This is a genomic window from Streptococcus sp. 2018037, assembly GCF_019754195.1.
GTDB lineage: Bacteria > Bacillota > Bacilli > Lactobacillales > Streptococcaceae > Streptococcus > Streptococcus hashimotonensis.
The window spans coordinates 1-57,671 of the sequence record NZ_JAIJZQ010000008.1; the positions used below are offsets into that span (position 1 = coordinate 1).

58 protein-coding genes and 1 other annotated feature (1 of these 59 running past the window's edge) are annotated in these 57,671 nt (G+C 38.5%); of the genes, 7 read left to right on the forward strand and 51 right to left on the reverse strand.

Annotation, left to right across the window (positions count from 1 at the left end):
• Window positions 1–122: 122 nt before the first annotated feature.
• From K5Q29_RS04400 to metG, 19 genes are all read right to left on the reverse strand, one after another.
• Complete coding sequence (locus tag K5Q29_RS04400; protein WP_024413063.1) at window positions 123–797, reverse strand: CPBP family intramembrane glutamic endopeptidase; 675 nt, start codon at window positions 795–797, stop codon at window positions 123–125.
• Window positions 798–806: 9 nt separating this feature from the next.
• On the reverse strand, window positions 807–1,124 hold the full coding sequence (locus tag K5Q29_RS04405; RefSeq protein WP_105095838.1) for a hypothetical protein: 318 nt from the start codon (window positions 1,122–1,124) through the stop codon (window positions 807–809).
• A 9-nt stretch (window positions 1,125–1,133) separates the two neighbouring features.
• Window positions 1,134–1,823, reverse strand: coding sequence for a type II CAAX endopeptidase family protein (locus K5Q29_RS04410; protein WP_105139487.1), 690 nt, complete (start codon window positions 1,821–1,823; stop codon window positions 1,134–1,136).
• Between the two features lie 25 nt (window positions 1,824–1,848).
• A complete protein-coding gene (locus tag K5Q29_RS04415) occupies window positions 1,849–2,034 on the reverse strand; it encodes a hypothetical protein (RefSeq protein WP_105139488.1) in 186 nt (61 codons plus the stop codon).
• Window positions 2,035–2,052: 18 nt separating this feature from the next.
• Entirely contained in the window at window positions 2,053–2,562 is a 510-nt protein-coding gene (locus K5Q29_RS04420; protein WP_044668716.1) for a DUF3278 domain-containing protein, read from the reverse strand.
• A gap of 31 nt (window positions 2,563–2,593) precedes the next feature.
• On the reverse strand, window positions 2,594–3,331 hold the full coding sequence (locus K5Q29_RS04425; RefSeq protein WP_105139489.1) for a DUF3169 family protein: 738 nt from the start codon (window positions 3,329–3,331) through the stop codon (window positions 2,594–2,596).
• Complete coding sequence (locus K5Q29_RS04430; protein ID WP_012028279.1) at window positions 3,328–3,543, reverse strand: helix-turn-helix transcriptional regulator; 216 nt, start codon at window positions 3,541–3,543, stop codon at window positions 3,328–3,330. Before K5Q29_RS04430 ends, K5Q29_RS04425 begins: the two co-directional genes overlap by 4 nt.
• A gap of 12 nt (window positions 3,544–3,555) precedes the next feature.
• Complete coding sequence (locus K5Q29_RS04435) at window positions 3,556–4,122, reverse strand: DUF3267 domain-containing protein (protein WP_105139490.1); 567 nt, start codon at window positions 4,120–4,122, stop codon at window positions 3,556–3,558.
• A gap of 127 nt (window positions 4,123–4,249) precedes the next feature.
• A complete protein-coding gene (locus tag K5Q29_RS04440) occupies window positions 4,250–4,447 on the reverse strand; it encodes a hypothetical protein (protein ID WP_105139491.1) in 198 nt (65 codons plus the stop codon).
• A 198-nt stretch (window positions 4,448–4,645) separates the two neighbouring features.
• Window positions 4,646–5,194 carry a DUF4014 domain-containing protein gene (locus K5Q29_RS04445; RefSeq protein ID WP_105139492.1) on the reverse strand — a complete coding sequence of 183 codons (549 nt, stop codon included), beginning with the start codon at window positions 5,192–5,194 and terminating at the stop codon, window positions 4,646–4,648.
• A 56-nt stretch (window positions 5,195–5,250) separates the two neighbouring features.
• Window positions 5,251–7,869 (reverse strand): alanine--tRNA ligase, encoded by a 2,619-nt coding sequence (gene alaS, locus K5Q29_RS04450; RefSeq protein WP_105139493.1) that lies wholly within the window; start codon window positions 7,867–7,869, stop codon window positions 5,251–5,253.
• 208 nt (window positions 7,870–8,077) lie between these two features.
• Window positions 8,078–8,563, reverse strand: a complete 486-nt coding sequence (locus K5Q29_RS04455) for an LURP-one-related/scramblase family protein (RefSeq protein ID WP_105139494.1) — start codon at window positions 8,561–8,563, stop codon at window positions 8,078–8,080.
• A gap of 209 nt (window positions 8,564–8,772) precedes the next feature.
• Window positions 8,773–9,774: a peptidylprolyl isomerase PrsA gene (gene prsA, locus K5Q29_RS04460; RefSeq protein ID WP_014735705.1), complete on the reverse strand. Its 1,002-nt coding sequence runs from the start codon at window positions 9,772–9,774 to the stop codon at window positions 8,773–8,775.
• Between the two features lie 59 nt (window positions 9,775–9,833).
• The gene (locus K5Q29_RS04465) at window positions 9,834–10,553 is read right to left on the reverse strand and encodes an O-methyltransferase (RefSeq protein WP_105139499.1); all 720 of its coding nucleotides are present in this window, start codon (window positions 10,551–10,553) and stop codon (window positions 9,834–9,836) included.
• A 74-nt stretch (window positions 10,554–10,627) separates the two neighbouring features.
• Complete coding sequence (locus K5Q29_RS04470; RefSeq protein WP_002938103.1) at window positions 10,628–11,176, reverse strand: DUF6630 family protein; 549 nt, start codon at window positions 11,174–11,176, stop codon at window positions 10,628–10,630.
• A gap of 15 nt (window positions 11,177–11,191) precedes the next feature.
• Window positions 11,192–11,632, reverse strand: a complete 441-nt coding sequence (locus K5Q29_RS04475; RefSeq protein WP_105139495.1) for a hypothetical protein — start codon at window positions 11,630–11,632, stop codon at window positions 11,192–11,194.
• 1 nt (window position 11,633) lies between these two features.
• Window positions 11,634–13,436 (reverse strand): oligoendopeptidase F, encoded by a 1,803-nt coding sequence (gene pepF / locus K5Q29_RS04480; protein ID WP_105139496.1) that lies wholly within the window; start codon window positions 13,434–13,436, stop codon window positions 11,634–11,636.
• 228 nt (window positions 13,437–13,664) lie between these two features.
• Window positions 13,665–14,606, reverse strand: coding sequence for a competence protein CoiA (locus tag K5Q29_RS04485; protein WP_105139497.1), 942 nt, complete (start codon window positions 14,604–14,606; stop codon window positions 13,665–13,667).
• Between the two features lie 63 nt (window positions 14,607–14,669).
• A complete protein-coding gene (gene metG, locus K5Q29_RS04490) occupies window positions 14,670–16,673 on the reverse strand; it encodes a methionine--tRNA ligase (protein WP_205032599.1) in 2,004 nt (667 codons plus the stop codon).
• Window positions 16,674–16,828: 155 nt separating this feature from the next.
• Here metG and K5Q29_RS04495 point away from each other — a divergent pair, with 155 nt between their 5' ends.
• From K5Q29_RS04495 to aroB, 5 genes are all read left to right on the forward strand, one after another.
• Complete coding sequence (locus K5Q29_RS04495) at window positions 16,829–17,422, forward strand: DUF1361 domain-containing protein (RefSeq protein ID WP_105139222.1); 594 nt, start codon at window positions 16,829–16,831, stop codon at window positions 17,420–17,422.
• A gap of 299 nt (window positions 17,423–17,721) precedes the next feature.
• On the forward strand, window positions 17,722–18,759 hold the full coding sequence (locus K5Q29_RS04500; protein WP_024400035.1) for a 3-deoxy-7-phosphoheptulonate synthase: 1,038 nt from the start codon (window positions 17,722–17,724) through the stop codon (window positions 18,757–18,759).
• 9 nt (window positions 18,760–18,768) lie between these two features.
• Window positions 18,769–19,794 (forward strand): 3-deoxy-7-phosphoheptulonate synthase, encoded by a 1,026-nt coding sequence (locus K5Q29_RS04505; RefSeq protein ID WP_012027207.1) that lies wholly within the window; start codon window positions 18,769–18,771, stop codon window positions 19,792–19,794.
• A gap of 45 nt (window positions 19,795–19,839) precedes the next feature.
• A complete protein-coding gene (locus K5Q29_RS04510; RefSeq protein ID WP_105139223.1) occupies window positions 19,840–20,709 on the forward strand; it encodes a shikimate dehydrogenase in 870 nt (289 codons plus the stop codon).
• A gap of 12 nt (window positions 20,710–20,721) precedes the next feature.
• A complete protein-coding gene (gene aroB, locus K5Q29_RS04515) occupies window positions 20,722–21,789 on the forward strand; it encodes a 3-dehydroquinate synthase (RefSeq protein ID WP_105139224.1) in 1,068 nt (355 codons plus the stop codon).
• Window positions 21,790–22,197: 408 nt separating this feature from the next.
• Here the strand turns inward: aroB and K5Q29_RS04520 are convergent, their stop codons facing one another.
• The 11 genes from K5Q29_RS04520 to K5Q29_RS04570 all read right to left on the reverse strand — a co-directional run bounded on the left by K5Q29_RS04520 (window position 22,198) and on the right by K5Q29_RS04570 (window position 33,451).
• A complete protein-coding gene (locus K5Q29_RS04520) occupies window positions 22,198–22,998 on the reverse strand; it encodes an ABC transporter ATP-binding protein (protein WP_002940641.1) in 801 nt (266 codons plus the stop codon).
• A gap of 9 nt (window positions 22,999–23,007) precedes the next feature.
• Window positions 23,008–23,901 (reverse strand): ABC transporter permease, encoded by an 894-nt coding sequence (locus tag K5Q29_RS04525; RefSeq protein ID WP_002940642.1) that lies wholly within the window; start codon window positions 23,899–23,901, stop codon window positions 23,008–23,010.
• A 54-nt stretch (window positions 23,902–23,955) separates the two neighbouring features.
• On the reverse strand, window positions 23,956–24,930 hold the full coding sequence (locus K5Q29_RS04530; protein ID WP_024400039.1) for an ABC transporter substrate-binding protein: 975 nt from the start codon (window positions 24,928–24,930) through the stop codon (window positions 23,956–23,958).
• A 23-nt stretch (window positions 24,931–24,953) separates the two neighbouring features.
• On the reverse strand, window positions 24,954–25,913 hold the full coding sequence (locus tag K5Q29_RS04535; RefSeq protein WP_105121769.1) for an ABC transporter substrate-binding protein: 960 nt from the start codon (window positions 25,911–25,913) through the stop codon (window positions 24,954–24,956).
• Between the two features lie 642 nt (window positions 25,914–26,555).
• Window positions 26,556–27,557, reverse strand: coding sequence for a tagatose-bisphosphate aldolase (gene lacD / locus K5Q29_RS04540; protein ID WP_044761030.1), 1,002 nt, complete (start codon window positions 27,555–27,557; stop codon window positions 26,556–26,558).
• A gap of 23 nt (window positions 27,558–27,580) precedes the next feature.
• Entirely contained in the window at window positions 27,581–28,726 is a 1,146-nt protein-coding gene (gene nagA / locus K5Q29_RS04545; RefSeq protein WP_024395469.1) for an N-acetylglucosamine-6-phosphate deacetylase, read from the reverse strand.
• Between the two features lie 261 nt (window positions 28,727–28,987).
• Window positions 28,988–29,326, reverse strand: coding sequence for a YlbF/YmcA family competence regulator (locus K5Q29_RS04550; RefSeq protein ID WP_029180450.1), 339 nt, complete (start codon window positions 29,324–29,326; stop codon window positions 28,988–28,990).
• Window positions 29,327–29,335: 9 nt separating this feature from the next.
• On the reverse strand, window positions 29,336–30,439 hold the full coding sequence (locus K5Q29_RS04555) for a prephenate dehydrogenase (RefSeq protein ID WP_105153189.1): 1,104 nt from the start codon (window positions 30,437–30,439) through the stop codon (window positions 29,336–29,338).
• Between the two features lie 7 nt (window positions 30,440–30,446).
• Window positions 30,447–31,613 carry a chorismate synthase gene (gene aroC / locus K5Q29_RS04560; RefSeq protein ID WP_221877014.1) on the reverse strand — a complete coding sequence of 389 codons (1,167 nt, stop codon included), beginning with the start codon at window positions 31,611–31,613 and terminating at the stop codon, window positions 30,447–30,449.
• A gap of 3 nt (window positions 31,614–31,616) precedes the next feature.
• Entirely contained in the window at window positions 31,617–32,291 is a 675-nt protein-coding gene (gene aroD, locus K5Q29_RS04565) for a type I 3-dehydroquinate dehydratase (RefSeq protein ID WP_044758954.1), read from the reverse strand.
• Window positions 32,288–33,451 carry a class I SAM-dependent rRNA methyltransferase gene (locus K5Q29_RS04570; protein WP_105139228.1) on the reverse strand — a complete coding sequence of 388 codons (1,164 nt, stop codon included), beginning with the start codon at window positions 33,449–33,451 and terminating at the stop codon, window positions 32,288–32,290. The genes aroD and K5Q29_RS04570 overlap by 4 nt, the downstream gene beginning before the upstream one ends.
• Window positions 33,452–33,566: 115 nt before the next feature.
• Between K5Q29_RS04570 and K5Q29_RS04575 the strand changes: the two genes are divergently transcribed.
• Window positions 33,567–35,747: an LTA synthase family protein gene (locus K5Q29_RS04575; protein ID WP_105139229.1), complete on the forward strand. Its 2,181-nt coding sequence runs from the start codon at window positions 33,567–33,569 to the stop codon at window positions 35,745–35,747.
• Between the two features lie 193 nt (window positions 35,748–35,940).
• Here K5Q29_RS04575 and K5Q29_RS04580 read toward each other — a convergent pair whose 3' ends face one another.
• The 6 genes from K5Q29_RS04580 to K5Q29_RS04605 form a co-directional block, all read right to left on the reverse strand.
• A complete protein-coding gene (locus K5Q29_RS04580) occupies window positions 35,941–38,445 on the reverse strand; it encodes a pneumococcal-type histidine triad protein (protein WP_105139230.1) in 2,505 nt (834 codons plus the stop codon).
• Between the two features lie 380 nt (window positions 38,446–38,825).
• Entirely contained in the window at window positions 38,826–39,185 is a 360-nt protein-coding gene (rplT, locus tag K5Q29_RS04585) for a 50S ribosomal protein L20 (RefSeq protein ID WP_105139231.1), read from the reverse strand.
• A 43-nt stretch (window positions 39,186–39,228) separates the two neighbouring features.
• A complete protein-coding gene (rpmI, locus tag K5Q29_RS04590) occupies window positions 39,229–39,429 on the reverse strand; it encodes a 50S ribosomal protein L35 (RefSeq protein WP_012027223.1) in 201 nt (66 codons plus the stop codon).
• A gap of 26 nt (window positions 39,430–39,455) precedes the next feature.
• A complete protein-coding gene (gene infC / locus K5Q29_RS04595) occupies window positions 39,456–39,962 on the reverse strand; it encodes a translation initiation factor IF-3 (protein ID WP_002940606.1) in 507 nt (168 codons plus the stop codon).
• Between the two features lie 40 nt (window positions 39,963–40,002).
• Window positions 40,003–40,131, reverse strand: a sequence feature (ribosomal protein L20 leader region).
• Between the two features lie 26 nt (window positions 40,132–40,157).
• Window positions 40,158–40,835 (reverse strand): (d)CMP kinase, encoded by a 678-nt coding sequence (gene cmk, locus K5Q29_RS04600; RefSeq protein ID WP_044671319.1) that lies wholly within the window; start codon window positions 40,833–40,835, stop codon window positions 40,158–40,160.
• A 9-nt stretch (window positions 40,836–40,844) separates the two neighbouring features.
• Window positions 40,845–41,315, reverse strand: a complete 471-nt coding sequence (locus K5Q29_RS04605; protein WP_044671322.1) for an SAG1386/EF1546 family surface-associated protein — start codon at window positions 41,313–41,315, stop codon at window positions 40,845–40,847.
• A 50-nt stretch (window positions 41,316–41,365) separates the two neighbouring features.
• On the opposite strand from K5Q29_RS04605, the gene K5Q29_RS04610 reads away from it, so the two are divergent.
• On the forward strand, window positions 41,366–41,560 hold the full coding sequence (locus K5Q29_RS04610) for a ferredoxin (protein ID WP_105139258.1): 195 nt from the start codon (window positions 41,366–41,368) through the stop codon (window positions 41,558–41,560).
• Here K5Q29_RS04610 and K5Q29_RS04615 read toward each other — a convergent pair.
• From K5Q29_RS04615 to cps2T, 15 genes are all read right to left on the reverse strand, one after another.
• Window positions 41,549–42,037 carry an EbsA family protein gene (locus K5Q29_RS04615; RefSeq protein WP_105139232.1) on the reverse strand — a complete coding sequence of 163 codons (489 nt, stop codon included), beginning with the start codon at window positions 42,035–42,037 and terminating at the stop codon, window positions 41,549–41,551. The two genes, K5Q29_RS04610 and K5Q29_RS04615, sit on opposite strands and share 12 nt — an antisense overlap.
• Window positions 42,038–42,219: 182 nt before the next feature.
• Window positions 42,220–42,990 carry a glycosyltransferase gene (locus K5Q29_RS04620; protein WP_105139233.1) on the reverse strand — a complete coding sequence of 257 codons (771 nt, stop codon included), beginning with the start codon at window positions 42,988–42,990 and terminating at the stop codon, window positions 42,220–42,222.
• Window positions 42,980–43,336: a DUF2304 domain-containing protein gene (locus tag K5Q29_RS04625; RefSeq protein WP_002937073.1), complete on the reverse strand. Its 357-nt coding sequence runs from the start codon at window positions 43,334–43,336 to the stop codon at window positions 42,980–42,982. Before K5Q29_RS04625 ends, K5Q29_RS04620 begins: the two co-directional genes overlap by 11 nt.
• Window positions 43,336–44,052, reverse strand: a complete 717-nt coding sequence (locus tag K5Q29_RS04630; RefSeq protein WP_105139234.1) for a glycosyltransferase family 2 protein — start codon at window positions 44,050–44,052, stop codon at window positions 43,336–43,338. The genes K5Q29_RS04625 and K5Q29_RS04630 overlap by 1 nt, the downstream gene beginning before the upstream one ends.
• Window positions 44,053–44,156: 104 nt before the next feature.
• Window positions 44,157–45,410, reverse strand: coding sequence for a glycosyltransferase family 4 protein (locus K5Q29_RS04635; protein ID WP_105139235.1), 1,254 nt, complete (start codon window positions 45,408–45,410; stop codon window positions 44,157–44,159).
• Window positions 45,410–47,470 (reverse strand): rhamnan synthesis F family protein, encoded by a 2,061-nt coding sequence (locus tag K5Q29_RS04640; protein WP_105139236.1) that lies wholly within the window; start codon window positions 47,468–47,470, stop codon window positions 45,410–45,412. The genes K5Q29_RS04635 and K5Q29_RS04640 overlap by 1 nt, the downstream gene beginning before the upstream one ends.
• A gap of 9 nt (window positions 47,471–47,479) precedes the next feature.
• Window positions 47,480–48,460: a glycosyltransferase family 2 protein gene (locus K5Q29_RS04645; protein WP_024412380.1), complete on the reverse strand. Its 981-nt coding sequence runs from the start codon at window positions 48,458–48,460 to the stop codon at window positions 47,480–47,482.
• Window positions 48,461–48,462: 2 nt separating this feature from the next.
• Window positions 48,463–49,452 carry a glycosyltransferase family 8 protein gene (locus tag K5Q29_RS04650; RefSeq protein WP_105139237.1) on the reverse strand — a complete coding sequence of 330 codons (990 nt, stop codon included), beginning with the start codon at window positions 49,450–49,452 and terminating at the stop codon, window positions 48,463–48,465.
• 22 nt (window positions 49,453–49,474) lie between these two features.
• Entirely contained in the window at window positions 49,475–50,782 is a 1,308-nt protein-coding gene (locus K5Q29_RS04655; protein ID WP_105139238.1) for a DUF2142 domain-containing protein, read from the reverse strand.
• Window positions 50,779–52,038: a polysaccharide biosynthesis C-terminal domain-containing protein gene (locus tag K5Q29_RS04660; RefSeq protein ID WP_105139239.1), complete on the reverse strand. Its 1,260-nt coding sequence runs from the start codon at window positions 52,036–52,038 to the stop codon at window positions 50,779–50,781. Before K5Q29_RS04660 ends, K5Q29_RS04655 begins: the two co-directional genes overlap by 4 nt.
• Before the next feature lie 32 nt (window positions 52,039–52,070).
• The gene (locus tag K5Q29_RS04665) at window positions 52,071–53,834 is read right to left on the reverse strand and encodes a rhamnan synthesis F family protein (RefSeq protein ID WP_239515178.1); all 1,764 of its coding nucleotides are present in this window, start codon (window positions 53,832–53,834) and stop codon (window positions 52,071–52,073) included.
• On the reverse strand, window positions 53,816–55,030 hold the full coding sequence (locus tag K5Q29_RS04670) for an ABC transporter ATP-binding protein (RefSeq protein WP_105139240.1): 1,215 nt from the start codon (window positions 55,028–55,030) through the stop codon (window positions 53,816–53,818). The genes K5Q29_RS04665 and K5Q29_RS04670 overlap by 19 nt, the downstream gene beginning before the upstream one ends.
• Window positions 55,030–55,836: an ABC transporter permease gene (locus tag K5Q29_RS04675; protein ID WP_012027237.1), complete on the reverse strand. Its 807-nt coding sequence runs from the start codon at window positions 55,834–55,836 to the stop codon at window positions 55,030–55,032. The genes K5Q29_RS04670 and K5Q29_RS04675 overlap by 1 nt, the downstream gene beginning before the upstream one ends.
• 2 nt (window positions 55,837–55,838) lie before the next feature.
• Window positions 55,839–56,768 carry a glycosyltransferase family 2 protein gene (locus K5Q29_RS04680; protein ID WP_105139241.1) on the reverse strand — a complete coding sequence of 310 codons (930 nt, stop codon included), beginning with the start codon at window positions 56,766–56,768 and terminating at the stop codon, window positions 55,839–55,841.
• Window positions 56,765–57,671: the 3' portion of a beta 1-4 rhamnosyltransferase Cps2T gene (gene cps2T / locus K5Q29_RS04685; protein ID WP_105139242.1), read on the reverse strand. The gene runs 242 nt beyond the window's last position; 907 of the gene's 1,149 nt are visible here — the last part of the coding sequence; its start codon lies beyond the right edge, outside the window; its stop codon occupies window positions 56,765–56,767. The genes K5Q29_RS04680 and cps2T overlap by 4 nt, the downstream gene beginning before the upstream one ends.

Below are 57,671 nucleotides of genomic sequence, written 5' to 3' on the forward strand. Positions count from 1 at the left end.
GTAAAATGAAACATATAAGACCTCCAATTGAGTGTGGTAATTCCTGTTAGAAGTTGATTGTTTTTTTATTCTAGTGTACAGGTAAATCCACGAATTCTCAACTGGGGGTCTTTACATATTGTCTATACCAAAAATAGAATCATCAAATAGGAAATTCCATTATTTAACATATGTAGCGCAATCGGATAGCGAATATCTCGTCTAATTAAATAGAGCCAACCAAGATTGAGACCCATAGTGAAATAAATTAGAAACTGCGGAATGGTTGTTGGCATATGGACCAAACTAAACAAAGAACCCGTTACAGCAAGATAGATTCCAACAGCCTTCATATCTGCCATTTTAGGGAAGAAATAGGTCGCCAACAAACCTCTAAAAATCAACTCCTCTAAAATCGGAGCAAAGATTACGACTGATAAAAATGAAACCAAGGGGTAGGCAGACACAAATTGGATGACCAAGGTTTGATTTTGACTTTCAGATATAGGTACCAAAAGTTGGAAGATGAAAAATGCAATATAGAGCAAAATAGGCCATTGAATCTTATGGAACCATGATGAAGATACACTATAGTCAATGGTATGCCGAGAATACACAAATTTCCATAATACAATTGTAAATGCAATTCCGAGAACAATGCCAATAATCGCACAAATCAAAATCATATTCACAATCAATTGAGCTGGAAATTCTGGAATAGCTTGTAATGACGGTCCTACCATCAAAAATCCAGAAATAATTTGATAAGCAACAAAAAATAAAAACAATAATGCAATGTGTTTGATAAATTTTAACATACTCCCTCCCTAAAAACTCAAATCAACAATATTATCAATTCGTACCAACTTGGTTTCAATCTCTCCTTCCGCTAATTCATGAGAAATTTTAACCCACTCCTCATCCACAGCTAAAATGCTGTATTCGTAAATGGTCATAAATTCCTCATCAAAGCGGATTTTAGCCTTACTTCCGACCAATTCTTTCAATAAAACTGACATCTGATTTTCTCCTTTTGTAGTTTTCTGCAACTTTTTTACCCTAGCTTGCAACTGCTTCACTTTTTTCCTATCTGATAGAGAATTGAAAAATAAAAATCCTACAAGAATCCATAAAAATAGTTCCATCGTATCCTCCTATATCAAGCCCAGACTCTGCATCAGTAGCATCAACAAAAATCCGAGAAGATTATTCAGACTGTGTAGGATGAGTACGTTTGTATATTTGCCAGAAATACGATAGGCGAGTCCCAGGACCAGACCCATACCTCCGTAGATAACCCAAGATCCGATATTGGTCGGATTGTGAATAAGTCCAAACAGAAAACTTGATAGCAATAATCCCACAATAGAATCCTTACCAAAGACTTTCCCCATAAGAATCCCTCTGAAAAGCAGTTCCTCCAAAACTGGAGCAAAGAAAACTGTAAAGAGAAACAAAATTAAGGTTGGCAAGCCTGAATTGTTGATAATTTCCTGATTGGCAGTCGTCTGACCGTATCCCTCTTCCAGCATAATCAATTGCCCACCAATTATTTTCAAACCAAACATAACGATAAAGGCAAGGGCTACAAAACCAACATTCGCACCCATCCCCCACTTCTGCTCACCTTTCCACAGACCTAATTTACCAGTTAAGATAAGACCAAGCACTACAGCAACCAACAAGAAGGCAGCAGCAATCAGAAGGTTTTTCCCATCAAAATTTGGTAGAGTAAACATAGCCATCTGGGTCAATACATTAAGTGCAACGACAGCCAGTCCCACTAAGAGAAACTTCCAATTTTTAACCACATTCCAATCTTTGACATTTCCAAGTCTATTCATAGCAATCTCCTTCACATACACTAAGTCAGTTTTCATTACTTTCTTTTTCGATCAATAGCAGAGCTGGCAAGCCTAAAAGCATCGGTAATAGAATATTCAGATTTGACAAATCAATCTGCCTAGTAGCCAGCCACTCTCCAAAAATATAGCCAACTGCGTAGAGACCGAGGCCGATTAATAGGACAAGATAAATTTTCATAAACACTTTCATGAGCTAACTCCATTTAAACTAAATAAGCTTGATTTTCTTACGGTTAACAATATAGAAACTAAGGAATCCAACAAGAGTCATCAAGACAACTGTCATGGGAGTGACAAACTGGAAATACTCGGCTGCAGATGTCCCGCTTTCCTGTGGAATTTGTAACTGCCAGAGACCAATACTAACTAACAGACCGTAGACAGCAATCTGTAGGGTTTGAAACAGAGTTCGTTTCATCATTTTCTTCCGAGCCAATTTCACATCAGCCTTTGCAACAAACAATTTATCCAGTCCCAACTGTTTGATAATGGCGTCCTGTTTGAATTGAGAATAAACCAACGTCAAGAAGAGGCTGATTCCCATGACATCTTCTCCCAGCGCAAAGCTAACTAGAAAGCTCACCAGTGTCACTGTCATAAAGAGCATATACATATTGTTGCCGAAATTCGTCAAGGTCGCATAAGACACCTCATCTAACTCACCAACAATATCATAGAAATAACGAATTGCTTTGATGTGTACATTTTCCTTTTTCATAGCTATTACCTAAAAACCTTTCATAACATTCTTATTTGAAGTAACGACGGATCATTGGCAACTTAGCCAGGTTAATATACAAGTGCAGAAATGCCACAATTCCCAAAGCTAAGAGTTGCTGTGTCTGAGTAATGGTTGAAACCATTGCAACCAAAACGTACAAGAGAGGAAATACCCATTGATTTAAATTAAAGAGAATGAGGAAACTTTGTTCAAAGTTCGCTTGTTTTTCGCCTTCATCCAAGGCGTACATATAATCTTTCACTTCATTTGGAGTTGCAAAAGCTGACAGTTTGTACTGACGAATAACCTGAGTTACCTTTAAAGTTGCGATTTGAGCTGGCAAGAGAACTAAAAAATTCGCTACATCAAATGTAGTTAAATTATAACCAGCATCCGTTACAGAAGTTCCCAAAACTATATTAAATACAGTTAAACTAGAAACGATGTTAAACACCAAGGTAGCATATTCCAAACTTCTAAATGTTGTCTTATATAAGCCATCTACAATCTCATCATCTTCTGTCCCTTCGCTAGTCTGATAAGCTTTATATGAAGTGAAACTTTTATGAAGTAGATAAAATAATAAACCAAATCCTAGCGATGCTGTCATACGCGTTACGAACAGAAGAGTTTCTTCATTTAATCCTGCAGCTTCAAAATAGCCCATGAAGAAGCCTGCTACAAATAAAGCTACTTCTAGCACTAAGCTGACTAAGATGAAAAAGATAATTCGCTTGCCCGTCGTTAATTGTTTCCCCTGTTTCATTCTTCTACCTCCACTAATTGAAAGACATTCTCCACATTTTCATTAAAAATTTGTGCTATGCGCATGGCAATGACCACCGAGGGCGTATATTCGCCCCGCTCAATCAAGCTAATAGTCTGCCGTGATACTTCTGCTAACTTTGCTAGCTCTGTCTGATTGAGACCATCTCTGGCTCGCAATTCCTTGAGCCGATTTTTTAAGACATATTCCATGAGTTTTCCTTTCTAGGCTTGGTAGATAATCAAGCCTGTTTCTGTGTCTTCGACAGCTATATTTTCCTTGGCAAACTTGACCAATAAGAGATAGGCATAGTAGAAATCGCCTACACAAGCCACTGCATGCATAGTCACCAATATCAGATAAAGAGATACATCCATCCCCAAAAAAACTGCTACCATGGTCAAGCCCAAACTAATCACAACAAAGGGAGCCAGGCTAATCACTAGCATTTGCATCCTATTGTAGAGTGAACCTGGACTGGTCGCATAGGCCATGCCCGATTTCCATTTAAAACCAAACTTAACAGGATTTTCAGGACAAAAAATCTTGAAAAATAATCCATGAATAGCTTCATGTACAATTATCAAAATAGGAAATAGAACTGTTGCTATCCATAACTCTGGTAAGGTAAGCGGCAAATTTTGATCTACATTAGCCAGCAAGGAAAACGCTAACTTACCAAATAGCAGAGCAAATGGGAAGACCAGAACAATCGCAAGAATATTCAATCCCCACACAAACTTCTTATTTTCCATGATATTAACTTCGAATAATTTCTTCTTCGCTTCCATCTTTCTTCTCCTTCATTTTCCTACAAGCTAGACTAAACTATATAGTCCTAGAGCAACTCCAATTAGTAAGCCGAAAATAATTGCTACCATATCTGCTGAAATGTGTCGTTTCACGATCTATCTCCTTTTACTTATTTTCTTTTTTCTCCATTTGTAAACTTGCTTCGATACAAGCAATTGAGGCAATTAGAGTAGTCATTAGAACTGTGTCCATATCGCTCCAACCCAGCAAATCAGAAAGAAGAATGTAAGCCAATAATAGAATGGCCCCTATTTCAACTGCACGCGCAATGGTTGTTCCTGTAATCATAAAAGGTTGTTTCATTTGGTGACTCCGCATCTGTTCATCGTATCAGATGAACCTTTTTGATTTTTATCTTGATATCATTGTAATACTTCCTTTTCTTTTTGACAAGTATCTTTGTCAAAAAAATAATAATTTTTGTCAAAAAGTTTATGAAAATTGTCAAAATGTAGTAAATATTGGTCAGGATAGCCAAAATTCATTAAAAAAGAAGCAAGATTACTCTCGCTTCTTTTCTCGAAAGACTGGATGTCCATGTTCCCACATGATAATCTCTAAATTAAACCACTTTGCATAATTTCTTTTATAGCTTTGTAGCTTGCCATACACTAGAGTAAATAAAAGAAGAATGCTTATGATAAATACTCCTATGATTACTTCCCCTGAATTCTCACCAATCATCGATTTGACTACCTCGGTAACAAACATTGCGACGATAATCAGAAAAGGAAAACTAACCGAATAAATCATAACAAAACCTGCGTAGTAAATTAGCTGGTGCTTTCTGCTTCGCTGATTGTATTTCTTCCTATAGACTTGTTCTATCTTTCTAAAACGTGGATAGAGGACTTCCTTGGTACCGTATCCAAAGCGCCCCATTTCATCCAAAGCATAATATCCTAACAGGCGGCAAATTTCATAATTTATGAAACGTAAAATGAGATAGAGGGGAATAATTAATAGACAATTCCATATCTGATAGGATATTATTAGACAGATAAACAGTATGTTGATGACTTGCAGAAGAAAATAAAAGACTAAAATCATGTTTTTATTATACCAAAAACTCTTCTACCCATTGGATAAAAGAGTTTATTGAGCGATTATAGATTATCAGCTACGCTGTTCAAGAGGGTTTGGATAGCAGAGGCATCGCTACCACCTGCCATGGCCATATCTGGCTTACCACCACCACGACCTGCTACGATTGGAGCAAGGACTTTGATGAGGTTCCCTGCATGAACATCGCTTGATTTGCTGGCTACAAGGACATTGACCTTGTCACCGATCGCAGCAACCAAGACCAAGACGTCTGAGTAATCTTTTTGTTTCCAGTTGTCAGCGAAGGTACGGAGGGCACCTGCATCTGATACTTGGACTTGGCTGGCAATGTAGCGAATGCCGTTAGCATCTTTGACATCTTTGAAGACATCACCAGCAGCGGCTGCCGCTGCTTTTTCTTTCAGAGCCGCATTTTCTTTTTGCAGGTCACGAACTTGCTGAGCAAGACTTTCAACCTTGTTTGGTACTTCCTTGATCTGTGGTGACTTGATGGTTGCTGCCACTTCTTTGAGGGCATCTTCTTGATCACGATAGGCAAGGAAGGCTTCACGGCCTGTTACCGCGATGATACGGCGAGTACCTGAACCGATACCTTCTTCTTTCAAAATCTTAAAGATACCGATTTCAGCGGTGTTGCCAACATGGGTACCACCACAGAGTTCAACAGAATAATCACCAATTGTCACCACACGGACTTCTTTACCGTATTTTTCACCGAAGAGGGCCATGGCCCCCATTTCCTTAGCTGTATCAATATCAGTTTCAACCGTCACAACTGGGATAGCATTCCAAATTTGTTCATTGACTTCTTCTTCAATACGACGAAGTTCTTCCGCAGTAACTGCCTCAAAGTGCGTAAAGTCAAAGCGGAGGAAGTCTTGCTCATTCAAGGAACCAGCCTGCGTTGCATGCTCACCGATAATATTGTGAAGAGCTGCATGGAGCAAGTGAGTTGCTGTGTGGTTCTTCTCAACACCCTTACGGCGTTTTGTTTCGATTTCAAGTGTGTAGGTTTGACCAACTGAAATGCTTGCAGACAATTCAACTGTGTGCAATGGTTGACCATTTGGTGCTTTCTGCACATCGATGACAGTCGCAACAATGTCTCCAGCAGCATTTTTCACAAAACCATGGTCTGCAACCTGACCACCCATTTCTGCATAGAATGGTGTTTGGTCAAAGACAAGGAGGGCTTGACCTTCTGAAACTGCTTCTGTACGCGCATTATCAGCCACAATGACAGATAAGCTTGCCTCAAGAGCTGTTTGACCATAAACAAAGGTCGACTCTTCTGTGATAGCAGCCAGGGTTTCATTTTGCATACCCATTGAACCACCTTTGACAACTGAGGCACGGGCACGGTCTTGTTGCTCTTTCATAGCCGCTTCAAAGCCAGCAATATCAAGGGTCATACCACGGTGCTCAGCCAATTCTTCTGTCAATTCTACTTGGAAACCATAGGTATCATAGAGTTTGAAAATATCACGACCATCAATCTCAGACTTACCTTCTGCCGCCAATTTGTCCATCAATTGTTCAGCAAATTGTGAACCTGTATGGATAGTACGAGCAAATGACTCTTCTTCACTCTTAACAATCTTCTCAATGAAGGCACGTTTTTCAAGCACTTCTGGATAGTAACTCTCCATGATATTGCCAACTGTCTCCACCAATTTGTACAAGAATGGCTCTGTAATGCCCAAACGTTGGCCGTGCATAGAAGCGCGACGAAGCAAACGACGAAGGACATAACCACGACCTTCATTTCCAGGAAGGGCACCGTCACCAATGGCGAATGAAAGAGCACGGATGTGGTCTGCGATAACCTTGAAGCTCATGTTGTCGCCATCTTGGTCATAGTTCTTACCAGAAATCTTTTCTACTTCACGAATGATTGGCAAGAAGAGGTCCGTTTCAAAGTTAGTCTTAGCCCCTTGGAAAATAGCTGCCAAACGCTCCAAACCTGCGCCCGTATCGATGTTTTTGTTTGGCAATTCCTTGTACTCAGAACGCGGAACAGCTGGATCTGCGTTAAACTGGGACAATACGATATTCCAAATCTCAATGTAACGGTCGTTTTCAATATCTTCTTCCAAGAGACGGATACCAATGTTTTCAGGGTCAAAGTCAGTACCACGGTCAAAGAAAATCTCCGTATCTGGACCAGAAGGACCTGCACCAATTTCCCAGAAGTTATCTTCAAGCGGAATCAAGTGGCTTGGCTCAACACCAAGAGCAATCCAACGATTGTATGAATCCACATCATCAGGATAGTAAGTCATATAGAGCTTGTCTTTTGGCAAGGCAAACCATTCTGGGCTTGTCAAGAGCTCAAAGCCCCACTCAATCGCTTCGTCACGGAAATAATCACCAATCGAGAAGTTACCAAGCATTTCAAACATGGTGTGGTGGCGGGCTGTCTTACCAACGTTTTCAATATCATTGGTACGGATGGATTTTTGGGCATTTGTAATCCGTGGGTTGTCAGGAATGACAGAGCCATCGAAATATTTTTTAAGTGTTGCCACACCAGAGTTTATCCACAAAAGAGTTGGATCGTTTACTGGGACAAGATTTGCTGAAGGTTCAACAGAGTGACCCTTTGATTTCCAGAAATCCAACCACATTTGACGAATTTGAGCAGAAGATAAATTTTTCATAAACTAAGATACCAAGAGCATTAAGAAAGCGAGAAGAAAATAGGAGACCAACGCCGTGCGCCAGCGCACTAGGCGGTCTATCTTTTTCTCGACGCTTTTAGCTCGGGTTCAATTCAGAAAATTATCTAAATTGAACATTTCCTTTCATAAGTGATAGTTAGGCGGGTTCAATTTAACGAAACAGTTAAACTGAATGATTATTTCACGATTAATTCGATGCATCTTCCATCATTTCGACGTAGTCAATTGCGACCACCAAGGAAATGACCAAATCTGCATAGGAGTCCTCCATTACAGTAACGGAGTAATGAGAAGTTAAATGAAAGAGTTCTTTGGAGATTTCGGCTACGAGCATACCATCTGGCCTTTTCAAGCGAAAATCCAAATCCCAGATATTTCCGTCTAGGATTAAACCTAGATTTTCCACAGTATAGCGATCCTTGAAAAAAGTAAATTCCTTTTGCAAGTAGAAAGAATGACCATCTGCCATATCAATGGTAAACTGGGGCAGGAAGGTCAAAAACTTCTTAGTAATCTGACAAACTTCCCCACCTCTGGAATTGGTCACAATAAATCGTTTTGGAATTTCGAGAAAAGATCCCTCCACTTGATAAGCAAGATCCCCAAAACTATCACGAATATCAAATTTTTCACCACCAAAGGTAAAGCGCTGTTTCACTTGAAATTGCTTCATGATAACCTCCAAAAAAAAATAACAAGAAACCAAACGAAGGGCGAAAAACCGCGGTACCACCTTCATTCAATGACTTGTCATTCTCATTTCATAACCTATATTCAATTGTTCCATTAAGTAGCAAGATACTTGGCTTAGATGGCTCGCAACAACCGCCAATTTTCTGAACTAAGTAATCAAGTATCTATTCTTAATAAGTAAAGCGTCAATTACTGACCTGATGAACTAGAAGATTCTGTTGTAGAAGAAGAACTTTCAGTCGATGAAGAGCTGCTCTTCGTTGAAGAAGAACTGCTTTCTTCTGTTGTCACATATTGTGAAAGAAGATTTTGGAAAGCACTGTCTTTAACCTTAACGTTTGCTTTTTGGAGTGCTTCTTTTAGCACAGTAGCAACAAATGATGAATCACTTTGCTTTTGTGCCAAAATAATTTCTTTCAGCTTATCTTTATAATCTTCCCATTTAGCAGATTTTTCTGATTTAGCATCCAATTTTACAACATAATAGCTCGTTGTATACGTCTTCATATCTACCGAAGAAATCACCGACGCTCCGACTTGACCTGCATCCAAGGCAAATACTGCTTTCTGTACCTCTGCTGGAACAGTTGTTGAAGTTGAATCGAATTTAACTTCGCCTCCATTGTCTTTTGTAGTAGTATCCGTGGAATTGTCTTTCGCCAATTGAGCAAAATCTGCACCTTCAGCTTGTGCAGCAGCTAAAACTTCTTTTGCTTTAGCTTCGTCTGCCAACTTAATGACACGTGCTGTTACTTCAGGTGTATAGGCGTCATAAGCTGCCTTGTAGTTTTCATCTGTCAATTCTTTCTCAGCAGCTTGTTTTACAGCATACTCAACCAATTTATTGGTACGAATTTGTTCCTTATAGGATTCTTCTGTCAATCCTGCCGAAGAAAGTGCCGCATTAAAAGAAGCACCAAGTTGTTCTGCCTTCTTATCATATTCCTTATTTACTTCTTCTGCAGAGACTTTGTCACCATACTGATTTTCAAATACATTACTGATAACCATTGACAGCAAAACTTGTTGAGCTTGTGAATTTGTTTTCACTTTCTCATAAAACTCAGACACAGTAATCGTGTTACCTTTCATCGTAATGATATCTTTATCAGCTGCATTGGAACAAGCAGCGAGTGTTACTGCAGCAAAGAGTGTTACTGCACCTGCGAGAATTTTTTTAGTTTGTTTCATTAAAGACTCTCTCCTTTTTTATTAACCCCTTTATTATAACACAAAAGCTTAAAAACTTCTTAAATTTCTATATGTTTTAAGTCAACATTCTCTACATTTTTCCTCAACATAAGAAGACCGTCACTCATGGAAACAAGACTAGCAGTCACATCTGGATTATCCAATGTCGCATCGAATAAACGTTGCAATCCCTTATAAATCGTTCGCTGCCCTCTTCTGACATCCTTGATGTCTTTGGCAACATCTCCTCCTTGGAAGATGTCATCCAAAATGATTAAACCACCCACTTTGACCTTTTTCAAGACTTCTGGTAAAAATACAATATATTTTGATTTAGCAGAATCCATGAAAACAAAATCATATGTGTTATCTGGTAAAGTCGGAAGAATATCCATGGCTTCCCCTTCCAGCAATTCAATCTGCTGGCGCTGATCATATTTGGCAAAGTTTTCCTTTGCAAAGCCAATCATTTCTTCATTTCGATCAATCGTCGTAATCTTCGAACGCGGACTATTGTCAGCCATCAGTAACGCAGAGAAGCCAATAGCAGTTCCAATTTCTAAAATACGTTTAGGTTGGAGTGTCTGCATCAGCAAGCGGAAATAAGCTACCGTTTCATGAGGGATGACTGGAATGTTTTCTTGATGAGCAAACTCTTCCAGTTCTTTCAAAAAACCTGTATTTTGCGCCTGACGTGTTCGCATAAAATCCACAATTTCTTCCTTGACAACCGGACGGCGCATATTGTGATTTGCGTTTTTACTATATGATTCGACCATAGAATCCATTATATCATAAGCCGACAAGATTTTCTTCCTCAACACACTAAAAGGTAGGTTTCCCCACCTTTTCTTTACATATTTTTGGCGTAATCAATTCGATACCCTAAATTTCCAGCTAGTTCTTGAAGTCGAATAAAAGTCGCCTGCTTACTGAAAAAGAGATAGTAACTATCCGTGTCCATATCTACTGCCCCTAGACAAAAGTTTTCATCAAGATATTTGTTATCAATGACTCTTGCCCATTCTGAAATAGATGCAATTGGACTTAATCCACCTGAATCCAATTTAAGAGAAATTCCCGCATTGCGGACCTGCTGAAGGCAATCAAAAAAGTAGATAAAATCTTCAAGATTGTCCTTATAATCACGCACACAAATATAGTTCAAATGCTCTAGTAATTTTATCAAGATTAACCAAAGATTTTCCTTTTCAGACTCTCCAACACGATCCAAGAAATCATCGAATGACTCTGAATCTAAAATACGTTCCATAAAATTGAGAATCTCGTGTGGATCACTGGCGAAGACTACTTCTCTAAGTTGGAGAAATAGTTCCCTATCACCATTTGACATTAAATCTGCTAATTCAAAAATATCTTGTAGTTGTTCTTCTGTTAACATAGTCCCCTCTCTTTATTAATTTGAAAAATCCCATCTTATATGCGGTGCTACTTGCTCTACAAAATGGTAAATATCATTAAAATCTGCACCATCAAGCTTATTCAAATTAACGACTGCAAGTAGTGCCCCCTTATTTCCTACAATTCGCAAACGTTTCGACTGATAGCCACGATAGACAGGAGAAACGATGTATCGAATCTCCGCAATCTCTTCTAACGAATGGCGCTGACGTTCACTCCAAAAGTGTTCTTGAAATTCTATGTACTGTGTTGTCAAGATAAAAACAGCCTTTTGCTTTCTCAATATATATAAATAAACCAGCAAAGGTTGTAAAAATATCAAATAGACAACACTTCCCACAGATGGTTCAGGCCTGGTCAAACCACCAAGACCGAGCAAGATGAAAGCAAGACTAATCACACTGGGAATGACAATCGAACGTTTATAGGAAATCATTTTAGAGATGTACCCCTTTTTCAACAAGCTCCTCTAACTCAGTTAGGCGTGCTTCAAAAACTTTGAAAGCATCATTAAGATAGTCTTCTTTGGTCATGTCTACACCTGCTTTGGCAATGACATTGAGAGAATAATCTGAGCTACCAGCCTTCAAGTAGTTGAGATAGTTTTCTTTGTCTTCTGGACTACCATTGACAATCTTGTTTGCTAGAGCTGATGCTGCTGCGAAACCTGTCGCATACTGATAGACATAGAAATTATAATAGAAGTGTGGAATACGAGCCCACTCAAACTGGATTTCTGGATTTTCTTCTGCAGAAAGTCCGTAGTATTTCTCGTTAGTCTGACCGTACAATTCATTGAGGAAATCAGCCGTCAAGACTTGACCTTCCTGGTCTGCCTTATAGATAGCCTGTTCAAACTCGGCAAATTGGGTCTGGCGGAAAACTGTACCACGGAAACCATCTAGGTAATGATTTAGAATAGCAAAGCGTTCCTTGTCATCCTCTACTTCTGCCAAGAGTTTTTCTGTCAAAAGATTTTCATTGGTCGTTGAGGCAATTTCAGCCAAGAATAGGGAATAATGTCCATAGACATAAGGTTGAGTCTTACGAGTCAACATAGAATGGAGAGAGTGACCTGTTTCATGGATAAGAGTGTACATGTTATCCAAGTTATCCTGCCAGTTGAGAAGCATGAAGGCGTTGGTGTCGTAGGCACCTCCTGAGTATGCTCCTGAGCGTTTTCCTTCATTGACATGGACATCAATCCAGCGATTTTCGAAGGCTTCTTTTACAATAGCCGAATAATCCTTACCGAAAATTTCCAAGGTTTCTTGGCATTTCTTGAGTGCATCTTCATAAGAAATCTTGGTGCTGAAATCTGACAATGGTGTGTACATATCGTACATCTTCAAGTCATCAATACCCAGGAGTTTCTTACGCAAATTGATATAACGGTGCAAGAGCGGAAGGTGCTTGTTGACTGCCGCCACTAATGTATCGTAAACGGATTCTGGAATAAAATTAGCTGCAAGTGATGCGTGGCGGGCTGAATCGTACTTACGCAAACGAGCTTTCAGGTTATTGACCTTGACATTAGACTGCAGAGTCTTAGCGTAGGTATGCTGGAACTGCTCGTAGGTTCCGTACATGGCCTCATAGGCTTCTTGGCGGACATCACGGTTTTTAGACTCCATAAAGTGGATGTAGTTTCCGTGTGAAAGTGGCACCAAGTGACCGTCTTCATCTGCGATTTCTGGGAAACGTAGACTGGCATTGTCCAAGACTGAGAAGGTTTCAGCTGGTGATTCGAAAATTTCGCTGGTCGCTGCCAATACTTCTTCTACCTCTTGTGACAAGACGTGGTCCTTAGCTGCTAAAAGTTTTTCAAATTGATGGCTGTACTGAACAAGAGCCGGCTCTTCTGCTTTAAAGGCTTCCAACTGCTCTTCAGTAATGGCCATAAATTCAGGCTCATAGAAGGCAAAAGCCTGTGAAAAGACCGAATACAAGCCCATGGCTTTAGCTTGAAATTCCTGGTATTTGCCTTCACGAGTATCTTGGTCGTTCTTCATAGACGCATAGACATAGAGTTTTTCAATGCGACGCATGAGACCAAGTTGCGTTTCACTGATTGTCAAAAGACTCTTCGCTGAGTCGAGCAAGTGACCTGCAAATTCTTTTGTTTTTTCAGTTTCAGCTTGTAAATCTGCAAGTTCTGCTTCCCAAGCTTCATCGGCTGGGAAAATAGTGGTTAAATCCCACTGGTATTTTTCTTCAATTTCGTAACGTTGTTTAGACATAATTAATCCTCCGTATCCTTTATTCTAACATAAAAAATCCCCTCTTTCCAACGGAAAGTGAGGGCTTATAGGTTACTATTCAACTGGAAAATAGTTTTTGGCATTCGCTATAGCAAGTCGCCACTAGGATAATAAAGTCTACAACCCTCACCAACAGTAGCATGACTAACATAAAATAACGAGCATATTTTCAAAAGCAATATATACACCTCCATCAGCTATCTCTATTTACATTGGTTTTCTATAAATTATAGGTGGATATAGAACCTGTTTCTGCTTGTCTTCAATACTGTCATAATACTGGTCAAAATCCTGATAGACTGGGCTTAGATCTTTTTGTATTTGGGCAAAGCCAATGGCAGAGCGGGGTAGACGGATGTGGGGATACCATTCTTCTGCCGTCTTTGTCAGCAAATTCTCCCCTCGGCTATAAGACTCTGCTTGTAGGGCTAACCAATTGGGGGATTTGTAATAAAGCTGTTGTGCAATGTAGCGAGGCAAATCCCTATCTAACGGGCAAGTAAGATGTGATAAAGCTTGCTTGGCAAATGGCAGACGCAAGATTTCCAATAAATTTCCCTCGCCAAATGGAAAAACCTTTGTCAGACAGTGGACCTTACCTCGTAAGTCTTCATGAATAAGGTAACGAAGACGCAATTCTTTTTTCTCGTCATCCAATTCCCAGAGGTAAAAACCCATGTTCATACTAAAAGAGAGAAATTGCTTGTGTAATTTGCTTAATCTTTCTTTTAACCATAGGCCTTTTCCCAACAGCCAGAGAACCTGAAGACCAGCTTCATGATAGGCTTGCGTCCTCACCTGCAAACGAGAAATGGGTAGACTGGAACACTGTACTTCCAAAGCTAGACTATTATTAACAAATAAATCAGCGACCTGCCCTATACTAGGCAGGCATTTTTCAAGTTCAACTTGTTCGGCATTGATTAACCAACTGTACAGACAAGACTTAAGGGACAGGTGCTGGGCCGACTCATTCTCGGAAAAGTATGTGCAATCCCGCAGGGTTACGTGGGCAAAGTGCGAACGCAGAACTTTTCCGGATTTGTATCGGACCAGTCCTCCACAATCTGGACAGCAAAAGCGACCTTGCGGCGCAGGATTTTCCAAGACATTAAAAACTTGTCCATCTTCATCAAGTGCAACTAACATAAAACCTCCTTTCTATATTAGTTCGCAAAAAAACACCCAGCTGTGCTGAGTGTTTGAACTTTCTTACCCAATCTGACTGCCGTTTGGTACTGATGGATCGACTGTTAAGAGTGTTAAATTGCCGTCGTGTTCGGCTGAGAGGATCATGCCCTGGCTGAGCAAACCCATCATCTTACGCGGCTTGAGGTTGGCAACGATTTGGACTTTCTTGCCGACCAACTCCTGCTCATTTGGATAGTACTTGGCGATACCCGATAGGATTTGGCGGTCCTGACCGTCACCTGCGTCCAGACGGAACTTGAGCAGCTTGTCAGAGCCCTCCACCTTGGCCACTTCCTTGACTTCGGCCACGCGGATTTCCACCTTATCAAAGTCCTCAAACTTGATCGCAGCTTTCTCGTTTTTCAGTTCCACGTCAGCTGGGTCCCATTCTTTTTCTTCCTCTTGGGAAATAGCAGAGCTGCCACCCATTTGTGCTTGGATATAGGCGATTTCCTCTTCCATATCCAGACGTGGGAAGATAGGCATACCTTTTGCGACCACTGTCAAACCAGCTGGAAGACCTGCAAAGGCAAGGTTTTCAAGGTCAAATGCTGTTCCCAAACCAAGCTGTTCCATAATGGCATTAGACGTCGTCATCATAAATGGTTGAATGAGGTGAGCCACCACACGAAGACTTGCTGTCAAATGAGCCATCACCGCTGCCAACTTGTCACGGTCAGCTTCTTCTTTTGCCAAGACCCACGGTGCTGTTTCATCGATGTACTTGTTGGTACGGGAGATGATATTCCAAACAGCTTCCAAGGCACGTGGATAGTCAACAGCTTCCATATACTTGTGATAGCTTGCCAAGTTGTCAGCTACTACTGCCGCCAAGTCCGCATCAAAATCAGTCACGTTAGCAACAAAGGTTGGTACCTGACCGCCAAAGTACTTGTTAATCATCGCAACTGTACGGTTGAGCAAGTTTCCAAGGTCATTGGCCAGTTCATAGTTGATACGGCCAACGTAGTCTTCTGGTGTAAAGGTTCCGTCAGAGCCGACTGGCAGACTACGCATGAGGTAGTAACGGAGTGGATCCAGGCCGAAACGCTCGACCAACATTTCTGGATAGACCACATTGCCCTTAGACTTGGACATCTTGCCATCTTTCATGACAAACCAGCCATGAGCAACCAAGCGGTCTGGCAACTTCATATCCAACATCATAAGCATGATTGGCCAGTAAATGGAGTGGAAACGAAGAATGTCCTTACCAACCATGTGGTAAACTGTGCCATTCCAGAACTTGTCATAATTGGTTGTTTCATCCTGACCATAACCTAAGGCCGTCGCATAGTTGAGCAGGGCATCAATCCAGACATAGACAACATGTTTTGGATTGGACGGAACAGGTACTCCCCAAGTAAATGATGTACGGGATACTGCTAAATCTTCCAAGCCTGGCTCGATGAAGTTTTTCATGATTTCATTGAGGCGGCCGTCTGGCTGGATAAAGTCTGGATGAGCATTGAAAAACTCGACCAATTTATCCTGATACTTGCTGAGGCGGAGGAAATAGGATTCTTCTGATACCCAGGCAACCTCGTGACCGCTCGGAGCGATACCACCTGTTACCTTGCCATTTTCATCTCGGAAGACCTCTTCTAATTGACTCTCGGTGAAGAATTCCTCGTCCGATACGGAGTACCATCCAGAATACTCTCCCAAGTAAATATCGTCCTGTGCCAGCAATTTTTCAAAAACAGCCGCCACCACTTCCTCGTGGTAATCATCAGTCGTGCGGATGAACTTGTCGTAAGAGATGTCTAGCAAGCTCCAGAGCTCCTTGACGCCAACCGCCATGCCGTCAACGTAGGCTTGCGGTGTCAAACCAGCCTCTTTTGCCTTTTCCTCAATCTTCTGCCCGTGCTCATCAAGCCCTGTTAGATAGTAGACTTCATGCCCCATAAGGCGTTTGTAACGAGCCAATACATCGCAGGCAATGGTCGTATAAGCTGAACCGATATGAAGTTTTCCAGACGGATAATAAATCGGTGTGGTGATATAAAACGGTGTTTTTGTCATGCTTTTTTCCTTTCAAATTCAGAGCAAATGAAACCCTGTTATTGACAACATCCTATTTTATCATATTTTCAGCTAAATCACAAAATGGTTCTAACTACAATTCTTCCTCTATCTATGCTATACTATGATACAACTCAAACAGAAAGAGGTCATCTATGTTTACAAAGAAAAATATTCTTACTCATCTCTTTTTCCTCATCATAGCAGTCGGACTAAAACGGTACGGTATCACAGCACCTGACTTGACATGGAATATGTTCTTGGCATTGGTAGCACTTGATTTTGCAATCCTTACCAATCATACAAAGTCCCATATCCTCAAAGTGATAGCAGGTCTCCTCTGGCTCTTTTTCTACCCCAATACTTTTTACATGGTGACAGACATCGTCCATATGCACTTTGCCAACACAGTACTATGGCAACGAGAAAGCATGATTCTATTTATGCTTTATGTCCCAAGTATTTTCTTTGGGGTCATGGCTGGCGTTGAAAGTGTACGACTTATTTTCTCTGCTTTTTCTATCAAATCCTACTGGCTAAAACTGTTTATGATTAGTGGTCTTTCCCTACTATCCAGCTTTGCCATTCATATCGGACGATATGCAAGACTGAATTCATGGGACATCTTTACCAGACCAACTGTCGTTATTGATGAAATGCTTGCTGTTATTTCGTGGGATGCCCTCCCCTTTATCCTCGGCTTCACCTTTATCCAAATTATGGTTCTTGTCTTTTCAATAAATGAATAAGATTTTTATCTCATAGCCATTATCTTCAATCATCTTCCCACACTCAAGGACTATCGTTCCTTTTGGGAAGATTTTTCAAGGACATAAACAAACTTTTTTGATAAATTTATATCTTCTCCGTTTCTCTCCATTACATTTTTATCCAAACTGTATGAGGCAAAAATCGTTAACCTATTGTAAGCAAAATTTCTTAAATTTCCTTTATATAAAATATTCAGAATTTACTGTAAATTTTACATAAAATCATAGATATTGATTTTAAATTCTTAAAAATAATGGTATAATTGAGGAATCTATAAATGAAAGAGGGAGATCTATTGTTTACACCAATCAGCGAAAAAATTGACATCAATCAAGTCCGAGAGCATTCTAAACTTTCTCCTGAAACACTTGCTAAAAAACAAGCTCGTGACCGTGAACTTGAAGCCATCTTAAAAGGAGAAGATGATCGTCTTCTCCTAGTGATTGGACCATGTTCATCTGACAATGAAGAGGCTGTCTTAGATTATGCTCACCGCTTGGCCAAGCTCCAAGAAGAAGTCAAAGATAAAATTTTCATGGTCATGCGCGTCTATACTGCCAAGCCACGTACCAATGGTGATGGTTATAAAGGACTCATACACCAACCAGATACAGATGCTGCACCAAGCCTCATCAACGGAATCAAAGCAGTTCGTAACCTCCACTATCGTGTCATTACGGAAACAGGTTTAACTACTGCTGACGAGATGCTCTACCCTGAAAACCTACCTTTGGTTGATGACTTGGTTTCCTACATCGCTATCGGAGCTCGTTCGGTTGAAAATCAGCAACACCGCTTTGTAGCATCAGGCATCGATGTTCCAACAGGCTTGAAAAATCCAACATCTGGTAACCTCAAAGTCATGTTCAACGGTCTTTTTGCTGCTCAGAAGAAGCAATCCTTCCTCTTCAACAATACTGAAGTTGAAACATCTGGCAATCCACTTGCTCACGTTATTCTTCGTGGTGCAGTCAATGAAAATGGTAAATACCTACCAAACTATTACTATGACAATCTTCTAGAAACCATTGAGCTCTATGACCAATTTGGCTTGAAAAATCCATTTATTATTATCGATACAAACCATGACAATTCTGGGAAAAATTATTTGGAACAAATCCGTATCGTCCGTCAAACCTTAATCAACCGTGACTGGAACGAATCCATTCGTAACTACGTTCGCGGCTTCATGATTGAATCCTACATTGAAGACGGTCGCCAAGACAATCCAGATGTCTATGGAAAATCCATCACAGACCCTTGCTTAGGCTGGGAAAAAACACAAGAACTCATCCGAGAAATTTACAACAGATAGGAAAATACTATGGGAATCCACAAACGTAGCACCAGTTTAGACATTGATAAAGTAAAGGAACTTTCCAAGTTAGAAGGAGAATTTCTAGCTGCAAAAAATCAGCGCGATGAAGAACTGAAAAGAATTATCCGAGGTGAAGATGACCGTCTGCTCTTGGTTATCGGCCCTTGCTCATCAGATAATGAGGAGGCCGTTCTAGAATATGCACGTCGTCTCTCTAAGCTTCAAGAGGAAGTCAAAGATAAAATCTTCATGGTCATGCGGGTTTACACAGCTAAGCCACGTACCAATGGGGAAGGCTATAAAGGACTGGTTCATCAGCCAGATACTTCTAAATTACCAGACCTCATTAATGGAATTGCAGCCGTTCGTAATTTGCATTACCGTGTCATTACTGAGACCGGACTCACAACTGCTGATGAAATGCTCTACTCTGCCAACTACCCTCTTGTGGAAGACTTGGTGTCCTACCATGCTATCGGAGCACGTTCGGTGGAAGACCAAGAACACAGATTTGTTGCATCAGGTGTCGATATGCCAACTGGTATGAAAAACCCAACTTCTGGTAATTTGACCGTTATGTTCAATGGTATCTACGCCGCACAAAACAAACAGAACTTTATTTACCGCGACGCAGAAGTTGATACAGATGGCAACCCTCTAGCTCATGCTATCCTTCGTGGTGCCAATACTGAAAAGGGCGGTTATGAACCAAACTACTACTACGATATTCTCTTGAAAACCATCAAACAGTATGAACAATTTGGTCTTAAAAATCCATTTATCGTAATTGATACCAACCACGACAATTCTGGTAAAAACTACCTGGAACAAATCCGTATCGTCCGTCAGACCCTCATCAACCGTGATTGGAATGAAGCCATTCGCAAATATGTCCGTGGTTTCATGATTGAATCCTACTTAGAAGACGGCCGTCAAGATAGCCCTGAGGTATTCGGCAAATCCATTACCGATCCTTGCTTAGGTTGGGAAAAAACGGAAGCTCTAATTCGTGAAATTCATCAAACTGTCTAATTCTTCCCTTAATTTTTTATAGGATAAATAATTTGGAGGTAAGCTATGAACATTGATGGTTACACTCGTCTTGCTGCCGTTGTTGCAAAGCCAATCAAACACTCCATTTCCCCCTTCATTCATAATCTGGCTTTTAAGGAAACAGGTGTAAACGGTGTCTATGTCGCTTTGGAAATTCCAGAAGAGGATTTGGCTGCTACTCTTGAAAATATCAAACGCTACGATATGTTTGGCATCAATCTTTCCATGCCCTATAAACAAGCTGTCATTCCTTATCTAGATGATTTAACAGCCTCTGCACGCCTGATTGGCGCTGTCAATACTGTCATTCATCAGAACGGCTTACTAATCGGTCATAATACCGATGGCATTGGATTCTTCAAAAGTTTAGAAAAACTAAGAGGATTCCAAGTACGCAACAAGCGACTGACCATTCTAGGTGGTGGTGGTGCTTCTACTGCTATCATAGCTCAGGCTGCATTGGATGGTGCAAAGGAAATTACCATTTTCTGCCGTCAACAAAGCTTGGAAAGAACACAGGCGAGTCTTACACCTATTGCTCAAGCAACTGGAGTTCCTATGCAGGTCCTAGCGCTCAAAGATAGCCAATTACTACAGGAACGTATTACCAACTCCGACTTACTAGTCAACGGAACTAGTGTAGGCATGGATGGGTATTCTCAACCTGTTCCTTCTACCATTCGCTTTCCTGAAAATCTTTTGGTTGCGGATGTGATCTATCAACCATTCGAAACACCTTTAATGAAGCTTGCCCAGTCACAAGGCAACCCAACTATCAATGGTTTGGGCATGCTCCTTTTCCAAGCGGCTGAAGCATTCCAAACCTGGACTGGAAAAGAAATGCCGACTGACTTGATTTGGGACCAATTAGTCCAGAAATACGACATCAAATAGAGAGGAAATCTGATGAAACTGACCGTCAATCTTCCCAACACTCCCTACGACATCCTTATCCAAAGAGGAAGTTTAGCACAGACAGGTACATGGGTCAAAGAACTTTGGAAACCTCAGAAAATCGCCATTATTACAGATGACCACGTTGGCTCACTCTACCGTGAAACAGTCCAGTCAAGCTTAGAACAAGCTGGTTTTGAAACCATTGTTTTTGAATTTCCAGAAGGTGAAGCCTCAAAAAATCTTGATACCGTCAATCAGGCCTACGAATTTCTCGTAAAAAATGGTATGACACGAAGTGATGGAATCATTGCTCTCGGCGGAGGAGTCGTTGGCGATTTGGCAGGTTTTGTCGCTTCTACCTATATGCGTGGTATCCATTTCCTACAAATCCCAACCAGCCTAACTGCCCAAGTTGATTCTTCTATCGGGGGAAAAACTGGCGTGAACACCCCATTTGCTAAAAATATGGTGGGGACCTTCTGCCAACCAGACGGCGTTCTCATCGACCCTGATACCCTCAAAACACTCGGCAAACGAGAATTGATTGAAGGAATGGGCGAGGTTGTCAAATATGGCTTAATAGATGATGTGGAGCTCTGGGAAACCCTAGACCAATTAGACGGCTCTGTCGAGAGCATTCTGGAGCATGCTGACTATATCGTCTACCACTCCTGTGAAGTCAAACGCAAGGTTGTTGTCGAAGATGAATTAGACAACGGTGTCAGACTCTACCTCAACTTCGGTCACACGATTGGACATGCTATTGAAGCGACCGCTGGCTACGGCCAGGTCATGCACGGTGAAGCTGTTGCCATCGGTATGGTACAAATCTCACGCGCAGCTGAGAAAAAAGGACTGATGCCAGCTGGTCTGACAGAAAAAATTATCGCCATGTGTGAAAAATTCGGCTTGCCGACTACACACCAGCCTTGGAATGTAGATGAATTATACGCCGCCCTAACTCACGATAAAAAAGCACGAGGCAAGACCATCAAACTTGTCATCGTACCACAATTAGGCCAAGCAGCCATCCATCAAATCCCAATGGAAGAAATGCTGGAATTTCTACAAGTATAGTCTTTTAGTTTACTTTTAGTACTTGCTCCAACTATCTGGGAGATAGTTGGAGGTTGGAAATAAAGCGAACAAAGTTCGCATCGACAGCCGAAGGCATAACTCAATGCTTTCTTGTTTCTAGGTGACCAGCTGATGTACTTCGCTTTTTTGTTTTCAGGCTCAGGTACGAATAGTCCACTGGACTATTCGTATCCCCCAGATTGCTTGCACAGTTAATGGACTGTGCAAGGTGGGAGATAAAAGAGCGAAGCAAGTCGCTTTTGCAAAATCAGGCAAGGCGAGTTCAAACAATCCAGTAGAGTGTTTGAATTTGGAAAGTTTCCTCTTACGTCGAAGTAATAAAAGTCAACTAAATGACGATATAAGAAAAAGACTACTGATTTGAAATTCATCAGTAGTCTTATTTTTTTATAAAATCATTTCATCGTCTGTCAGCTTCTCACCACTGTTTTTGTAGAAAAGGTCCATTAGATTTTGAACTGTGAGGTTCTTCTTCTCTTCACCTTCTACATCAACAACAATCTGACCACGGTGCAACATGACCAAACGATTACCATATTCAATGGCGTTTTCCATATTATGCGTAATCATAAGAGCTGTCAACTGGTGACTTTCCACGATTTTCTTAGTCAATTCCATGACCATATCGCTGGTTTTTGGATCCAGGGCAGCAGTATGTTCGTCCAGGAGCAGAACTTTTGGTTTAACCAGCGAAGCCATCATCAAGGTCAGAGCCTGACGTTGACCACCTGAAAGAAATTGCGTGTCAACCTTCATACGGTTTTCTAGTCCCAGACCAAGCTCTTTCAAGGCTTCCTTAAAAATAGCACGTTCACTATCCTTCACACCCCAGCCAAGACCACGTGACAATCCACGACGATAGGCAATAGCCATATTTTCTTCAATGGTCAAGCGGGAAGCTGTTCCCATCTTAGGATCTTGGAAGACACGGCTGATGTCCTTAGAACGTTTGGCAGCTGAGACATGCTTAATGGATTTACCTTCAAGCAAAATATCACCCGAATCAACCGTCAAGGCACCTGCAAGTGAGTTCATGAAAGTTGATTTACCAGCACCATTACCACCAATGATGGAGATAAAATCACCCTCTTTTACATCTAAGTTCAACCCACGAAGGACATGGTTCTCATTAACTGTTCCAGCTTCGAAGGTTTTATGAATATTTTGAATTGATAAAATTGTAGACATGACTTCCTCCTAAGCATTTCCATTCAATTTTGGACGACGAATATTCAATTTCTTCTGCAATTCTGGCACATAGAGAACGGTTGCCAGAAGGATAGCTGAGAAGAGTTTAACAAGGTCTGCATCCATACCTGGAATTTCCAAAATCGCTAAGATAATCAAACGGTAAACAACTGCACCGAGAACAACCGATAGGAGTCTCCAACCCAGGCGTAAGTTACGCAAGATAACTTCTGCAATAATGACAGATGCTAGACCGATAACAATGGTACCAGTACCTGAATTGAGATCTGCATAGCCATTATTCTGAGTAAGAAGAGCGCCACAAAGGGCAATTAGACCATTCGACAACATATAGCCGTAGATTTTCATATTGTCTACATTGATGCCATTGGCCTCACTCATTGGAATGTTATCCCCTGTTGAACGAATAGCTAGACCAATTTGTGTATTGAGCAAGAGCGTCAATAGGCCTACAACTGCTAGTACAAAGACCAGACCAATGACCAAAACAGCATTTGTTTTTGTCAAACCAAAATCCTGCAATTGGGTCACCAGTGTTTCTTGCTTAAGTAGAGCTACATTGGCTTTGCCTAAGATTTTCAAGTTGATAGAGTAGAGACCTGTCAAGGTTACAATACCGGTCAAAAGGGCTGGAATTTTTAGTTTTGTATGAAGTAAACCAGAAATCAATCCTGCACCCATACCAGCTACCATAGCCATAAAGGTTGCCAGCAAGGGATTCACTCCGTTCACAATCCCTGTCGCACAAACAGCAGCTCCAAGCGGATAAGACCCCTCAGCTGTCATATCAGCAATATCTAAAATACGAAACGTCAAGTAAACACCAATCGCCATAACTGACCAAAGCAAGCCTTGCGAGATACTTGATAAAATAATATCCACGATTTTCTCCTTTTTCTAAATTCGTAGTCAATACTAGGTTCTATCTTACCGATCTTATTCAGATACAGCAAGCTTAGAAGTATCGATACCTAATTTCTGAGCCATTTCTTCATTAACGTGAAGACTGACGGTCTCTGGGTATTCTACCGCTGTTTCTGACACATTGGCTCCTTCGATAATCTTAATAGCCATTTTTGCAGTTTGACGACCTAAAGCTTCATAGTTGGTACCGTAAGTCAAAAGACCTCCTTCATCCACCATGTCCGTTGAACCACCGATTACTGGAACCTTATGCTCTACAGATAATTCACCGATCATGGTCATGGTTGAAGCGACAGTATTGTCCGTTGGAATAAAGAGAGCATCTACATCCTTCATCAAACTTGTTGTCGCATCTTGCACTTCATTAGTCGAAGTGATTCCTTTTACCACTACCTTATAACCTGCTTTTTCTAGCAATTCCTTAGCTTGCTCTACCTGAACTTCTGAATTACGTTCGCTGGTTGTGTACAGAATGCCTACTGTCTTTGCATTCGGAACAGCTTGACCGAGCAATTCAACCTGTTTGTCAATTGGAGCTTGATCAGAAGTACCTGTCAACAGTCCACCTGGTTTTTCAATGGATTCTACCAAGTCAGCTGACAAGGGATCTGTAACTGCAGTAAAGACAATCGGCGTTTCAGTAGACACAGTCGCTAAACTCTGGGCAGACGGCGTAGCGATTGCCAAGACAATATCATTTCCATCGATTAATTGTTCTGAAATGGTTTGAAGGTTAGCTTGATCACCTTGGGCATTTTGATAATCCAAAACCAATTTTTCACCCTCTTTGTAGCCATTTGCTTCTAATTCCGCCACAAAACCCTCACGGGCAGCTGTCAATGATTCATGCTCCATATATTGGAGAACTCCAACTTTGACCACATCTGAGGAAGCTTGTTCTGATGATGAGGAACAAGCTGCAAGTGTTAGCAAACCCATACTTGCTACTGAAATAGTTGCCAATTTTTTTACTAGCTTATAATACATAAACGTTTCTTCTCCTAAATATTTTACTCTTCTAATGCTTTTATAGTTGCTGCATCAATACCAACAGCTTTAGCCATTTCTTCATTGACGGTAATAGCCGCTGTATTTGGTTTTGCAACTGCTAAGTCAGCTGGCTTTTCACCCTTCAAAATCTTCACGGCCAATTCACCAGCTTGAACACCGATAGCATGGTAGTCGACTCCGTAGGTAAATAGAGCTGCGTCAATAACTGCCGCGTCACTTCCCATAGCTGGAACTTTTGCTTCTTTTAAAATATCACCGATTGTTGAAGCTGTAGAGGCAACTGTGTTATCAGTTGGAAGATAGATAGCATCGACTTTTCCTGCAAGTGAAGTAATAGCTTGCTGAACATCGTTTGTAGTCGTAACTGTTGTCACTTCTACCTTTACACCTTTTGCTTCGAGTGCTTTTTTAGCCTGCTCAGCTTGAACTTCTGAGTTTACCTCGCTAGAATTGTAGAAAATACCGACAGTCTTCGCAGTTGGTACAACTTTGAGCAACATCTCGATTTGACCTTCCACATCAGTTGCATCAGTCGATCCTGTCATGGTCCCACCTGGTTTTTCCAATGATTCAACCAAACCTGCTTCAACTGGATCTGTGACAGCTGTGAATACACTTGATGTTTCACTATCTGCATTAAGCATGGCTTGAGCTGCCGGTGTTGCGATGGCAAAGTTAAGATCATTTTTCCCTGCCAATTTCTCAACCATTGTCTGTAAGTTTGCTTGATCACCTTGGGCATTTTGCAAATCAATCGTCAGATTTTCACCTTCCTTGTAGCCTGCTTCTTCGAGTGCCTCTACAAAGCCTTCACGAGCTGAGGTCAATGCTTCATGTTCAGCATATTGAATAATACCAACATTGACTGAACTTGAATCTGACGAATTGGAACTGCATGCAACAAGCGTTACTGCTGACAAAAGTGCCACTGAACTAAGTATAATTTTTTTAAATCCCATGATTATTCTCCTTTTATAAATATAATTGCAAACAAGAAAGGACCGCTTAGACTACACTCTAAACGGTCCTTATATTTCATCTGTATAGGAAAACAGAATGAATTATCCGTGCCATCTAGATGTATCATCTATGGGCACATGTCAAAATAGCTACAGCCACATAGATACAAACTTTACGTTCCCGTGTTTGCATCCATGTTTACCATGTCTACAAACACTATCTAAAATAGCCGTAGAAATAAGTATGATTAGCTGAATGATTTTGACACATTTGTAACATCTCTGTTTCCCTTTCTCATTTATTTGTAACTATCATAACTGTTTTCAAATTATTTGTCAATAGGAAATTGCGTAAATTTTCAGATTTTTCAAGTTTTTTCGAATTTTTCTAAAAATAGCCCCCTATATTATTAGCTATAAAACGATCTGTCAACAGCCGCAGCTATAACTTAATTTCTAGCATTGACTTGAAACAGTCCTCTAGATTGCTTGCAGAGTAAATAGAATGTTCAAGGTGGGAGATATAAGAGCGGATTGCAAAATCAGGTCAACAACGCTGAGCTTGATTTTCGAAGGGTATAAATGACTATATTTGATGTCACAAAAAAAGTCTGAACCTAAGCCCAGACTCTACTAAAACAATTATTTTACTTCAACTTTTTCAGTCCAAGGACGTGCTGTAGTTGCTAGAACCTCGTTGAGTTCTTCTACGTTGCGGCGACCTTGATCTGCCAACCAAGCTTTGGCTGCTTCTTCACCCTCGCTTGCAAAGATGGCTACTGCATCCTTCCAAGTCGCCCGACCACAAAGGACACCATTAAAGCTTGAACCTGCTTCTTTGGCAAAGACAAGTGTTTCTTGGAAGAGTTTAGCAGACACACCTGCACTCAAATAAATGAATGGCAAGTGAGTGCTATCTGTTTGTTCCTTGAAGAAGGCCTTAGCTTCCTCAACTGTATAGACTGGCTCTTCATCTGTGTAGCCTTCTACAAAGTTCATATTGACAGGCACTTCAACCTTGAGCACGTCGGCATTATAACGTGACTTGCTAAATTCACGCATGGCTCCATTAACCTTGTGTGGTTTGAGGGCTGCGTATTCACGAGAAGTCACATCCATATCGCTGGCATCGTAAGTCAAGATTTCGACAAAGTAAGGAATATCTTCTGCGATACACTCACTACCAATACGTTCTACCCAGGCATGCTTAATGTCGTTGATTTCTGGCTTGTCATCTACATCATAGTAAAGCAAGATTTTTACGGCATCTGCACCCAATTCCTTGATGCGTTTTGCAGACCAGTTTGGCAAAAGGTCTGGCAAACGACCTGGTGTGGACGCATCGTAACCTGTTTTTTCATAAGCAGCAATGAAGCCACAATCTGCATGACGCAATTCTGAAGCTGGAACACCATACTCAGCATCCAAGAGGATAGAGCTTGCATAAGGGGTTAAATCACTTGAGATGACTTTCTTGAAGTCAATCAAAATGTCATCTCCAAATTCGCCACCACCTGCTGCAGCAGCAAGCAAGCGTTTCAAAGCCCCCCGTTGGTCAATCGCCAAGGCAGCAATTACCTGATTGCTGTTTGACAAGCGGGTCATGTGATTGAATTTAGCCTGAGAAAGTTGTAATTTTGTCATTAGTTTCCTCCTAAGGAATTTTATTAACCAAATCGTTTCACGCCATCTAGATAGGTCGCTTGTAAGCGTCCTGCATCATCTACGACGATAAAGTCTGCAGCTCGGCCTTCTGCAATCCGACCGCAAATATGGTCAATATTGACAGAGCGAGCTGGTGCCAGAGAGGCCATACGAAGGGCATCAGGTAGGGACACCAAGCCCCATTTCACAACATTCTGTACTGCTTCGATCAATTCTAAGATAGAACCTGCCAAACTACCACTTTCTTTTAAACGAGCAGTTCCATCTTTTACAACAACTTCAAATTCACCGAGGCGGGACTCCCCTTCACCCATACCGCCAGCTCGCATACAGTCCGTAATCAAAACAGTTTCCTCTGCTCCACGTGCTTTGACCACGATTTCTGCCGCAGCTGGATGAACATGGTGTCCATCACAAATCATTTCCGCATAGACATTTTTTAAATTCAAAGCAGCCCCGACCATACCTGGTTCACGGTGATGAAGCCCACTCATCCCATTGTAAACATGGACGAAGATATTGGCACCAGCTTCTACTGCCGCTTCCGCTTGCGCATAGGTCGCATCGCTGTGAGCCAAGGCAGTATGAATTGCCTTGCTGTTAGCAAACTCGATGAATTCTTTGACGCCTTCACGTTCTGGAGCAATAGCAATTTTATTGACTAAACCTTTAGATAAGCTGTGCCAGTTGTCCAACTTTTCAATGGATGGATCGCTCATGTACTTAGGATTTTGTGCTCCCTTGTATTTTTCTGTAAAGAAGGGACCTTCTAAGAAAATACCTTGAATCTTGGCGCCTGTTTCCTGCCCTGCATAGGTCCCAATCGTTTCACAAACTGCATCTAAATTTTCAGTCGTATCCGTTAAGGTCGTTGGAAGCCAAGAGGTTACCCCACAAGACAAGAGACCTTCTGAAATTACCTTGATCCCTTCAAAATCATTGTCCATAACATCGTGAGAAGCGTAGCCGTGGATATGTGTATCAACTAGCCCTGGTGCTAAATGAAAGTCAGAATAATCAACAATCTCCCCTTCAGGCTTTTCAGTCACAATCCGTCCAAACTGACCCTTGTCAGTAATTTCCAAATAGGCTGATTCGACCTCACTCTCTGGTAAAATAATAGATTTTGCTTTTATAAATACTGTCATATTATCTCCTTTGTTGATATATATATTTATCAAACTGGTTATAACCATATACTAAATATATTGTAGAACTTCTATTAGAAAATGTCAAGTAATTACCATAACTTTATAAGAAATGGATGCTGGAGAAGGTAGAAAAAAGAGTTCTTACTCCCCAAAGTACCGTTTCTGAATCTGTACTTGGAGATAAGAACTCTACGTAAGCAGCGTATACTAGGCGTCAATCCATGACCTAACACCCTGCTCCTATCAAATATAAATATATTACAACAATTCGTTGAGAGGCTTAAAGATGATACGTTCCAAATCAGCTACATAAGTTCCCAACTGTTGTTGCTTGCTGAAATATTCCGTCAAAAGTGGATTTCCCTGAACTTTCTTGTTGAAATCCAACATTTTCTTTTGGTCAGCTTCAGTAGGAATTTCACCAGCCTGCAATTTAGATTGGATTTCTTTTTGGAAAGAAATATAACTTTCCAATATTTCTTTGGCTTCTGAATTCTCCTCAACTGAGACCTTAACGGCTTCCACCGCCTTATATTCAGGAAGGTTACGGATTGCACGTTCCAATTCATTTGCTATATCATAGATATTTGTTGACATATTTTTCTCCTAATCTAAATGGATTTTGTAAGTCGTCTGCTCTCTTAAACGTTTCGCAGCGTCTTCCAAATTTCCCTTGTTTTTAAACGTGATTTGTAAAATACCGTGTATATCTTCACGGTTCTCTTCATTGATACGAATATTGACAATGGAAATACCCCGTAAGACTTCCAAAACCTTCAAAATCGTATCTTCCTCATCAGGAACACTAAGGAATAAATCGTAGAAAGAATCAACACCTGCACGCTTGTGAATTTCCATGGCTTTACGAGTTTGACGTCCCTTATCAAAAAAGTCCCAAATTGCTTTTTGATCGCCAGATCTGAGAACATCTGAAATTTCTGAGAGACGTGCTTGAAATTCCTCGATTCGATTTAGAATAGAATCTGCATTGGTTAGCAAAATGTTAGTCCACATGCTCGGCTCACTTTCCGCAATCCGTGTCATATCTCTAAATCCTCCAGCTGCAAAATTATTCGTAAAGGGATGATCTTGGGCATACTCACCAGCTTGATGCATCAAACTAGAAGCCAATACGTGTGGAAAATGTGAAATTTGACTGGTCACACGGTCATGTTCTGCCGCATCAATCTGAACAAAACGTGCCCCCGTTCCAGATAACAAGTCTGTCAATCGGGGAACCGCATCCTGCTTGGTAGCCTGACACGGTGTCATAATGTAGTAAGCATTCTCAAATAGATGGAGATCTGCTGCACTGGCACCAGATTTATGACTACCTGCCATAGGGTGTCCACCGATAAAATTAATTTGTCTTGGCGCCAAATGTTCCTCAGCAGCAACCACAATTGCAGACTTCGTTGAACCTGCATCTGTAATCAAGACCGTATCCTTCAATTCAAGGGCACTAAATTCTTTAATCAAACGCAAAGAAACTTGAATTGGAACACAAAGAAGAATCACATCAGCCTGCTTTGCTACACCCTCCATTTCTGTTGATACCTCATCAACCATCCCCTTGCCCAAGGCAATTTGGCATGATTGTTCGTTAGGATCAAAGCCAATGAGGTGATAGTCAGGATGGTCTTTGCGAATACAGAGCGCAAGTGAACTTCCAATCAACCCTAGACCTACAATTAAAATCGTTTTTTTCATTAATTACCTAGAAATTTTTGACATAGTCGCGATGACTGGCTACTGCAGCTTTCAATTCCTCCATATTATCGGAAGAGAACTTCTCTAGGATTTCTGTCGCTAGAGTTGTAGCTACGACTGATTCCATGACTACACCAGCTGCTGGGAGAGCCGTTGGATCTGAACGCTCCACAGTAGCTTTATAAGGCTCATGAGTGTCAATGTCAACCGACATCAATGGATTATAGAGGGTCGGAATTGGTTTCATAACACCACGAATGATTAGGGCCTCGCCATTGGTCATACCACCTTCGAAACCACCTAGATTATTGGTTCGGCGTGTATATCCTTTTTCTTGGGACCAGAGAATTTCGTCCATGACTTGGCTCCCTTTGAGATAGCCAGCTTGGAAGCCTACTCCAAATTCTACTCCCTTAAAAGCATTGATTGAAACAACAGCCTGCGCTAATTTTGCATCTAACTTTTTATCCCATTGCACATATGACCCCAAGCCAGCTGGAACTCCTCCAACAACAGTCTCAATCACTCCGCCAATAGTATCTCCATCTCGCTTGATTTGATCAATATAGGCTTTGATTTCTTCTTCACGCTCTTGGTTGACAATGGATACTTCTGACTGGGCTACACGCTCTTTGATTTCTGCTACGCTTAAACCATCTGAGACATCAATTTCCTTCCCTCCGAAAACGACTACATGGTTAGCAATTTCAATATCCAACTCAGCCAAAATCCGTTTGGCAACCGCACCAACAGCTACACGCATAGTTGTCTCACGCGCACTAGAACGCTCCAAGGAATTACGCAAATCATCAAAGCGATATTTCATACCACCAACTAGGTCAGCATGTCCTGGTCGTGGATGTTTGATACGACGCTTACTTTTGAGCTTCTCTTCGATGTCCTCAACTGCCATAATATCCAACCATTTTTGATGGTCTTTATTGGTCACATTCAATGTAATCGGGGCACCGGTTGTCTTACCGTGACGAACACCAGCTGTAATCTCTACGCGATCTGTTTCAATCTGCATCCGACTACCACGACCGTATCCACCTTGGCGCCGTGTTAAATCTTCATTAATATCCTCGGCTGTTAAAGGAAGACCAGCTGGAACTCCCTCAATAATGGCTGTTAGACGTGGTCCATGAGACTCACCAGCTGTTAAATAACGCATAACTTAATTCTCCAAAATTTCCAGAAACTTACGAGTGTTGCTTAAAGACATTTGTCCTGGTGCAGATGTTTCATCTAAGCTGGCAAAAGTCCAGCAGGAGCCTGTAATTACACCTGCAATACGTGTTAACTTCCCTAGTTCACCCATGGCGATCGTCGCAAATATCTGCTCAGTGTTCAGTGATTTAAAACCACGAGTATAATTCATAACATCTAGGACATCCTGCTCTGTTTTAGCCATTACAGCCATTTTAACAACAGCTGGTGATAGGCTAGTCAGTTCAGACATGATTTCCATATAATTAGACGGTGTTTCCTCAAAATTATGATAACTCAACACAAGGTTAGGAAAATCCAACATCTGCTCAAAAACCGACTTATAAGAGTAGTATTCAAAATCAATATAATCTGGCTGATAAAGCGCTGCTACTTCTTTGATTACATTGACATATTCTTGATCGTCCAAATCCAAGTGACCGCCTTCACGTGTTGTCCGAATGGTGAAAACTACTTCCTTACCACTACATTTTTCAAATATAGCAGGTGCTACTCTTAAAATATCATCTTTCGGAAGATAGTCTGCTCGCCATTCAACAATATCTGCCTCTGCTAGACGTTCTACATCAATGGCCTCTACCTCTTCCAGATTTCTAGGCATAATAGGAACTACTATTTTCATTTATCTACCTGTATCGTAAAGACCTTTAGGTAATTACTACTTTCATCATTTTTATTGATTACAAAATCGGCTGGCAAGCGATAAGTTGCCTCATAGCGATGTTTTCTAACACCAAACCCTTTTTCAATCTGCCGCTTAAATTTTTCAACAGAAACATTTGCAGCGTTGGTCGAAGCAATAATAGTTCCACCTGTATTTAGTATTTCCAAAGATTGAGAAATCAGCTTGTGATAATCCTTGGCTACTGAAAAGGTTTGTTTCTTATTTCGTGCAAAGCTTGGCGGATCCAAGACAATCACATCATAGGTCAAGCCTTTACGTTTGGCATATTTGAAATATTCAAATACATCCATTACTACAAAGTGATGATTATCTAAGTCTAAACTATTAACCTTAAAATGAGCTTTAGAAAGTTCACGTGAGCGTTTGGCTAAGTCAACAGAAGTCGTTTCCCCTGCTCCGCCCATAGCAGCAGCAATAGAAAATGCTGCCGTGTACGAAAACATGTTCAAAAGTGACTTGCCTGCCGCCAGACCATCCACCAAGGAACCACGTACCTCATGCTGATCCAAAAAGATGCCCGTCATCAGACCATCATTCATAAAAACCTGATAGTGAACTCCATTTTCCAACACAGTGAAATATTCAGGGGCTTCTTCTCCATAAAGATGAGCAGACTCGAAGGCCAAACCTTTAAAACGAATCTTCTCATAAGCTCCTCTTACTTCTGGAAATACCTGTTGAAAGGCCGCAACAATCATCTCTTTGACAGAATAAATAAAGGTATTATACCATGAAAAAACTGCGTATTCATCATACAAGTCAACCGTCATTCCACCAAAATTATCTCCATCTTGATTAAATAAACGAAACGCATTCGTCATCTCAGATTGATAAAAATGTTGGCGCTTCTGTTTAGCATCCACGAATAATTTAACAAAAAAATCCATGGTCAAGTCTTGGTTGCTTCTACCAAACAGCCAGCCTATCCCCTTATTCTGTTTGGACAAATAAGCCTGACCTAAATAGGTTCCAGACTCTGAATACAAAACAGCCAGCCTGTCTTCATCAAATGAAAAACCTGAAAAATCAGCGCTATCCAAGAGTTGAATCCCTCTGTTTATTTTCTGTTCTGCAATACGGTTTACCTTTATTTTCATAGAATTATTATAACATGTTTCTTCATATATGCCAAAAAAACTCTAAACTTTGAGGCTTATTTTAAAATTATGGTATAATGAACTAAACTTTTAGAAAGGACCATGAGGTTTTATTGTGAAAAAACTAATTGACTATGTCAAGAAGAGCGGACAAACTCGACTTGGTTTCGTCTTGATTTTGCTAATCATCTACTGGCTCAAAACACTCTGGGCCTACTATGTTGATTTCAACTTAGATACACAAGGGTTTTTCCAAAATTTTATTGCTGTTATGAATCCTCTACCAGTCGGGATTTTATTACTCGGTCTCTCGCTTTATATAAAGAATACAAAAGTCTTCTATAGCGTAGCGATGATCATTTACATTATTCTTTCCGCCTGGCTCTTTTCAAATGCAGTCTATTATAGAGAATTTTCCGATTATATTTCCATCTCTACTATAATGGCTACCTCTAGTGTATCTGCTGGATTAGGGGAAGCAGCTCTTAAGTTATTTAGGCTATGGGATATTGTCTATTTTATTGATTTTATCATTTTTGGAATCCTAGTCTATCGTAAACTACTCCGGTGGGATAAAAAGACATTTCATAAAAAATCTAGCTTTGCTATTACAGCACTATCAGTCATGCTTTTCTCCATCAACCTCTTTTTAGCAGAAATTGATAGACCAGAGCTACTTACGAGAGGATTTTCTAATACTTATATCGTCAGAGCCCTTGGTTTACCTGCTTTCCTTGGTTACAATGCTAATCAAACCTACAATGCCCACAAGAATCGTTCTGGAGCAAAATCTACAGATTTGGAGCCTGTGAAACAATATATTGCAGAACATTATGCTCAACCGAATGACAACTACTTCGGTATTGCCAAAGGGCGAAATGTTATCTATCTCCACCTAGAAAGCTTACAACAATTTGTTATTGACTATAAGCTGAATGTCAACGGTGTCGAGCACGAAGTCACACCTTTCCTCAATTCTCTGTATCATTCTAGCTCTACTCTCGCCTTTTCTAATTTCTTTAACCAAGTTAAGGCAGGTAAGACCTCTGATGCCGAAACCATGATTGAAACCTCTCTTTTTGGACTCAATCAAGGCTCTTTCATGGTCCAATACGGTGGAAGCAATACCCAACAAGCTGCACCATATATTCTCTCTCAAAATGGAGGATATACATCTGCTGTATTCCACGGTAATGCAGCCAGTTTCTGGAATAGGAACAACACCTATAAACAGTGGGGCTACAATTACTTCTTTGATCAATCCTACTTCTCTAAAGCCACTGCTGAAAATTCATTCCAATACGGTCTGAATGATAAAATCATGTTCGCCGACTCTATCCAATATCTTGAACATTTGCAGCAACCCTTCTATACCAAATTTATCACGGTTTCCAACCATTACCCCTATACAACCAGCTTGATTGGGGATGAAATCGGCTTTCCATTAGCCAATACAGATGATGAAACCATTAATGGCTATTTTGCTACTGCCAACTATCTCGATGCGTCCATAAAGGCATTTTTCGATTACTTAAAAGCGACTGGCTTGTACGAAAACTCCGTCATCGTTCTCTATGGTGATCACTATGGAATTTCTAATTCACGTAATCCTGACTTGGCACCGTTGATTGGAAAAGATTCACAGACTTGGTCAGATTTTGACAATGCCATGATGCAACGTGTCCCTTATATGATTGTTGTACCTGGAATGACCAACGGTGGAATTTTTGATACCTATGGTGGTGAGATTGACGCACTTCCTACTCTCGAACATCTTTTAGGAATCAAATCCGATAACTATCTCCAAGTTGGTCAAGACCTGCTTTCCAGCCAACACAGCCAAATTGTGGCTCTTCGAACCGCTGGAAGTTTTATTACACCAAAATACACTAGCTACGAAGGTAAAATCTATTATACAGAAACTGGTCTTGAAATTACAAATCCAGATGAGACAACTCAGAAAGAAATTGATGCAATTAAAGAAGCTACTGCAGCACAACTGGCGACTAGCGATGCCATTCAAACTGGTGATCTTATCCGGTTCTTCGACAATGGATTGTCAGCCTTGGATCCAAGCCAATATAACTACCTTGACTCATTGGCTGCCGAGATTGCACTAGAGAATAAACTTGGCAAACAATCAACAAGTTTGTATAGTACAAACGGCAATAAATCAACAATTGACCTATTTAAAGCACCAAGCTACCTAGAACTTCACGGTAGTACAACTGCTACTAGCACACCAAATACTGGTACAAGCACTAGCTCAACAAGTACCAGTTCAAATTCACGGTAATACACTAAAAGGCTTAGAATCATGTCAGTTACTACATTGATTCTAAGCCTTTTTATACTCAATGAAAATCAAAAACAGGCTAGGCGACGCAGATGCAGATAGAACTGAAGTTCATCAAATCAAGTCAACAACGTCTGATTTTGATTTTCGAAGAGTATTAGACCACTATTTCAAATCACTCATCTCTATTTCATCAAGGAAATATAGAATCCTCACTAGGCTCTTCCTCTGTTGATGATTTTTTAGGGATATCTATGGGAGCAACAGTACTACTTTCAATTGCTTTTGTATCTTCTGTTGTAGTTTCAGCTTCTGTTACAGTTTCTACATCTGTCGCTTTTGGACTAGGTGTCAACAAATCATCTAACCAGCTATCTGCGTTCCCTTCTCCATTAGGGACATCGGGAGTATTCGGCAATGGATTCCCAGGCAACCAAGTATCACCTGGCTCAACTGTCCCATCTTTGCTATCACTTTCAACTTTATCGAAATGAATATCGTAGACAGTATCTTCCAAAATAGGTGTATCCCATGCTACATTCGGAATAACAGGTTTTGTATAATCTCGTTTATAACCTGTATCACTCTTCAAAGATGGCGGAAAAATTCCAGCCTGGTTTAGTGTTAACCCTTTTCTAACAAGGTAAACCACTGTTTTACTAGTTCCCAAATGGGTCTGAAGTTGACCGCCTTCACCTGCTCGAAATGCGAGGGCTACATAATTCTTTGGATCATGCCAATAGTAATTTGGATGTCTACTTGGATCATTGATGTCCGTTGGATTATCCGTATTATTAGCAATGTAAGGCCCAATACGAGGAGTCGTTGTCCCAAATGCTGCCAAGCTCGTTGTGGCACTAACATAATCTGTATCTTTTTCACCACCAGTAATAACTGTCCTAAACTCAATGAACTCATAATCTTTGCTTGGAACCGGTTCTGGTACAACAAGCCCCTGCTCCTTAGCTTGTTTCCAAGTTAAGTCAGATTTCACAAAGTATATGAACCCTGCTCGAATCTCACCATTTAATTTTAAACGACCATTGGCTATCGCACTATATTTAACAGGTACATAGTCTGATAAATCGATATTTGAAACATCATCACTTGGAGTGTAAATATTTTTGGTTGGCTTACGATAAACATTATCAAAATCAGCATAAAAACTTTGATGTTCTCTTGCCATCTTGCCAGACTTTGGCAAAGTAGCATTCCAACCATTAAAGACACGTCCCTTTTGTTGAAGGGTCTGCGGATAGGCGATATTCAAATCCTCCCAATTTAAATCTTTACGAACCAAATAATAAACTCTCTTCGTTTTTTTACCATTAACGACAAAATCACCAAAATCACTATTTGTACTGAATGTTACTAGAATGAAATTTTTAATATCCTGAAGACCTTCCGGATGATACTTTTGATGGACACCATTACGTGTTAAATTTTCTGTCGAACCTTCTGTATAAAAAGGTCCATATACTGATTGTTTCTCAATAGCAAGATTTACCGTTTCGGTCTTAACATCACGCTCAGGATCATCTGGCAAACTAGGATCAATTTTATAAACGTGCGCATGGTCCCCATGGCGTACACTCATATAGTTCCCATCAATTGTAATATCCTCACGTTTTACTTTAAAACGCTCCATGTACTGTTTAATGAGACGTTCTTTTCTCTGTTCAAGAGTTTCTCCATCCTTTTGTTTAAGAATACGATCTTCCGGACTTTCAAACGGCTTCCTTATATCAATTTCCTTTAATAAAACAATATGTGTGTGATCTCCATGCGGATACTCTAATCCAATTTGACCGTCAACAATGACTTTCTTAAGACGTGATGGCTCTAAATTCAGTTCTTTTGCTAAGTAGTCCAATTTCGTTTGATACTCAGTATTTTCTACCTCAGGTTGTGACTTCTTATCCGATTCAACATTTGGTTTATACTGATTCACAAGATAAGACCATTTACTCCTTTTCAATGTTTCAAAATGAATAAGATGCAAATGTTTCCCATGCCTTACTAGAATCCCGGTTTCCGTTACACCGCTGATATTTTGCCCATCAAACAAGAAACCATCACTCGTTTGAAAATCAATCCCCGGAATCCCTTCCTGTTGGTGAACGATAGGAAAAGTTGGCGACTGACGACTATCAGAGGTCAATTGTCTGTGTGTCGTGCCACCTAAGCTTGATTTTAAAATATAGTGATAATGATCCCCATGCCGAACAGTATAGCCATTGGCATCCTCTGCGACAATATCTTTAGGATCAAAAACGTATTCATCTTCGGTCTGTTTCGAGCCTGACGATAATTGGCTTCTCTTAGGTTGAGAAGAATGTTTTTTTTCTTGATAGTTTTCAGGAATTAAATAAGCCCATTTTGTATTCTTTAAATCTGAATAAAAGAAAAAGTGCTTATGATCACCATGATTGACAATAATTCCTAAATCAGTTTTTTCCTCAATTTGTGACTCATCAGTGAGTAAAAAACCATCATCCGTCGCCTTATCAATCCCTGGAACTTCCTTTTTCGAATCTGAAGGAATCTCTTTTGATTGCTTTGATTGCGATGTTTCTATGCTTGTTGTTTTTTGATGGTTCGATTGCTCTCTATAGTTAGACGCTTGATAAGTAACCAATGCTACAGCACAAATAAGCGATACTCCTGCTACATAAAGCAAAGTCTTACCTTGTTTCATATCTATGTTTCTCTCCTTATTTACCATTATTATATTACCGACATGATAAATGTAATCAACTATTGTAAAATAGCATCACCACATCCACTTATTATAGTCTTTTAGTTTACTTTTATTACTAGCTTCAAAGGTTCGGGGAACCTTTGAAGGTCGGAAATGAAACAAACGAAGTTTGTGTCAACAGCCGCAGGCATAACTGAAGTCAGGCAAGGCGAATTAACGAAGTAATAAAAGAAAAACTAAATGACGATAAAGTTAAAAACTGTCGATTTATTTACTAGTTAAGTATATCACCCATATCGAAATTTAGCAAGTGGTGAGCTACTTTCCAAAAATAAAGAACCTGGTTCATCACTACCAAGTTCTTTATATTTTTATACTTATTTAGCAAGTTTTACTTTAGCAGCATCTGCAAGAGCTGTGAAAGCTGCTGCGTCATTTACTGCCAAGTCAGCAAGCATTTTGCGGTTTACTTCGATTTCTGCCAATTTCAAACCGTGCATCAATTGTGAGTATGACAAACCGTTCATGCGAGCAGCCGCGTTGATACGAGTAATCCACAATTTACGGAAATCACGTTTTTTCTGACGGCGGTCACGGTATGCATAGTAGTAAGAGTTCATTACTTGTTCTTTCGCAGTGCGGAACAAGAGATGTTTAGCTCCGTAGTAACCTTTAGCTAATTTTAAAATACGTTTACGGCGTTTACGAGAAACAACGCCACCTTTAACACGTGCCATTTAATTTTCCTCCAAATGATAATCTAAATTCTAGTAAGTCGGCTTATTTCAAACCTGTAAGCATTGATTTGATACGCTTGAAGTCACCAGCATGTACCATACCTGCTTTACGAAGGTGACGACGTTGTTTTTTAGTTTTACCGTGGAAACGGTGTGAAGTATAAGCGCGGAAGCGTTTCAATCCACCAGAACCTGTACGTTTGAAACGTTTAGCTGATGCGCGGTGTGTTTTTTGTTTTGGCATGTTAATTCTCCTTTTGCTTAAAAAGCTTATTTTTTATCTGAAGCTGGGGCCAATTGCATAAACATTTGACGTCCGTCCATCTTAGCACGTTGTTCGATAATGGCAATATCTTGGGTTGCTTCAGCGAACTCAGCTAATACTTTCGCTCCAACTTCTTTGTGGGTAATCATACGACCCTTGAAACGGATCGAAACCTTAACCTTATTTCCTTTTTCAAGGAATTTACGGGCATGACGAAGTTTTGTCTCGAAGTCCCCTTTATCAATAACTGGACTTAGACGCACTTCTTTTACAGTGACAACACTTTGTTTTTTGCGTTGTTCTTTCTGTTTCTTCTGATATTCAAATTTGAACTTACCGTAGTCCATAATTTTCGCTACTGGTGGTTTAGCTTGGGGTTGAATCAATACTAAATCCACGTTGGCGCTATCAGCAATGGCCTGAGCCTCATTGAGTGGTTTGATTCCCAACTGTTCACCCTCAAGACCGATAAGACGAACTTCACGCACTCGAATTTCATCATTGATGAACAAATCTTGCTTTGCTATGGCTTTTCACCTCATTTTATATTTTTCGAGAAAAACGAAACGGACTTGCTAAACAAGTCCGCACTACACCATTATTCTTTCCGAAGAAATCTTAATCCGTAGAGCCAGACAACGTTAGTCGCAAGGCGAGAAGTTCTCACTTCTGCTTTTCTCAATACGACTATTCTAACATGTCTAAAACTACTTGTCAAGAATTTCTTTCGCTTTTTCTGAAATAAATTGAACAACACCTTCGATGGATACTCCTGTTGTATCAAAGGTAATGGCATCATCTGCTGCCTTTAAAGGAGAAACTTCTCTATGAGAATCTTTATAGTCACGAGCCGCAATCTCCTCTTTTAAGATTTCCAAGTCTGTCTCAATGCCACGTTCCGTATTTTCCTTAAATCGACGAAGGGCACGCTCTTCAACAGAGGCAACAAGGAATATTTTGAGTTCTGCTTGTGGCAACACAACCGTACCAATATCACGACCATCCATGACAATACCACCAGCTTGCGCAATGTCCTGTTGCAGGCGGACCAATTCTTCCCGTACTAGAGGAAGCGCTGCTACCGCTGATACATTATTTGTTACTTGATTATCTCGAATAGGCAAAGTAACATCTTCACCACCGACAAAAACAAGTTGCTGACCGTTTTCATCACGCCCAAATCGAATGGGATACTGGGCAAGCAAGTCCACGATTCGTTTTTGATCTGTGACCTCTACACCGTTTGTCAAGGCTAGATAGGTAGCCGAGCGATACATAGCTCCTGTATCTAAGTAAGTGTATCCAAAATTTTTAGCAATAATTTTAGCAACCGTTGACTTTCCACTTGAAGCTGGACCGTCAATTGCAATTTGAATTGATTTCATAACTCCTCTTTATCTAATACGAACTACATCCCCAGGATGCGCAATCCAAGACCCTGTTGTCATTTTCTCTGGATTCAAACGCTCTAGCTCTGCAATTGAAATCCCACCACGAGCAGCCAGTTGTCCTACACCTTCACCTGCTTGAACAGTAAGGGTAGAGCCATCCGTTGCTTCCGCTGGGCTAGAACTTGTTTCTGTCGTGTCAGTCGAAGTAGATTCTTGTGTCTCAGCAGCCGATGAAGAGCTCTCTGCTACGACTGTTGTAGTGCTTGGGGTATAAAATTCTTTTGTTGAATCTGTTTTACTACCGCCACCGATTGAGAGATAGACAGCCATAATTCCAATAATCAGTACGATAACAAAGAAAATAATTGCCAAAACTGTAAATACTGTTGTATTCGCTACCCCCTTACTCAGACGTTCTTTACGACTAGTTGTTTCTGTGTGGTAAACTTCTTCATTCCATGGCTCTTGTGACATTATTGAGAAAACTCCTTGTATTTTTATTAAAATATGATTACAATACTAATATGAAAGTAAAACTTATTCCTGAACGGTGCATTGCTTGCGGGCTCTGCCAAACCTACTCATCTCTGTTTGATTATGATGACAATGGTATCGTTGTTTTTTCAGACGACTCACAATTAGAGAAAACAATTGAGCTCAATCCAGATATTCTTAAAGCCATCAAATCATGCCCTACAAAAGCCATTTCAGCGGATTGATTTGGCTTTTTTTGTATAATACTCTTCAAAATAATCCTGTTTTATTAAATGGTCTATTAATTCAATTTTACCCTTGAAGCAACTATGAATAGCTAAATGGTTAATAAAGTATTTTTTTGTCCATTTACGCATATAATACATCCGTCCGTTGGGAAACTCTTTTGCAAATATACGAATGGCTAAATAAGAAACTTCAATTTTTTCTATGGTAGCAATTTCAATTTTCTGCACTGCAAAAGGATTAGCCGAAGCAATCCGTAAATGCTCATCTTTTATCTCGAAATAGCGATGTAAGCCGAGCACTACTAATACAGCAAAGAGTGAGACAAATAGAATAAATAATCTTGAAACTTGCAACTTCTCCAATAAAAGTGCCATACCAATAAAAATAGGTGTGAAGGTAAGTGACCAGTATATGATGGCCCATGATAAATCCGGTTGCCAATGGTAACGAATTTTACCAAAAATTTTGATCATATCGGACCTCCATCTATTATTCTAGCACAAAAAAAGAGATTTTCCTATGAAAACCTCTATCTTTTGAAATTTTTTATTACATTTACATGACAATGTTGAATGTTTTGTAAAATTTCTGAAATGTTTTTGAAATATTTTGAGTAGGAATTGGTGGGAACACAATGATCAACAGCCAAAATATTTTAGTCATTCGTCTCTTGACTCTTAACATAGTAACTCAGGAGAAACTTGGCAATAAACTTCGGCCAGAACAACAAATACATTTCATAGTCTTCTTTTGTACGAATATTGTTTTCAATGCTATTTGTCGTCTCAGATTCTTCATGGATACGATGATACATTAAACTCTCATCTACAAAGGTAAAGCTCCCATTTTTTTGTGCAATCTGATACCAAGCAAACCAATCAAGAGAAACTTTCATTTCTTCATTAAACTTAAAATCATTCAGTTTCTTCAAATTATAGGTCACAGCTGGACAAGAAATTGGATTACCAAAGGCTAAAACCCTATTCCGCCAAAACTTCCATTTGGGAAACATGGCCATTATCCGTAACATGAGTTGCTTGATTTTCAAGTTTGAAGTTAAGGGAATAGCCACACCTTCCTTAACTTCCTGGTAATCTGAATAAGCAATCAACGTTTCCTCTGTCATCTGAGACATTATTTTTTCACAATAGTCTGGTAAATAAATATCATCTTGATGAGCAATTGTAGCATAAGGGGTTGTTACAAAAGAGAGTGCTAAATTCCAATCTTTTCCAATACCTCCTCCTTGTGCGGTATGCATTACGATTGCATTCTTTTGGCAAATTTGTTCTATATATTCACTCGGAGTACTAGTGTATAGGATGAGTTGTGATTGAAGTGTTTGCTGCTTTAACGAATGGATGCATTCTTCTAGATACTTACTATCTCCATAAGCACAGATAACAAATGTATGGTTATTCTGCATGATGCTCCTCCAACTCAGAGATTCTTTTTTTAGCCATTGATACTTCTTGAATTAAATTTTTAATCTGCTGCTTTTGTTGAGATAAAGCCATACTATGCAAAAATCCAATCACCAAGAGAACAAAAATTGCCACAGATAACAAGAAATTGGAAGTCAGACCAAACCCGAATAAATAAGCCAATTTAATAGGAATAACATCAAAGAGTGCAAAAACAATCAGCCCGAAGCCAATAACAATCCACATAAAGGCATGTTCGAATAAAATCTTATTTTTATTAATATTCCTAAAAATAAAATACAAAAAACCTAGTGAGGCAAGAAACATAGCTAATGCTTGTATAGTCATTATTCCCCCTCCTTCATAAGCGAAGCAATCAAAATAGATGAGCAAACTTCTACCATGTAGCGGATGGACTTAAACGGAGTAATCGAAGAAACCCCTCCTGCTCTCTCAAACATATTAGCAGGTGCTTCTACTACTTGGAAATTTTGCTTTAGTAAATGAACAGTTGATTCTGGTTCCGGATATTTCGTAGGGTATCGTCTGGCGAATTGAGCAATTACTTTTCTATTTCCCAAACGATAACCAGATGTTGTATCCCAAATGCGTTTTCCAGTTGTTAATTTAATCATATTTGAAATAACACCTATTCCAAAACGTCTCATAAAACTGGTTTGAAATTCTGACAAGGTTTCACCAACAAAGCGTGAGCCAATCACCATATCAGCTTGACCAATTAAGATTGGCTGAATTAAGCTATTTAATGAACGAATGTCATGTTGACCATCACCATCGAATTGAACAGCTACATCATAGTCATTATCCAAGGCATATTTATATCCTGTTTGAACAGCTCCGCCAATCCCCAAGTTTTGTACCAAGTGAATTGCATTTAATTTATTGTTTATCAAAATTTCTTTCGTGCGATCTGTTGAGCCATCATTAATGACAACATAATCCAATTGGAAATTCACACTATTTCTATAATCTATAATTCCCTGAACCGTTTGAAGAATACTTTCTTCTTCATTGTAGGCAGGGATAATCATTAATACTTTCATTTTTTCTCTCTAAAACTAGAATTCTATATAACTTTTTAGATTCTACTTACTCATTTGAAGAAACTATAACAACACATATTTTAGCATAGATATCCTATTATCCATCAAAGTCGAAGTTTATGTCTGATTTTTGTCGCCATATTGCTAATCAATCTTGCATAACGCTCCAATCTTGTTGGATGCATATTTAAAGTCAGCAACTCTTTTATGTGACTTAAATTTGTATTTTGGTGTCCAGTATATTCTAAGTGATTGATGCCGTTCAGTATTTCTTTATAGGCAACTTCCGGTGTATATAGAGTACGTAAACGTTCCACATCAAGCCGAGCCCTATCTGAAAAATTTCTAAAGGATTCAATCACTTGCTCTAACTTAGTCACCAACTCTTCTATATCGCCCAATCTATAAATTTGACCTGCTGAGAATATTTCAAATGCCGTCAAATGTCCTAAATTATCTGATAGAATTACTGGAAGCCCTCTTAAGATTGCTTCAACATAGACTAAGCCAAAAGTTTCCATAGATGAGGGGAAAACACAGATATCTCTATCAGTTACTTCTTCCCAAGGATTATCTAAGTTACCTAAAAATCTAACATTTTTCTGTAATTTATTTTCATGGATATATTCATCACAAATAGCTTTGTATTTACTATCCCATCCTCCAATAAAAACCAATTCAATATCTAATCTATTTAGTGTCTTATATGCTTTTATAAGTTCTAATTGATTTTTTCCTTCTGTTAATCGACCAACAGAAACAATTCTAACTTGGTTGCCTTTTTTTAAATCTTTTGTTTCTTGCTCAGTATAAGAAATAAACGGATGGACTTTCTTATTAAATAGTGGTGTTAAAAAATTATTTAACTCTCCAGTCACACTAAATAATTCTGAAGAATAGTCTTCTATGAAGTCAATTTTATCAGCATAATAAGCAAACTCATTTTTAGGGAATTCATGAATTAGCCAAAAATGGGGAACCTTTTGACATGAGGCAGCAATTGCTCCCTGAAAAACATTAACAGTATTTGAAATAACCAAGTCTATCTCATTTTGCTCAATAATTTCAGCTATGTCTTGAACATTCTGGCGATAGTAGCTTGTAGCCTCTTCTCTATTAAGGATTTCTCCACCTGGTGCATCCGGCCACCACCACTTGACAGTTGGTAAATAGTAATTCTTCACCCCTATCATTTTATAAAGTTGCTCATGCTTATCTTGTGGTTCCCCTCCTATTGCATGAGTAACATTTATAACTGTGTGTCCCAGTTGAATAAGGTACTTCATTAGATAATAAATAGACTTCTCCGCACCATTATCCATACTAGTTGTAGGAGAAATAAACAAAATACGTTTCATTAGACTAACTCTTCTTTCAAAAAATCATTAATTCTATTTGCTGTAGTGCAATGATTCATTACAAATTCAAAAGCATTTTCTGCTATTTGTTCTCTCAAGTCTTGTTCAAGAATCAATCTCTCCAATTTACTTTCCCATTCGTTATCATCTGCTAGAACTCCAGTCACTCCATCTTGAATCATTTCTTCAAATGCTCCGAGATTACTTGCAACGGTCACAACTTTAACTGCTGCCGCTTCTATCCATTTAATTTCCGACTTTGCTTCATTAAAAGTTGTGGTTACAAGCGGCGCCAAGTTAATATCAACTTGTGAAATTAAATTTGGAAGCTTTCTCCAATCAACATACTCATGACTCACAATCTGTTTTTTGAATTTTTGGAATGGTTTAGGAATGTCTAAATATCCTACTATATGTAATTCCACTTGCGGGTACTTTTGAAGCAGATGTAGCAATGCTTGACTAATTAAATCAAAATTTTCGTTGTGTGTAATTGACCCTGAGAAATATCCTATTTTGACTTTATTATCGTTCGAATTTTTCTTAACTTGTAAACTACGCTCAACTAATTCTTTAGACATGACGTTGCGATTCAAGATAACCTTGTTTTTATATTGTTCAAGCTCGTCTTTCAATTTCGAAGTCGATGTGATAGCATAATCGCAGAGAGAAAGCATTTTTTTGTAAGCTAAGACACTTGTATCATAGCCTTTTTTTTCTCTCTTGCTCAAGCCTTGGGTAAATTCAAGTTCATCTGTAAATTTTGTATCAAAAACCAAATCATCAATATCAAAATAAACAGGTCTGTTCTTTATGTGTGCTGCCCTACATATTTCTTTAAGCATATCATTGAATGGAGCACGATAAATAATAATATGACTAGCAAACTGTGCATCCTGAAGTTGTACAAGAGAATTATTTATCACTCGAACTGTATAACCAAGTTCTCGCAATTGCTCAGCCTTATTTAACACACGATAACGTGTACATTGTGGAATAATATTTTCGACACCATCAATAATCAAAATATAAGATTGATTTTCTCTAGTTTTAAAATCTTCTAATATAGAAGACACCACTTCAATCGGATAATCTGTTTCCTTAGCAATATACTCCATCAAATCCGGAATCTCAGATTCTCTTTCTAAACCATGCCAAAAATATTGTTCTCTGTCATAATTTCTAAAGGCCGAGTACTTAACTAATGGACAACCTTGCTTTAATAATTTAAGCGGATGAATATACAATGCACTATCTTTCGTGTCTTTAATCAATGCATCATACTTAAAGCCTCGATCATAAAAATATTTTGCAAACACAGTTTCATGTTTTCCAATTGCCTTATTACGAGAATCCGTATCAGAGAGCTTTTCCCAATAATCATAAAATCCTTCATACCTAAGCAAGCTATTTTCAATAACAACAAAATATGATTGTAAGTGCTTAGGAATTTTACCATAAGGGTTATAACCAGTAAAGTCTAGCTGCTCCTCACCCATCGAAATTCCCCAAAAGTCTAGCTGATCGGAATTAAACTCAGAGAAAACCTCTTCCAAATCTCTAAAAGGACCAATATTCGTATCATTAACCAAGATGAGCTGATTATACTGTTGTAACGCCTCTTTTCCAGTATGTATTATCCCATGTCGGAAAGCCGCAACGTCATACCCCTCATTTTCTCTTTCCACAACCTTACCATATTGTGCTAAACGATTTATATCAGCCTGTGGAAGTTTACCATTTACAACAATTAAAACATCTCGAGAAATTTTAGCCAATGCCTCTAAAAAAATTACTTTATAGTCCTGTAAAGACGATTGATGTTCATAAATTGTGTAAATCAAGTATCGATTTTTGATATCTGAATAATTATTTCTACGTTGCTTATCACGTTGCAAAGCTAGTAGAGTTCGCTTTATATATTTTGGAATGCTCCAGAAAAACTTTGCAATATTTTTGGTAAGCTCTAATATATAAAACAATAGCTTGTATTTACCTGATAAGATAAATAATCGCGTTGTGAAATTTCTAATCCACCTTTTCACAGTGTTACCAATCACTTTCTATTATTATCTACTTTTATAAATTTTCAAAAGTTTGTTTTGAATAAATGTTGATACATATATCCCCAGAACTCTGGTCATTAAACCTGAGATTCTAAACGAAACAAGTTCTACCCTATGTGAATATTTTAGCAAATATCTAAATTTTTTCACAAACATTTTTATATCAGAATTATTCAGATATGGAAATACAAATGGCAAGATGGAAATATAAGAATTTGATAAATAAATCAAAAGTGCTTCTTGTTTCTCATTCGATAGTTGTTTAAAATTCTTTAAATTTTCTTCAATTCCTCTAAAGGCATGTTCTACATGTCGAAGCGTGACATTATTTGTAATACTTCCTTGTCGGTTCTGACGATACATGCATTGTGTATTATTTACAACAATAAATACATTCAACTCTTTCAAGAGATTTGCACACCAAATACCATCTTCATATAGATATCCACTCAAGAAATTAAGAGCAGAGGTAAATTTATCTCTTCTGACACACTTATTCCAAGCAGGGGTGATTAGGGCTCCTGTTTCAACGAGTAAGCGCGTATCTGTAATAACCTGATGAAACGGTAATTTTTTAGAAAAATTTCGAACTGCTACATCATCCTTACCGTAAAAGTAGGAAAATGGATAGATAACTGCATCAATAACTTCGTCATGTGAAATTATTTCTCTATTAATTTCATCTAAAAAGCATATATCGGTCCAAAAATCATCTCCATCTAAAAATAAAATATAGTCACCACTAGCGTTCTTTATCCCTGTATTTCTGGCTGCAGATAATCCCCCATTAGACTGATGAAATACCTTCACCCTATCATCTTTAGCTGCTAATTTATCGCATATATTGGAGGTTTTACCATCTGTAGAACCGTCATCTACCAACAATATTTCAAATTCTTCATAAGTCTGATTCAGTACACTATACACACATTCTTCCAGATAATCAGCAACATTGTACGCTGGGATAATAACGGAAAACTTCACACCTAGACTCCTTTTTGTAATCTAATTTTCCTATATTTCATGAATACAGGAATTAAGACTGTAATAATTTTATAGCGCAACATAGGAAAAGGCTTCATAACCATGTTAAAAAGATTAAAGCAGAAAAAGTAAAGCTGCCAACCACTCTCAAATTGAGTACCTTTCCATGGCGTCTGATTTAATGCAGAAACATAGTCCTCTCTAAATCGATGTTTATTTCCGATTCTCCATGGACGTTCTTCGCCTAAAAAATGAACAATACGTGGTTGCTTACGAATTTTCACAAATTCTTCTTTTGAAATAAACGTTGAAGGACTACTTAGTTTTTCCAATGTACGATATGGATAAACATCAAAAATATTAAAATAATTATAAGTGATTGAGAGTGTTTTTATCTCTTCTTTCAACGCTCCATTCAGTGCATCTTGATCATTAGCAAAAAGCTCTCCATTTTTTTCTTTATAATAATCAAAAATAATTGTTCCTATACTTTTTGAACGCCACCGTTTCAAATCGATTAGAAGAACTCCCGCATTATGATATGTATACGTACCCAAATTTAAGCCTTCTCTTCTCTCAGACGAAGCTGTCGGTTCTGGGCACATTCCAAGGACTTTCCCCTCCAAATCTACTTCCCATAGCTCCCGAATATTTTCTAAAACTAAAGTATCTCCATCTAAATAGATGATTCTATCAACTTCTTCGGGCAGTAATTTATCTACAAGTAATCTTGCAAGTACAACCGAAGCCCAACCATTTGTGTCAACTTCAAAATCAAAATATGATTCCAAGTTTTCCAATTCAACGATTGTCAATTTATTTCCTCCGTCGGTAACAAATTGATGAAGTTTTTCTTTATTCTGTTGACTAATACCATCTGAGAAAAGATAAAAATGGCATGTATCGTCTTCGTTTAATGTTCGCATGATTGAGCCCATACAAGCTGCTACTTGCGGAACAAAAGCATCATTCAATGTAAATAATATATTCACGTTTCCCTCTTCCACTATCTTCTTACAACCAATAATAATCCACTATCAAAAATAGATACATGATAAAGTTAATGACTACTGTGCCAGTGATCAACCATATCAAATACTTCTGTTTTACCGATACACTTACCTGCTCTTTTAACATTAAACATGCCGGAAATAGATAGACTAAAAACGGAGTAAAGTATCTTCCTTGTGCCCCTTGAGAAATCATTGCATTTGGTCCAATAGCTGTCGGTGTCCATGCAAAATACATACCCGCTACAATGATAGCTACCTGAACAGGGAGTACAAATAACGAAGCAAGACCTTCTGTTTTACTTATCTTTAAATTTCCATCATTAAATAATAATAACGTAAAAATGAAAATATCTATGAAAATTAACCAAAGAGGTAATTGAGTGACAAACCAGCCAAAATAACCAAAAATACCAACCGTTAAAATACCATTAAGATGATCATTTCTATTATTGATAAATAAACTGTTTATCATCACTTTAACAAAGTGCACGACACCACCTCTATTATGTAGGAACAGATAGCTAACAAGTAAAACTAGTCCTAATCCCAAAATAAGAATTGGTAATCTTCTCTTTTGAATCCATTTTAAAATCGAATTAAACTTAGATAAGACACCTTCAAATTCAAAATCAACAAAAAACAATAGTGCCAAAAGTAAAATATTATTTGCTTTTGTTAAATATAATAGCAAGGATAATAATATTAAATTAATAAATTTCCTGGTGGTCAGCACCTTATCTACCAATAAGTTAACATAAAAAACAAAAAATGCAACAACAGCCAGATAGTTCACCACATCATAAGACAGTGAGCCAGCCTGCTGAATCATCATAGGTAAAAGCGAGACAAAAAACAGCGTCATCTTCCCATACTTTATTTTTTTTATCAAATAGTAGATACCTATAATATAGACTATTGTATTAAAAAGGCGCCCTATAGTGACCATCATACCATATGACGGATAAATCAATTTACCTACAACTAGACCAATTAGCTGAGGTGTACTCATTAACGATTTCAGAGAAAAATCGATAGATAATTTGTCCTTTGAAAAATCACGAATTTTGGTAAAAAGGCTTGAATATTCTGTAGAATCAACTGCATGAATCTCCGGTTCTGAATACGTAAAATCTGCTGTCCGTAATTCATTCATTGCCTCTGTATCTCTACTTGTCGGAGAATCAAATAATATATTCCACGACATAAAAGCATGTGTTGCTTCATCAGGAACCTTTGTCACAGGCATAACAAATATTGAAATTAACAAAAAGGGGATTGCTAACCTTAAAAATAATTTTTCTATCTTCATTCTTGTACTTCCCAATTCAAATGTTTTTGCAATTTTAGATATATTACTAAAGAAATTAAAAACCAAGTCCACATCGAACTAACAAAAGCAATAGCTGCCCCCAATATTCCATAATATTCTACCAATGGATTAGAAATCAATATGGATAATAGACAAGAAATTGCAAATGAAATTACGAGATACTTTTGCTTCCTCAAAACAGTAAGCATGTTATCACAAATGGTTGCAAAGGTACTCGCAATTCCCCCAAGCATTGTTATAATAAAGCTTAGCCAGTATTTATTAAGATTCGTTCCATAGAGAATATTTAATGCTGGAATCCCCAATACGATCCCCCCGACCAAAACTAATACAGCCAATCCTACAACCATTTTAACGATACGCTTCTGATATTGTTTAAATTGATTATAGTCCCCAGCTCTTCTATACATAGCCAACTGAGTTATCATAGGTCTAAACAAAATCAATAAAATATTCATTGAAAAAACAGGCATAAATAAAATGTTAAAATCCCTTTGAACACCTGTTCCTATAACACCTCTCTCAAAAAAAGTATTGAGAGCATATTTAGGTTGATTATAGATAGTAACAAGTAAAAATGCATTAATAAATAACGGCAAGCATTCTAATAATATATTTTTAATGGCTTTCAAATTAATTTCTTCTTTGATAACCCTCGTAAATTGAAACAAATTCGGAATATCAAAAAAGAAAACAAATAAATATGAGCTAATTACTAGATAGATTAATGAGAGTAGCAGGTTATTGGTTATAAACAAACCAAGTCCAAATGTCAAAATCACAATAGAGTTTCTCAAAAAAAGTGATTTACCTGCAATATCTAGCCGAGCATTTTGTTGGAACAATCCTTGAAAAACATCCGACAGAGCGTCACTTCCGCGATATAAACATATTAGGAAAATACAAGCAGATTTTTGAAATTCATATTTAGACAGAAAAATATAGCTTAAGGCAAGTAATAGCATAATAGTGATTGTTATAAGCCTTGTTGCAAGATACTGGCTAAACGAAAACTTTTTCGAAACATCAGTCGCTTGATAATCTCTTACCTGAAAACTAGCAATGATTACAAAAAGATTTGCTACTGCATAAGCAAAACTAAAAATATCAGCCTCTAATTCCGTCAACAAACGTGTTACTAGTAACAATAAAAATATTGATATTGCTGCTGAAGAAATACTTCCTAATAAATTCCAAATAAATATTGTTTTTGGTGATACTATTTTGCTCTTCACACTATCTTCCCCTTGTTTGTCATCCGTTATCCCTAATTTTTTAATAGAGATTTCTTTATCATCTTAAACACACTCACAATCCCAACAGATATTATCTTTAGTGTCCTTCTCAGTCCAATTTGTAAAAATTCCTTCTCTTCAATAATTAAACGCAATTCCCTTTCGCTGAAAAAACTAATCTTTTCCAATATTGGACTCACATTTTCAGTATTCTCGACCACTGCATAATCATTTGATAAATCCCACGCGCTATAAATAAATAATATTGGAACTAGCAATAATCTATCTTCTTTTGAAAAATCAATGCTTCTAAATTTCTCCTCAATCTTTTTATAGTGTTCTGTTTTTATCCAATACCAACTTACTTCTTCTCCAATTATATAAGGCACTTTATAAAAATCAACTTTCTTAGTTCTCACAAGTGATTCATAGAGTATATTCAATTGACGAATAAGTTCTGGATTGCCCTCACGAAGGCTTTTTCTATCATATCTTTGATTAATTGTTAAGTCCGGAATAACTACAGCCAAATTAGATTGTGATTCAAAATTAGAAATCACTGCATCAAATGATGTAAAAAACATTTTCCTCAACTGATACCTGTCAATAATATCCTCTACAGAATATTTTATTTCCTTTGTTTGTTTGACAGTTATATGAGCAAGATATTTAGCATCTCCCATATAGTTATTCACTATTTCAAAAAAATGCAATTCATCTGTGAGTTTTACAATCTGTGCTCTCAATTGGTAGGTGAATAAATATCTCTCAACTATACTACACTTATTTGAAAAGTCAGCTTCTGGCAATGTTATTAGTAACTGGCACCTATCGGCTATTTTGCATAACTCTTCAATATACTCTTCAAAAATAGACACTGATTCTATGTGAATATGAAGAAGCACCGATGTCGAATAACGAGCGGTTTCTGTTGTTTGCGAAACCCGTATTTGAGGAATAAAACTCGTACCCGGAATAATTATCTGCCTCAAATGCCTCTCGATTAATTCAACTGGATATTTCGTTTTCATCCTAATAAGATGTAATAAAGAGTATATTCTATCCGGATATTCGGTAAAACTCTTTATTTTTATGAATGGAACATTATTTTTAAGTATAACTTCTGGATATTCTAGTGTAATGTTGCTATTTTCAAGGTTTTTACAACAAATGGACGTATCTAATACACACTTATAGCTATAGCCCTCTGATAAAAGTATTTTTGTCAATTGGCTCTCATATAATTTTATAACATCTTGAATATCTCTTAACTCACTTACCGATGACCAAAAACCAACAAATGCTTGACTCTGCAAGATTCGTTTTTTAAATACCATAAAATATGACTGTAAATGTTCAGGGACAACTACACTATCTATTTTTGTCTCTAAGTGATTGGTCATCCCCCAAAAATCTACATCAACATCACTGTCAAATTGACTATAATAATCCTCTAGGTTCCAGAGGGGGCCGAAACATGTATCATTCATCAGAGTTACCGAATCATATTGATAAAATGTTACTTGATTCAGCCCTTCTTTCCATGCCGCAAAATCATAACCAATATTCTCTCTCTGGATAAAAAAATCAATCAATCGTTCCGACTGTAAATATTGTACTATGTCCTTTGAAACATGGCTGTTAGAAACAAAAACTATGTCTGAATAAATACTTCGTATCGACTTTAATTGATAATAAATATATTCACTGACAACATTATGTTTATTATAGTGAACATATACCAACAAACGCGACATTCTGCCTCCGTTATATTTTATTAATCTAGCAGCTCCCATTGGCTATTTCTCTGAATAAACCCGGTTGCTGCGTCTTCCTCTGCAATATTATCAGTACTAAACTTCCTACTAATAAAAATAGCTGGTGTGTCAGAAGTCTTGGCAAATAATAACGGCTGCTTATTACTATTTCGTACTGACACCGCCATTTTTAATTTTGCCTGATTAATTGAAGGTAGCTTACATTTCACTCGGATAAACTTCTCACCTTTGCCAAATGTTTTTAAATCCATAGAATTGTCGTTATATACATCAAAATGACGTTCTAAATCTAAAAATGTAAATGCAATATGTGTTTCAATATCTTCTAAAACCGTATATCTAAACTCGATTTCAATTGATTCATCTGGTTCAATTTGATTTTTTGAGACCAGGTTAATCTGCAAGTCTTTTACAATATCACTCTGATGCAGAGGTTCTTCGTTTTCTGTAACTTCGCTTATTGAGGCAAGCACATTATCAAAACTGTATTGATTAGCTACATCATCAGGTTCTCCTAATGCCTTGACGTATCCTTTCTCTATAAGAAGAGCTTTATTACAATACTTTTTCACAGCTCCCATATCATGGGTGACAAGAATGGTCGTTTTTCCACTTTTTTTACGCTCTAGGAAATAATCATTACATTTACGCTGAAAGGCCTCATCACCGACTGCTAGAACCTCATCAAGTATCAGAATATCTCCTTGAGCTTTAATGGCAACTGAAAAGGCTAAACGTACCTGCATACCACTAGAATAATTTTTCAGCTTTTGATTCATGAATTCACTTAATTCCGCAAATTCAACAATATCATCATACATTGCATCAATTTCTTCTGCAGTAAATCCTAACATCGCACCGTTTAGGTATACATTTTCCTTACCAGTTAGTTCCGGATTAAAACCAACACCAAGTTCAATAAAAGAAACTAATTTACCATCCACAGCTACAGTCCCTCTTTCAGGAACATATATTTGAGATAAAATTTTTAACAGTGTCGACTTACCAGAACCATTGCGACCAACAATTCCAAAAAAGTCCCCTTTTTCAACTTCAAAACTGATATCCTGCAAAACATTATACTCTACGTAGCCTTTAATCCCTTTAAATAAATTGACTAAAGTAGTTCTTAGACTCTGACTACTCTCCGTTGGAAGCTTAAAACTCTTGCTAACATGTTCTACTTTTACAGCAATATTATTATTTTTTACCATTACAAAATCTCCGCAAACTTTTTGGCATTTTTTCTAAACACAGTTATACCCAATAGGTAAACAACGACTGGAAGAATATACGGAATTGCCACAATAACAGGATTTTCAATCAATTCACTAACTGTAGTATTCCCAGAATAAACAATAAAATGTCTCAAGTCTTGAATAATTTGTGCAACAGGGTTCAACATCATCAATTTAGCAAATGTTACTTGCCCACGCTGTAAAATAAATGTCAATGAATAAATAATTGGTGTCGCATACAATCCAGCCTGTAAGAACACTTCCCAAATTGGACCAATATCTCTAAATCTTACAAATAAAGAAGATAGAATGAAAGCTATACCTGTTGCTAGTAATGCCAATTCAAAAAACAATGGGATTATAACTAAAACGGACCAAGTAAAGGGAACCCCGTTAATAGCAGCAAATACAAACACAACCATTAAGTTAATGGCGTAATTAATTGCAGCTCCTGCAACTGAAGAAAAGACAATAATTTCTTTCGAAAAATTCAATTTACGCAACAAATCCCCGCGTGAAACAATAGACATCATCCCCATATTAGTTGCTTCTGTAAAAAAGTTCCATGTTACCATACCTAATAATAACCCTACTGCATAATGAGGAGTTCCATCATCAAAGCGCAAAAAACGAACAAATACTAAATACATAATTGTAAAAAGTAACATCGGTTTCAAAATCGACCAGAGATGTCCAATGAGAGAACCTTGGTAACGTAATTTAAAATCTGTTTTAATCATCTCTCTTAAGAGTATTTGATTTTCTTTATTTAATAAATTCATAACTATTCCTTATATGCAAATTTTGTCACAATCAATGTTGTGAATACTAATGTATGAAAGGTTTTGTTTTTTCTTAAACCATATTTTCTCAAAATCCTGAATCGTTCAAGCATTGGTTTATCCATAATGGTTACAAAGGCTTCTATTAATTCTCTATTTGATTGAGAAAGTGGCATTTGTAACAAATGCCGAGCTTGTTTTTGGCTATTTTTGATCAAGTCCCAATAGACCGCAAATAAAATGTGAGGACGAATCCATTTTTTAAAGCGTTTTGAGAGGGTTCGAGCACCTAGTACATTATCCGAATGTTGGCGATACAATTCACCTGGTTGATCAATAAACACCAAATTCCCAAAAGCTGAAGCAAGTAAGGCCAAGTACCAATCGTGCATGAGTATATCATCCGTCTCTTGCCACATTTCAGCGAGAGTATGATTAATCATGGCGACACCGCCAGTCACAGTATTCTCAGTCAACTCTTGCACCAATTCCGTATTGGCATGATGAGATTGAGATTTAACCATGCTTTCAGTCATAATCTCTAAATCTTGATTCACCACTTTTAAATCCATATAAACCATTAAGGGGAGATTAGCTGGATAGTTTTGGGCTTCGTTTAGACTGAGTTCCAATTTATTTGGCAACCAAACATCATCCTGATCACTAAAAAAATAATAGTCAGCCCTATCGTGGTTCACTAGTTTGTGAAAACTTTTAATAACTCCAAGATTGTCACTCTTATCACTATCAATAAGATGAACTCGACTATCTTGACGCTCAAAATCTTTAAGTATTTCTTTTGTATTGTCACTGGAACCATCATCACGGATGAAGAGAGTCCAGTCTGTGTATGACTGTTCTTGAATAGAACGTATTTGCTCAGACAAGAACTGTTGACCATTATAGGTCGACATCAAAATATTGACTTTCATCGTAAAAATAATTCCTCGTACTCACGTGCAATTTTTTCCCATGTATAGGCTTCTTGCATGTGTTTTTTTGCAACTTTTCCAAGCTCAATGGATTCCGCTTGTCCATCTATTTGATCAATCAAATGAGCCAAATTTCCTGCATCTTTGCTCCAATAATGAGCACCTTGCAGGGCAACTTTTCGGTTAAAATCGACACCTAAAACCAAATTTTCATTGGTTTGTGCCAAGGCCTCGAGTAGACCAGGATTTGTTCCACCAACTTCATGTCCATGAATATAAGCTCGACATTCTTGGCGCAGATATTTAAGTAGTTCTTGGTCATATACTGTTCCTACGAACTTAATCCGCTTATCGGATATAAAGCCTGTCTCATCTTTCAATTTTTGAAAATAGGCAGAGCCTTCATGGTTTGCAACGATGACTAAATCACGTCTCGTGTTGCTTGCCATAAACTCCCTAATTGCTGTCACATAGTTATTCTCAGGTACAAAACGACCGATAATCAGATAAAATTCTTTCTCTTTCATGTCCCAATTTGTAAAATATTGGCGAACTTGTTCAGATTCTTTTGTTAACTTAGTCGGACTTAAATCTGTACCATAGGCAATAAAGCGTGTATTGGTAGCTAAGTATTCAGATTGAATATAATCCTCAATTCCCTCATTATCAGCAATAATCAAATCAGCATATTTGACCATCATTTTTTCAGAAAATTTTAGATACCTCTGGACTGGCTTAGCCCACTTGGCCCGTTTCCATTCCAAACCATCTGGATTGACAAACAAGATACCTCCAACAGAGTGAATCTTTTTCGCAAAAGGTGCTATGAAGCCACCTATGGTATTTCCCAAGATATAGAAAATTGGTCGCTCTATCTGCTGTTCCTTAATGATTTTAAGGGCA

Excerpts from the sequence above, each read along its gene's own strand:
- K5Q29_RS04400 (WP_024413063.1), bottom strand. The coding sequence starts at position 797 with ATGTTAAAATTTATCAAACACATTGCATTATTGTTTTTATTTTTTGTT.
- K5Q29_RS04405 (WP_105095838.1), bottom strand. The coding sequence starts at position 1,124 with ATGGAACTATTTTTATGGATTCTTGTAGGATTTTTATTTTTCAATTCT.
- K5Q29_RS04410 (WP_105139487.1), bottom strand. The coding sequence starts at position 1,823 with ATGAATAGACTTGGAAATGTCAAAGATTGGAATGTGGTTAAAAATTGG.
- K5Q29_RS04415 (WP_105139488.1), bottom strand. The coding sequence starts at position 2,034 with ATGAAAGTGTTTATGAAAATTTATCTTGTCCTATTAATCGGCCTCGGT.
- K5Q29_RS04420 (WP_044668716.1), bottom strand. The coding sequence starts at position 2,562 with ATGAAAAAGGAAAATGTACACATCAAAGCAATTCGTTATTTCTATGAT.
- K5Q29_RS04425 (WP_105139489.1), bottom strand. The coding sequence starts at position 3,331 with ATGAAACAGGGGAAACAATTAACGACGGGCAAGCGAATTATCTTTTTC.
- K5Q29_RS04430 (WP_012028279.1), bottom strand. The coding sequence starts at position 3,543 with ATGGAATATGTCTTAAAAAATCGGCTCAAGGAATTGCGAGCCAGAGAT.
- K5Q29_RS04435 (WP_105139490.1), bottom strand. The coding sequence starts at position 4,122 with ATGGAAGCGAAGAAGAAATTATTCGAAGTTAATATCATGGAAAATAAG.
- K5Q29_RS04440 (WP_105139491.1), bottom strand. The coding sequence starts at position 4,447 with ATGAAACAACCTTTTATGATTACAGGAACAACCATTGCGCGTGCAGTT.
- K5Q29_RS04445 (WP_105139492.1), bottom strand. The coding sequence starts at position 5,194 with ATGATTTTAGTCTTTTATTTTCTTCTGCAAGTCATCAACATACTGTTT.
- alaS (WP_105139493.1), bottom strand. The coding sequence starts at position 7,869 with ATGAAAAATTTATCTTCTGCTCAAATTCGTCAAATGTGGTTGGATTTC.
- K5Q29_RS04455 (WP_105139494.1), bottom strand. The coding sequence starts at position 8,563 with ATGAAGCAATTTCAAGTGAAACAGCGCTTTACCTTTGGTGGTGAAAAA.
- prsA (WP_014735705.1), bottom strand. The coding sequence starts at position 9,774 with ATGAAACAAACTAAAAAAATTCTCGCAGGTGCAGTAACACTCTTTGCT.
- K5Q29_RS04465 (WP_105139499.1), bottom strand. The coding sequence starts at position 10,553 with ATGGTCGAATCATATAGTAAAAACGCAAATCACAATATGCGCCGTCCG.
- K5Q29_RS04470 (WP_002938103.1), bottom strand. The coding sequence starts at position 11,176 with ATGTTAACAGAAGAACAACTACAAGATATTTTTGAATTAGCAGATTTA.
- K5Q29_RS04475 (WP_105139495.1), bottom strand. The coding sequence starts at position 11,632 with ATGATTTCCTATAAACGTTCGATTGTCATTCCCAGTGTGATTAGTCTT.
- pepF (WP_105139496.1), bottom strand. The coding sequence starts at position 13,436 with ATGTCTAAACAACGTTACGAAATTGAAGAAAAATACCAGTGGGATTTA.
- K5Q29_RS04485 (WP_105139497.1), bottom strand. The coding sequence starts at position 14,606 with ATGTTAGTTGCACTTGATGAAGATGGACAAGTTTTTAATGTCTTGGAA.
- metG (WP_205032599.1), bottom strand. The coding sequence starts at position 16,673 with ATGACAAAAACACCGTTTTATATCACCACACCGATTTATTATCCGTCT.
- K5Q29_RS04495 (WP_105139222.1), top strand. The coding sequence starts at position 16,829 with ATGTTTACAAAGAAAAATATTCTTACTCATCTCTTTTTCCTCATCATA.
- K5Q29_RS04500 (WP_024400035.1), top strand. The coding sequence starts at position 17,722 with ATGAAAGAGGGAGATCTATTGTTTACACCAATCAGCGAAAAAATTGAC.
- K5Q29_RS04505 (WP_012027207.1), top strand. The coding sequence starts at position 18,769 with ATGGGAATCCACAAACGTAGCACCAGTTTAGACATTGATAAAGTAAAG.
- K5Q29_RS04510 (WP_105139223.1), top strand. The coding sequence starts at position 19,840 with ATGAACATTGATGGTTACACTCGTCTTGCTGCCGTTGTTGCAAAGCCA.
- aroB (WP_105139224.1), top strand. The coding sequence starts at position 20,722 with ATGAAACTGACCGTCAATCTTCCCAACACTCCCTACGACATCCTTATC.
- K5Q29_RS04520 (WP_002940641.1), bottom strand. The coding sequence starts at position 22,998 with ATGTCTACAATTTTATCAATTCAAAATATTCATAAAACCTTCGAAGCT.
- K5Q29_RS04530 (WP_024400039.1), bottom strand. The coding sequence starts at position 24,930 with ATGTATTATAAGCTAGTAAAAAAATTGGCAACTATTTCAGTAGCAAGT.
- K5Q29_RS04535 (WP_105121769.1), bottom strand. The coding sequence starts at position 25,913 with ATGGGATTTAAAAAAATTATACTTAGTTCAGTGGCACTTTTGTCAGCA.
- lacD (WP_044761030.1), bottom strand. The coding sequence starts at position 27,557 with ATGACAAAATTACAACTTTCTCAGGCTAAATTCAATCACATGACCCGC.
- nagA (WP_024395469.1), bottom strand. The coding sequence starts at position 28,726 with ATGACAGTATTTATAAAAGCAAAATCTATTATTTTACCAGAGAGTGAG.
- K5Q29_RS04550 (WP_029180450.1), bottom strand. The coding sequence starts at position 29,326 with ATGTCAACAAATATCTATGATATAGCAAATGAATTGGAACGTGCAATC.
- K5Q29_RS04555 (WP_105153189.1), bottom strand. The coding sequence starts at position 30,439 with ATGAAAAAAACGATTTTAATTGTAGGTCTAGGGTTGATTGGAAGTTCA.
- aroC (WP_221877014.1), bottom strand. The coding sequence starts at position 31,613 with ATGCGTTATTTAACAGCTGGTGAGTCTCATGGACCACGTCTAACAGCC.
- aroD (WP_044758954.1), bottom strand. The coding sequence starts at position 32,291 with ATGAAAATAGTAGTTCCTATTATGCCTAGAAATCTGGAAGAGGTAGAG.
- K5Q29_RS04570 (WP_105139228.1), bottom strand. The coding sequence starts at position 33,451 with ATGAAAATAAAGGTAAACCGTATTGCAGAACAGAAAATAAACAGAGGG.
- K5Q29_RS04580 (WP_105139230.1), bottom strand. The coding sequence starts at position 38,445 with ATGAAACAAGGTAAGACTTTGCTTTATGTAGCAGGAGTATCGCTTATT.
- rplT (WP_105139231.1), bottom strand. The coding sequence starts at position 39,185 with ATGGCACGTGTTAAAGGTGGCGTTGTTTCTCGTAAACGCCGTAAACGT.
- rpmI (WP_012027223.1), bottom strand. The coding sequence starts at position 39,429 with ATGCCAAAACAAAAAACACACCGCGCATCAGCTAAACGTTTCAAACGT.
- cmk (WP_044671319.1), bottom strand. The coding sequence starts at position 40,835 with ATGAAATCAATTCAAATTGCAATTGACGGTCCAGCTTCAAGTGGAAAG.
- K5Q29_RS04605 (WP_044671322.1), bottom strand. The coding sequence starts at position 41,315 with ATGTCACAAGAGCCATGGAATGAAGAAGTTTACCACACAGAAACAACT.
- K5Q29_RS04610 (WP_105139258.1), top strand. The coding sequence starts at position 41,366 with ATGAAAGTAAAACTTATTCCTGAACGGTGCATTGCTTGCGGGCTCTGC.
- K5Q29_RS04615 (WP_105139232.1), bottom strand. The coding sequence starts at position 42,037 with ATGATCAAAATTTTTGGTAAAATTCGTTACCATTGGCAACCGGATTTA.
- K5Q29_RS04620 (WP_105139233.1), bottom strand. The coding sequence starts at position 42,990 with ATGCAGAATAACCATACATTTGTTATCTGTGCTTATGGAGATAGTAAG.
- K5Q29_RS04625 (WP_002937073.1), bottom strand. The coding sequence starts at position 43,336 with ATGACTATACAAGCATTAGCTATGTTTCTTGCCTCACTAGGTTTTTTG.
- K5Q29_RS04630 (WP_105139234.1), bottom strand. The coding sequence starts at position 44,052 with ATGAAAGTATTAATGATTATCCCTGCCTACAATGAAGAAGAAAGTATT.
- K5Q29_RS04635 (WP_105139235.1), bottom strand. The coding sequence starts at position 45,410 with ATGAAACGTATTTTGTTTATTTCTCCTACAACTAGTATGGATAATGGT.
- K5Q29_RS04655 (WP_105139238.1), bottom strand. The coding sequence starts at position 50,782 with ATGAAGATAGAAAAATTATTTTTAAGGTTAGCAATCCCCTTTTTGTTA.
- K5Q29_RS04665 (WP_239515178.1), bottom strand. The coding sequence starts at position 53,834 with ATGGGAGCTGCTAGATTAATAAAATATAACGGAGGCAGAATGTCGCGT.
- K5Q29_RS04670 (WP_105139240.1), bottom strand. The coding sequence starts at position 55,030 with ATGGTAAAAAATAATAATATTGCTGTAAAAGTAGAACATGTTAGCAAG.
- K5Q29_RS04675 (WP_012027237.1), bottom strand. The coding sequence starts at position 55,836 with ATGAATTTATTAAATAAAGAAAATCAAATACTCTTAAGAGAGATGATT.
- K5Q29_RS04680 (WP_105139241.1), bottom strand. The coding sequence starts at position 56,768 with ATGAAAGTCAATATTTTGATGTCGACCTATAATGGTCAACAGTTCTTG.